This window comes from Tessaracoccus sp. OS52, assembly GCF_020687685.1.
In the GTDB taxonomy this organism is placed as follows: domain Bacteria; phylum Actinomycetota; class Actinomycetes; order Propionibacteriales; family Propionibacteriaceae; genus Arachnia.
This window is the reverse complement of record NZ_JAJEWM010000003.1, coordinates 227,054-284,724: the sequence shown is the minus strand read 5'-3', so window position 1 is coordinate 284,724 and position 57,671 is coordinate 227,054. Positions and strand designations below refer to the sequence as shown.

Annotated in this window: 44 protein-coding genes (2 of these 44 running past the window's edge); 22 read left to right on the top strand and 22 right to left on the bottom strand. The window is 68.0% G+C overall.

From position 1 onward, the window contains the following. Both LKO27_RS12400 and LKO27_RS12395 read right to left on the bottom strand, forming a co-directional pair. Positions 1 to 1,613, bottom strand: partial view of a sodium-translocating pyrophosphatase gene (locus LKO27_RS12400; RefSeq protein WP_227737822.1) — the 5' portion only. Its footprint begins 817 nt before the window's first position; only the first 1,613 of its 2,430 coding nucleotides appear in the window; its start codon is at positions 1,611 to 1,613; its stop codon lies beyond the left edge, outside the window. A 236-nt stretch (positions 1,614 to 1,849) separates the two neighbouring features. Continuing rightward, complete coding sequence (locus LKO27_RS12395) at positions 1,850 to 2,254, bottom strand: SRPBCC domain-containing protein (RefSeq protein ID WP_227737821.1); 405 nt, start codon at positions 2,252 to 2,254, stop codon at positions 1,850 to 1,852. Between the two features lie 123 nt (positions 2,255 to 2,377). Between LKO27_RS12395 and LKO27_RS12390 the strand changes: the two genes are divergently transcribed. Both LKO27_RS12390 and ppdK read left to right on the top strand, forming a co-directional pair. Then, complete coding sequence (locus LKO27_RS12390; RefSeq protein WP_227737820.1) at positions 2,378 to 3,256, top strand: pyruvate, water dikinase regulatory protein; 879 nt, start codon at positions 2,378 to 2,380, stop codon at positions 3,254 to 3,256. A 129-nt stretch (positions 3,257 to 3,385) separates the two neighbouring features. After that, positions 3,386 to 6,037, top strand: coding sequence for a pyruvate, phosphate dikinase (gene ppdK / locus LKO27_RS12385; protein ID WP_227737819.1), 2,652 nt, complete (start codon positions 3,386 to 3,388; stop codon positions 6,035 to 6,037). A gap of 97 nt (positions 6,038 to 6,134) precedes the next feature. Here ppdK and LKO27_RS12380 read toward each other — a convergent pair whose 3' ends face one another. Beyond that, on the bottom strand, positions 6,135 to 7,100 hold the full coding sequence (locus LKO27_RS12380) for an acetylxylan esterase (RefSeq protein ID WP_227737818.1): 966 nt from the start codon (positions 7,098 to 7,100) through the stop codon (positions 6,135 to 6,137). 48 nt (positions 7,101 to 7,148) lie between these two features. Further along, positions 7,149 to 8,714 carry an HNH endonuclease signature motif containing protein gene (locus LKO27_RS12375; RefSeq protein WP_227737817.1) on the bottom strand — a complete coding sequence of 522 codons (1,566 nt, stop codon included), beginning with the start codon at positions 8,712 to 8,714 and terminating at the stop codon, positions 7,149 to 7,151. Between the two features lie 134 nt (positions 8,715 to 8,848). Between LKO27_RS12375 and LKO27_RS12370 the strand changes: the two genes are divergently transcribed. Next, on the top strand, positions 8,849 to 9,511 hold the full coding sequence (locus tag LKO27_RS12370; protein WP_227737816.1) for a pentapeptide repeat-containing protein: 663 nt from the start codon (positions 8,849 to 8,851) through the stop codon (positions 9,509 to 9,511). Here the strand turns inward: LKO27_RS12370 and LKO27_RS12365 are convergent, their stop codons facing one another. Next, a complete protein-coding gene (locus LKO27_RS12365) occupies positions 9,512 to 10,444 on the bottom strand; it encodes a PfkB family carbohydrate kinase (protein ID WP_227737815.1) in 933 nt (310 codons plus the stop codon). 97 nt (positions 10,445 to 10,541) lie between these two features. Between LKO27_RS12365 and LKO27_RS12360 the strand changes: the two genes are divergently transcribed. Both LKO27_RS12360 and LKO27_RS12355 read left to right on the top strand, forming a co-directional pair. After that, positions 10,542 to 11,189, top strand: coding sequence for a hypothetical protein (locus LKO27_RS12360; protein WP_227737814.1), 648 nt, complete (start codon positions 10,542 to 10,544; stop codon positions 11,187 to 11,189). A gap of 323 nt (positions 11,190 to 11,512) precedes the next feature. After that, positions 11,513 to 12,082 carry a hypothetical protein gene (locus LKO27_RS12355; protein WP_227737813.1) on the top strand — a complete coding sequence of 190 codons (570 nt, stop codon included), beginning with the start codon at positions 11,513 to 11,515 and terminating at the stop codon, positions 12,080 to 12,082. Between the two features lie 75 nt (positions 12,083 to 12,157). Here the strand turns inward: LKO27_RS12355 and LKO27_RS12350 are convergent, their stop codons facing one another. The 8 genes from LKO27_RS12350 to LKO27_RS12315 all read right to left on the bottom strand — a co-directional run bounded on the left by LKO27_RS12350 (position 12,158) and on the right by LKO27_RS12315 (position 21,378). Beyond that, positions 12,158 to 13,570, bottom strand: a complete 1,413-nt coding sequence (locus LKO27_RS12350) for an MBL fold metallo-hydrolase RNA specificity domain-containing protein (protein WP_227737812.1) — start codon at positions 13,568 to 13,570, stop codon at positions 12,158 to 12,160. Between the two features lie 25 nt (positions 13,571 to 13,595). Next, on the bottom strand, positions 13,596 to 14,165 hold the full coding sequence (locus LKO27_RS12345) for a DinB family protein (RefSeq protein ID WP_227737811.1): 570 nt from the start codon (positions 14,163 to 14,165) through the stop codon (positions 13,596 to 13,598). Between the two features lie 65 nt (positions 14,166 to 14,230). After that, the gene (locus tag LKO27_RS12340) at positions 14,231 to 14,725 is read right to left on the bottom strand and encodes a DUF1772 domain-containing protein (RefSeq protein WP_227737810.1); all 495 of its coding nucleotides are present in this window, start codon (positions 14,723 to 14,725) and stop codon (positions 14,231 to 14,233) included. A 47-nt stretch (positions 14,726 to 14,772) separates the two neighbouring features. Then, positions 14,773 to 15,543 (bottom strand): peroxide stress protein YaaA, encoded by a 771-nt coding sequence (yaaA, locus tag LKO27_RS12335; protein ID WP_227737809.1) that lies wholly within the window; start codon positions 15,541 to 15,543, stop codon positions 14,773 to 14,775. A 127-nt stretch (positions 15,544 to 15,670) separates the two neighbouring features. Next, the gene (locus LKO27_RS12330; RefSeq protein ID WP_227737808.1) at positions 15,671 to 17,647 is read right to left on the bottom strand and encodes a hypothetical protein; all 1,977 of its coding nucleotides are present in this window, start codon (positions 17,645 to 17,647) and stop codon (positions 15,671 to 15,673) included. A gap of 417 nt (positions 17,648 to 18,064) precedes the next feature. Next, complete coding sequence (locus tag LKO27_RS12325) at positions 18,065 to 19,387, bottom strand: MFS transporter (RefSeq protein ID WP_227737807.1); 1,323 nt, start codon at positions 19,385 to 19,387, stop codon at positions 18,065 to 18,067. Positions 19,388 to 19,435: 48 nt separating this feature from the next. After that, on the bottom strand, positions 19,436 to 20,443 hold the full coding sequence (gene dmpG, locus LKO27_RS12320; protein ID WP_227737806.1) for a 4-hydroxy-2-oxovalerate aldolase: 1,008 nt from the start codon (positions 20,441 to 20,443) through the stop codon (positions 19,436 to 19,438). Between the two features lie 2 nt (positions 20,444 to 20,445). Continuing rightward, complete coding sequence (locus LKO27_RS12315; RefSeq protein WP_227737805.1) at positions 20,446 to 21,378, bottom strand: acetaldehyde dehydrogenase (acetylating); 933 nt, start codon at positions 21,376 to 21,378, stop codon at positions 20,446 to 20,448. A gap of 123 nt (positions 21,379 to 21,501) precedes the next feature. Here LKO27_RS12315 and LKO27_RS12310 point away from each other — a divergent pair, with 123 nt between their 5' ends. The 16 genes from LKO27_RS12310 to LKO27_RS12230 all read left to right on the top strand — a co-directional run bounded on the left by LKO27_RS12310 (position 21,502) and on the right by LKO27_RS12230 (position 42,023). Beyond that, positions 21,502 to 22,275 (top strand): IclR family transcriptional regulator, encoded by a 774-nt coding sequence (locus LKO27_RS12310; RefSeq protein WP_227737804.1) that lies wholly within the window; start codon positions 21,502 to 21,504, stop codon positions 22,273 to 22,275. Positions 22,276 to 22,300: 25 nt separating this feature from the next. Further along, the gene (locus tag LKO27_RS12305) at positions 22,301 to 23,188 is read left to right on the top strand and encodes a dihydrodipicolinate synthase family protein (RefSeq protein ID WP_227737803.1); all 888 of its coding nucleotides are present in this window, start codon (positions 22,301 to 22,303) and stop codon (positions 23,186 to 23,188) included. A gap of 1,105 nt (positions 23,189 to 24,293) precedes the next feature. Beyond that, positions 24,294 to 25,337, top strand: coding sequence for a phosphate ABC transporter permease subunit PstC (gene pstC, locus LKO27_RS12300; RefSeq protein WP_227737802.1), 1,044 nt, complete (start codon positions 24,294 to 24,296; stop codon positions 25,335 to 25,337). Further along, positions 25,330 to 26,595, top strand: coding sequence for a phosphate ABC transporter permease PstA (pstA, locus tag LKO27_RS12295; protein WP_227737801.1), 1,266 nt, complete (start codon positions 25,330 to 25,332; stop codon positions 26,593 to 26,595). The genes pstC and pstA overlap by 8 nt, the downstream gene beginning before the upstream one ends. Beyond that, a complete protein-coding gene (pstS, locus tag LKO27_RS12290) occupies positions 26,592 to 28,376 on the top strand; it encodes a phosphate ABC transporter substrate-binding protein PstS (protein WP_227737800.1) in 1,785 nt (594 codons plus the stop codon). Before pstA ends, pstS begins: the two co-directional genes overlap by 4 nt. Beyond that, entirely contained in the window at positions 28,363 to 31,122 is a 2,760-nt protein-coding gene (locus LKO27_RS12285; RefSeq protein WP_227737799.1) for a hypothetical protein, read from the top strand. The genes pstS and LKO27_RS12285 overlap by 14 nt, the downstream gene beginning before the upstream one ends. A 166-nt stretch (positions 31,123 to 31,288) precedes the next feature. Continuing rightward, a complete protein-coding gene (locus tag LKO27_RS12280; RefSeq protein ID WP_227737798.1) occupies positions 31,289 to 32,407 on the top strand; it encodes a hypothetical protein in 1,119 nt (372 codons plus the stop codon). Between the two features lie 25 nt (positions 32,408 to 32,432). Beyond that, entirely contained in the window at positions 32,433 to 34,136 is a 1,704-nt protein-coding gene (locus LKO27_RS12275) for an Ig-like domain-containing protein (protein WP_227737797.1), read from the top strand. A gap of 141 nt (positions 34,137 to 34,277) precedes the next feature. Beyond that, a complete protein-coding gene (locus tag LKO27_RS12270) occupies positions 34,278 to 35,417 on the top strand; it encodes a WxL protein peptidoglycan domain-containing protein (RefSeq protein WP_227737796.1) in 1,140 nt (379 codons plus the stop codon). Beyond that, complete coding sequence (locus LKO27_RS12265; protein WP_227737795.1) at positions 35,414 to 36,211, top strand: hypothetical protein; 798 nt, start codon at positions 35,414 to 35,416, stop codon at positions 36,209 to 36,211. The genes LKO27_RS12270 and LKO27_RS12265 overlap by 4 nt, the downstream gene beginning before the upstream one ends. Positions 36,212 to 36,357: 146 nt before the next feature. Further along, entirely contained in the window at positions 36,358 to 37,236 is an 879-nt protein-coding gene (locus tag LKO27_RS12260; protein WP_304650902.1) for a sortase, read from the top strand. Positions 37,237 to 37,261: 25 nt separating this feature from the next. Next, a complete protein-coding gene (pstB, locus tag LKO27_RS12255; protein ID WP_227737794.1) occupies positions 37,262 to 38,191 on the top strand; it encodes a phosphate ABC transporter ATP-binding protein PstB in 930 nt (309 codons plus the stop codon). A gap of 46 nt (positions 38,192 to 38,237) precedes the next feature. Beyond that, entirely contained in the window at positions 38,238 to 38,555 is a 318-nt protein-coding gene (locus tag LKO27_RS12250; protein WP_227737793.1) for a hypothetical protein, read from the top strand. Further along, on the top strand, positions 38,552 to 40,543 hold the full coding sequence (locus LKO27_RS15410) for a PASTA domain-containing protein (protein ID WP_304650901.1): 1,992 nt from the start codon (positions 38,552 to 38,554) through the stop codon (positions 40,541 to 40,543). Before LKO27_RS12250 ends, LKO27_RS15410 begins: the two co-directional genes overlap by 4 nt. Continuing rightward, on the top strand, positions 40,540 to 41,427 hold the full coding sequence (locus LKO27_RS12235; protein ID WP_227737792.1) for a lytic murein transglycosylase: 888 nt from the start codon (positions 40,540 to 40,542) through the stop codon (positions 41,425 to 41,427). Before LKO27_RS15410 ends, LKO27_RS12235 begins: the two co-directional genes overlap by 4 nt. Continuing rightward, on the top strand, positions 41,427 to 42,023 hold the full coding sequence (locus LKO27_RS12230) for a hypothetical protein (protein WP_227737791.1): 597 nt from the start codon (positions 41,427 to 41,429) through the stop codon (positions 42,021 to 42,023). Before LKO27_RS12235 ends, LKO27_RS12230 begins: the two co-directional genes overlap by 1 nt. Positions 42,024 to 42,167: 144 nt before the next feature. Here LKO27_RS12230 and LKO27_RS12225 read toward each other — a convergent pair whose 3' ends face one another. The 7 genes from LKO27_RS12225 to LKO27_RS12195 all read right to left on the bottom strand — a co-directional run bounded on the left by LKO27_RS12225 (position 42,168) and on the right by LKO27_RS12195 (position 54,231). Then, a complete protein-coding gene (locus LKO27_RS12225; protein WP_227737790.1) occupies positions 42,168 to 45,344 on the bottom strand; it encodes an FN3 associated domain-containing protein in 3,177 nt (1,058 codons plus the stop codon). A gap of 321 nt (positions 45,345 to 45,665) precedes the next feature. After that, a complete protein-coding gene (locus LKO27_RS12220) occupies positions 45,666 to 47,378 on the bottom strand; it encodes an FAD-binding oxidoreductase (protein ID WP_227737789.1) in 1,713 nt (570 codons plus the stop codon). After that, positions 47,375 to 48,202 carry a lysophospholipid acyltransferase family protein gene (locus LKO27_RS12215; RefSeq protein WP_227737788.1) on the bottom strand — a complete coding sequence of 276 codons (828 nt, stop codon included), beginning with the start codon at positions 48,200 to 48,202 and terminating at the stop codon, positions 47,375 to 47,377. Before LKO27_RS12215 ends, LKO27_RS12220 begins: the two co-directional genes overlap by 4 nt. A gap of 7 nt (positions 48,203 to 48,209) precedes the next feature. Next, positions 48,210 to 48,986, bottom strand: a complete 777-nt coding sequence (locus LKO27_RS12210) for an SDR family oxidoreductase (RefSeq protein WP_227737787.1) — start codon at positions 48,984 to 48,986, stop codon at positions 48,210 to 48,212. 458 nt (positions 48,987 to 49,444) lie between these two features. Next, complete coding sequence (locus LKO27_RS12205; protein WP_227737786.1) at positions 49,445 to 50,629, bottom strand: acetate kinase; 1,185 nt, start codon at positions 50,627 to 50,629, stop codon at positions 49,445 to 49,447. An 18-nt stretch (positions 50,630 to 50,647) separates the two neighbouring features. Further along, the gene (pta, locus tag LKO27_RS12200; RefSeq protein WP_227737785.1) at positions 50,648 to 52,714 is read right to left on the bottom strand and encodes a phosphate acetyltransferase; all 2,067 of its coding nucleotides are present in this window, start codon (positions 52,712 to 52,714) and stop codon (positions 50,648 to 50,650) included. A 107-nt stretch (positions 52,715 to 52,821) separates the two neighbouring features. Further along, the gene (locus tag LKO27_RS12195; RefSeq protein ID WP_227737784.1) at positions 52,822 to 54,231 is read right to left on the bottom strand and encodes a sodium:alanine symporter family protein; all 1,410 of its coding nucleotides are present in this window, start codon (positions 54,229 to 54,231) and stop codon (positions 52,822 to 52,824) included. Between the two features lie 132 nt (positions 54,232 to 54,363). Here LKO27_RS12195 and aspA point away from each other — a divergent pair, with 132 nt between their 5' ends. Further along, complete coding sequence (gene aspA, locus LKO27_RS12190) at positions 54,364 to 55,767, top strand: aspartate ammonia-lyase (protein WP_227737783.1); 1,404 nt, start codon at positions 54,364 to 54,366, stop codon at positions 55,765 to 55,767. 115 nt (positions 55,768 to 55,882) lie between these two features. Here the strand turns inward: aspA and LKO27_RS12185 are convergent, their stop codons facing one another. Continuing rightward, positions 55,883 to 57,334, bottom strand: coding sequence for a hypothetical protein (locus tag LKO27_RS12185; RefSeq protein ID WP_227737782.1), 1,452 nt, complete (start codon positions 57,332 to 57,334; stop codon positions 55,883 to 55,885). Between the two features lie 62 nt (positions 57,335 to 57,396). Beyond that, positions 57,397 to 57,671: the end of a deoxyribonuclease IV gene (locus LKO27_RS12180; RefSeq protein WP_370630022.1), read on the bottom strand. Its footprint extends 523 nt past the window's final position; the window shows 275 of its 798 coding nt (coding positions 524–798); its start codon lies beyond the right edge, outside the window — the gene reads right to left on this strand; it ends in the stop codon at positions 57,397 to 57,399.

Below are 57,671 nucleotides of genomic sequence, written 5' to 3'. Positions count from 1 at the left end.
AAGGTGTTGCCCGCGCCGTCGTTGGACTCCAGGAAGTACTTGGCCCGCTCGAAGTCGGGGCGGCGGCCGAACTCGGTCTCCAGTTCGTCGTCGACCCCGAGTTGCTCGATCGTCGAGAGTTCGAACACGGACTGGGCGTTGTCGGTGACCGGTCCGTAGGAGTCGACGGCGATCGTCACCGGTCCCATTCCCAGGAAACCGAACGCCACCAGCCCGAACGCGAAGACGGCCGGGGCAAGCATCAGGTCGCCGAGCCCCATCGTCGAGATCCAGTACCCGACCGCCATCAAACCGGTGATGGCGAGCCCGATCCAGTACGCGGAGAAGTTACCGGCCACCAGGCCGGAGAGGATGTTCAGCGAGGGGCCGCCCTTGTTGGAGGAGACCACCACCTCGCGGGTGTGCTTCGCGCTCGGCGAGGTGAAGACCTTCACCAGTTCGGGGATCAGGGCGCCGGCCAGGGTGCCGCAGGAGACGATCAGCGACAGCTTCCACCACAACCCGTTCTCGATGTTGCCCAGCAGCAGGGCCGAGGTGCCGAACGTCGTCAGGATGCAGATGACCGACGTGAGCCACACCAGCGACGTCAGCGGGGCCTCGAAGTCCATGTCGTCGGCGTCGCGGTAGCGGGCCAGCGTGACGGCCCGGTTGACGAAGTAGGAGATACCGGATGCGACCACCATCACGGCGCGCACCACGAACAGCCAGACCAGCAGCGTCACCTGGAACGTCGGGTCCGGGACGCCGAGCAGGATGAAGGTGATCAGCGCCACACCGGTGACGCCGTAGGTCTCGAAGCCGTCCGCAGAGGGTCCGACGGAGTCGCCGGCGTTGTCGCCCACGCAGTCGGCGATGACACCGGGGTTGCGGGCGTCGTCCTCCTTGATGCCGAAGACGATCTTCATCAGGTCCGCTCCGATGTCGGCGATCTTGGTGAAGATGCCACCGGCGATGCGCAGGGCAGCGGCTCCGAGGGACTCGCCGATGGCGAAGCCGATGAAGCAGGCGCCTGCGATCTCGCCCGGCAGGAAGACCAGGATGATCAGCATGATCGCCAGCTCGACGGAGATCAGCACCATTCCCACGCTCATGCCCGAGCGCATGGGGATGTCATGGAGCGGGTACGGCTTGCCACCCAGTGACGCGTGGGCGGTGCGGGAGTTCGCGAAGGTGTTGACGCGGATGCCGTACCAGGCGACGCCGTAGGAGCCGGCCATGCCGATGAGCGAGAAGCCGATGACGATCGCCGTTTTCCCGACGCCGAAGCCCACCAGCAGCAGGTAGTAGACGATGATGATCGTCGCGATGAACGCCCACAGGACCAGCAGGAACTTGCCCTGCTGGATCAGGTAGGTCTTGCACGTCCGGTAGATGAGCTCGGAGATGTCGCGCATGGCCTGGTGCACCGGCATCGCCTTCAGTTGGCGGTAGGTGACCAGACCGAAGGCCAGTCCCAGGGCGCAGACGATGAGCCCGAGCCCGAGCAACGTGTCGCCCGGCAGGCCCACGAACTCGACGGATCCGAGGTCGGGCAGCTGGAGGTTCGCCTCCCCGCCGATCTGGTGCTCGCCGTCTCCGGGGGTTTGGGGGGATGCGCAGGAAGAGAGCAGCAATCCTGCTCCGAGGGTCGCCGCCAGCCACCAGCGGCGCCATCGTCTCGTCCCGGCCTCGGATTGCGTTCCGCTGCTCCGCGGTACTACGCCCATTCAGACCACTCCTGACAAGGTGTAACGAGGGCTTCGTCGCCCATTGATTCCGGATGTTACGCCCCGTGCTTCCAAGCGGACCCGCGGGGTCTGGCAAAAGCATCGCGGCCCAGATGAGGATCATCCGGGCCGCCTGGCTGGTTCTAGGGTGTCGCGCTCGCGATGCGGTCGAGCGCCGCCTCCCAGCGCCTCGTCAGCTGCTCCTCGTCGACCTCTCTGGGCAGGTGCTCGTGGGAAAGGCTGACGGCAGTGCGGCCGTCGCCCTCCGGCTTGACCTGGACGTCGACCATCGTGGCCGCCGCGCCCTCACTGGCATGCCATGAGAAGCGGATCTGCTCCCGCGGGTGGAAGCTGCGCGTCACGCCATAGGTGCCGTCATTGGAGCGCCAGTCCTCTCCCTTGTTCCCGAACTCACCGCCCTCGCCCAGCAGTGCGCCCGCGCCGGCGGGCCCAATCAAGGTGTCCCAGACTGTGGGGAGCGGGTGATCCACCACACGGGTCACCTTCACACTCTTCGTATCGCTCGTCTCCTGGGCGACAGATTCCATGAAAACAGCCTCCTCGTCGAGTCGGGCGTCGCCCTCGGCGCCCTTTCGCCAAGCCTAGTCCCGTCCATGGGTCCAGGGGAGGTGCCCCCGGGATTCGACGCCGTCCACGGCTACATTTGGCCCATGTCAGCAGAGCCGCTGGAGATCCACATCGTCGCCGACTCCTCCGGTGAGTCCGCCGTGCGCATCGCGCGGGCCGCCGTCGCCCAGTTCCCGGGGCAGGAGGTCAAGCTCGTCCGGCACCGCAGGATGACCACCAGGGAGACGGTGCACGACGCGCTGGCGGGTCTCCGGGAGCGGCACGGCAAGCCCAGCGTCGTCCTGTTCACCCTCGTCGAGCAGGAACTCGTGGACCTGGTCGAACAGATCTGTGACGACCTCGGCGTCCCCCACGTCGACCTCATGACCAGCACGGTGCGCGCCATCGAGCAGGCCTCGGGGGCCGCCGCCGACGCCGTTGCCCGCCGCCCCGTCGGCGTGGAGGCCGATTACTTCACACGGATCGCGGCCATCGACTTCGCCGTCCGCAACGACGACGGGGCCGCGCCGGGGGCGCTTCGGCAGGCCGACATCGTGCTGGTGGGGGCGTCGCGCTCGGGCAAGACGCCGTTGTCGATGTACCTGGGCTACCTGGGCTTCAAGACGGCGAACGTCCCGCTCGTCCCCGGGATCGAACCGCCCCAGGAGTTGTTCAGCGTCGACAAGTGGCGCATCGTCGGCCTGACCATGGAGGCCACCCAACTGCAGAAGATCCGGGGTGAGCGCGTCCGCGGCATGGGCGGGTTCGGCACGCGTGACGGGTACGCCGACCTCGACCGGATCTACGAGGAGCTCTTCGAGATCCGGCAGGTCCAGCAGCGGCTGCGCTGTCCGATCGTCGACACCACCGGGGTCGCTCTCGAGGAGCTTGCCTCACGCATCCTGGACCTCGTTGAGAGCCGCGCCAAGCGCGTCGGCGCCTCACTGCGGCAGGTGCCGGGGGTGGTCCGGCCGGAGCGCTGAGGGGCGTTGCTTCGTCGGGTTGACGGATGTGCAACATTATTCGACCCCGCACCTTGATCGCCCCGCTGAGGTCCTAGGCTGGGCTGACAGGGGACGACGGCGTCCCGATATGTGGTCGAAGGAGATCAAATGGTTGAGAAGCGTTTCATCTATGACCTCTCCGAAGGCGATGCCACGATGCGCAACCTACTGGGTGGCAAGGGCGCAGGCGTCGCGGAGATGGCCCGGGTGGGCGTTCCGGTTCCGGACGCCTTCACCGTCACCACGCAGGCCTGCATCGAGGCGACCAAACGGGGTGGGGAGTGGCCCGAGGGTCTGAAGGAGGAGATCAACGAAGGTCTCGCCCGCCTCGAGGAGCGCACCGGGAAGAAGCTGGGCGGGACGACCAACCCGCTGCTGGTCTCGGTACGGTCGGGCGCGGTGGTGTCGATGCCCGGAATGATGGACACCATCCTCAACCTCGGTATCTCCGACGACTCCGTCGAGGCCGTCGCGCGGGAGTCCGGCAACGAGCGCTTCGCCTGGGACTGCTACCGGCGGTTCATCCAGATGTACGGCGAGGTCGTCGAGGACGTGCCGGGATACCTGTACGAGGACGCCCTCAGCGAACTGAAGAACGACCGCGGCGTGGAACAGGACACCGACCTGACCGCCGAGGACCTGAAGCAGCTCGTCGCCACGTTCAAGGAGATCTCCAGCGAGCACCTCGGCGGCGAATGGACCAACGACCCGCACGAGCAGTTGCACCGCGCCGTCGACGCCGTGTTCCGGTCCTGGCTGAACCCACGGGCAGAGGTCTACCGCCGGGCCAACAACATCTCCGCAGAACTTGGCACCGCCGTGAACGTCATGCAGATGGTCTTCGGCAACCGTGGCGATACCTCCGCCACCGGCGTGTGCTTCACCCGCAACCCCTCCACGGGCGAGAAGGCCCTCTACGGGGAGTTCCTGGTGAACGCGCAGGGCGAGGACGTCGTCGCCGGCATCCGCACCCCGCGCCCGCTCGGCGAGATGAAGGACGTCCTTCCCGAGGCCTACGACGAGCTGATCGCGACGATGGCCAAGATGGAGGCCCATTACAAGGACATGCAGGACATGGAGTTCACCGTCGAGAACGGCAAGCTCTTCCTGCTCCAGACGCGCAACGGCAAGCGGACCGCTGCGGCTGCGCTCAAGGTGGCCTCCGACCTGGTGGACGAGGGCGTGCTGACCGAGCACGAGGCCCTGGGCCGCATCGTGCCGGCCCAGCTGGACCAGCTGCTGCACCCGGCCATTGATCCGGCGCACGGGAAGTCGCCCATCGCCAAGGGCCTGCCCGCATCCCCGGGTGCGGCGGTCGGCGAGGTGGTCTTCGACGCCGACACCGCCGCCGAGCGGGGTGGGCGTGGCGAGCCCGTGGTGCTGGTGCGTTACGAGACCACGCCCGACGACATCCACGGCGTCATCGTCGCCCAGGGAATCCTGACCGCCCACGGCGGCATGACCTCCCACGCGGCCGTCGTCGCGCGCGGCATGGGCAAGCCCTGCGTCGCGGGGGCGGGCGGCATCAAGATCGACGTCAAGGGGCGCAAGCTCACCATCGGGGACGTCGTGCTGGGCGAGGGGGACACCATCACCCTCGACGGCTCCACGGGCGACGTCTACGGTGAGGCGCTCGACCTCATCCCGCCGCAGATCAACGAGGACTTCCAGCGCGTCGTGGCGTGGGCCGACGAGGTGCGCCGCCTGGGCGTGCGGGCCAACGCCGACAACTTCGAGGACGCGACGAAGGCGCGCGAGCTGGGCGCCGAGGGCATCGGCCTGTGCCGCACCGAGCACATGTTCATGGCCGCGGACAGGCTCCCGGCCGTGCGCCGCATGATCCTGTCCGAGACCAAGGAGCAGCGCGCCGAGGCGCTCGAGGAGATCCTGCCAATGCAGCAGTCGGACTTCGAGGGCGTCTTCACCGCCATGAAGGGCCTGCCGGTGACGGTGAGACTGCTCGACCCGCCGCTGCACGAGTTCCTGCCCAACCTCGTGGAGCAGTCCCTGCTCGTCCAGCGCCTCGAGAACGAGGGGGTTGAGGGTGCGGAGCTGGCCGAGGCCAGAGAGACCCTCGCCCAGGTCAAGCGCTTGCACGAGCAGAACCCGATGCTGGGCACCCGTGGCTGCCGGCTCGCGATGCTTTACCCGGAGATCCCGGAGATGCAGACCCGGGCGATCGTCCGGGCGGCGCTGGCTGTGCTGGACCGGGAGGGCGAGACGGTCAAGGTGGAGATCATGATTCCCCTGGTGGCGCTGACGCAGGAGTTGTCGGCCCAGCGGGCCATCGTCGAGAAGACGGTGGCCGACGAGCTGGCGACGGCGGGGCGGGAGTTGGAGTACACGATCGGCACGATGATCGAGCTGCCACGTGCGGCGCTGCTGGCGGACCAGATTGCCGAGTACGCCGACTTCTTCAGCTTCGGCACCAACGACCTCACCCAGACCACCATCGGCATCTCGCGCGACGACGCCGAGAACGGGTTCCTGACGAACTACATCATGGAGCACGTTCTGGAGCGCAACCCGTTCGAGACCATCGACGTCGACGGCGTCGGCCAGCTGGTGCGGATGGGCGTCGAGAAGGGGCGCAGCACGAAGCCGGGCCTGAAGACCGGTGTCTGCGGCGAACACGGCGGTGACCCGGATTCGGTGGAGTTCTTCAACTCCGTGGGCCTGGACTACGTGTCCTGCTCGCCGTTCCGGGTGCCGATCGCCCGGTTCGCCGCTGCAAAGGCGGTACTCAACCAGCAGAAGTGATCCCGATCCCGGCCGGGCGCTCCCGCCCGGCCGGGGCAGGTCAAAGCTGGCAGCGGCTCCGGCCTGGCAGGGCGCCTGCCGGAGCGTCGCCGCGGGGTCAGATCCGGGCGGCGAGCCAGCCGGTCTGCCGGAGCCACTGGTAGGCCTGACCACCCTCGTGCCCGTTGTAGGGGTAGACGGCGATCTCGCGGTCCTCGGCCGCCAAGTGGTTGTAGGCGGCGAACACGGTCGAGGGCAGGACGATCGGGTCCATCAGCGCCACCGAGAACAGGCTGGGGGAGAGGATGCGGCGTGCGAAGTTCACGCCATCGAAGTAGGACAGCGTGTTGAACACCGTGTCCTCCTGTCCGCGGTGGGCGGCCAGGTACTGGGTGATTTCTGTGAACGGAGCCTGCGGAGTGAGTTCGGTGGCCCGCCGGAATGCGCACAGGTACGGCACGTCGGGCATGACGCCCACGAGGCCCTCGACGAGCCCGCCGACAGCCAGCGAGATGCCCCCACCCTGGCTGGTTCCGGTGACCGCGATGCGGCTGGCATCGACGAACGGGAGTTCCTTCACGGCGTCGATGAGCCGGACGCCGTCGGTGTAGACGCGCCGGTAGAAGTAGGTGTCAGGATGTGAGATGCCCCGGGTCATGAAGCCGGCGACGGCGCTGCCGGAGCCGTGTGGGTCCGGGGTGTGGCCGCCGGTGCCCCAGCCGCTGCCCTGGCCGCGCGTGTCCATGAGGACGTGGACGTAACCGGCCGAAGCCCACTGGAGGCGCTCGCCGGGGATGCCGCGGCCACCGTTGTAGCCGATGTATTCGACGACCGCGGGCAGGGCGTCGGCGCTGCGCGGCCGGGTGACCCACGCGCGGATGGGCTCGCCGTTGTAGCCGGGGAAGGTCAGGTCCTCGACGATGAGCTGGGTGATGGGGGTGTCGGCCGGGGCGAGCTCGACGGCGCCCCCGGCAGCGCGCGACTCAGCCAGTGTGTTCTCCCAGAATGAATCGAAGTCTGCAGGCTCGTCGACGTCGGGGCGGAAGGCGCGGAGGGCGTCGAGTGAAATGTCAGTCAAAGGCATGACAGAACGATAGTGACAAGCACCGATCGGATGTTCATCGATGGACGCTCAACCGTCCGGTGTCCGGTGTGTCCCGTGGGTCGGTGGGTCTGTTGGGTCCGGTGGGTCAGGAGGGCCAAACGGGTGTGCTGGATCCGGCCGGGTCGGTGGGTCTGTTGGGTCCGGTGGGTCAGGAGGGCCAAACGGGTGTGCTGGATCCGGCCGGGTCGGTGGGGGCTTTGCGTCGGTTGGGTTTGTTGGGTCCGGTGGGTGGGTTTGTGGACCCCCGCGGCCGTGTTCCCGATACCTCTTCATCCGGTCCGGGGGCACGGCTCGTGGCTTGCCGGTACCGGGTTCGAACGTGACGCTCCACCGATCACCCCGCCCGAATCGATTCGGTTCGAGCAGCTTGTGGTGGTGCGGACACACGAGAACCAGGTTCTGCAGTGACGTAGGGCCGCCCGCCCACCAAGGGACCACGTGGTGGGCCTCGCAACCAGCGTCCGACCGCTGGCAGTTGGGGAAGATGCAGCCGCCGTCGCGCATGGAGAGGGCCCTGCGAATTTCGGGCGTCACCAGGCGACGCTCGGTGCCGACGTCGAGGATCTCGGAACCGCCGCCAAGGACCACCGGCATCAGTCCGGCGTCACACACTGCCCGTCGTAGTTCTCCAGCGCTCAGTGGGTTCCCGTTGGGGAGCAGCCCCGCTTCGAGCGCACCTTGACGCAGGTCCTTCTCCGCGATGGTGACCACCAGCCGGGGTCTGTCTCCCGCCGAGGCTGGGGCCCCGCGGTGGTCCTCCACCAGCCGGATCAGCCCGTCGGCCCTCCGCTGGTCCGGCGTGATCTCGGCCTCCGCCCGCCGCCGCTCGCGCTGAACGCGGACGTCTGCGCCGACAGACTTCAGTCCGTCCGCGTCGGCCCGAGCGGCCCGGCGGCCGGACTCGACATACCCCTCGACCATCCGGATGAGCGGCTGCGCCTCCAGTTCAGGCAGGGACCCGCGGAACCACACCGAGCCGTCGCCGTCGTCGCCCCAGTTGAAGGAGCGCTTCTGCACCGCCCGCTCGCGCCGGGCCTCGGCTGCGGAAACCGAGTCCTCTCGCGTCGGGACGACGTCGGGTGCGACTTCCGCCAGCACCGTCGGTCCCATCGCCTGCAGTCTGCGCGGGGATAGCCCTTCGGAGGCGTAACGGATGAACGCCTGCTGGGCGGCCCGGTCCTGCTCCTTGGTCAGGCCAGCGGGGAGACTCGCCATGCCGCGTCCGATGGCCGAGGCGTGCTTGCGGGACAACTCGCCGTCGAGGGCCTTGTCACGCACCACCTCGTTGGAGTTCACCCGGGCGGCGTCGAACAGTTCGGCCGCGGCGTCCCTGATGTCCAGCCCCTCGTCGACGGCCATGACCGACGCCAACGGCGTGCCGAGGACCGACTCCGTCGCCCGTCGTCCGGACACCTCCGCAGTGACCACCGAGGCCAGCGCATCGACCTTGTCCCGGGCGCGCCGCAGACGTTGCATCAGCGCGACCAGCTCCGTCTGGCTGAGTTCCTTGCGCTGGGCGTGGTCCACCACGGCGAGGACGGAATCCAGGAGATCCGCCACCTCCGCCGTCGTGTACCGCGCCGCCTTGTGCATGGAACCAACGCTATGTGGGACCACTGACAAAAGAATCGCTCAGGCGGACGAATAGGGGATGAAGGATGGAGTCGTTATGAAACCGTTGTAGTCCAGGCTGCCGGGTAGGAGAGGGCGCCCTCTACTGTGGAGGGATGCGAGGCTCGGACGGACCCAAACCCCCGCAATTGCGTGCCGTTGACTTCGGCACCCTCACCGAAGGACAAGCCAGATCCCTGGAGCCCAACGCCGACCTGTTCGCACACCGTTGGGCAGGTCTCCGCACGACCAAACTGGACTTGGGCAAGGGCAGCGTCGTCAACGGATGTGAGTTCGACGACGTCGTCGTGGACGAACTGACGCTGGCGTCGTCGCGGTTCGTGGACACCCGCTTCCACCTCCTGGCGGTGCCCGTGCTGAGGATGGCCCGGTCGGCGCTGCGGGACGTGGAGTTCGACGGCTGCAGGTTGGGCGCAGTCGAGGCCTTTGACCTCGACGCCAAGGCCGTCCACTTCAGGAACTGCCGCATCAGTTACCTGAACCTGCGCGGCTCCAAGCTCCTCGACGTCGCGTTCACCGACTGCATCGTCGACGAGCTCGACCTGCTGCAGGCTGACGCGAAGCGGATCGCCTTCGCGGGGAGCCGGGTCGGGTCGCTCGCGGTGCACAACTCGAAGGTCGCCGACTTCGACCTCAGGGGGGCCGAGCTATCGGCCGTCTCCGGCTGGGTGTCGCTGGCCGGGGCGACGCTCTCGGAGGACCAGCTGATGTTTCTCGCGCCGCAGATCGCCGCGGAGCTCGGCATCCGCGTGGGCTGATCAGACCACGCGGTCCAGGTTCTCGACGGCGCGGAGGCGCAGGGCCTCACCCGTCAATCCCGAGACGTGTGCTGCTGCGGCTGCGAGCCCGTGCCTGATGCAGTCCTCCTCGTCGCGGTCCTGCAGCAGGCCCCAGACGAGGCCCGCTACGAACGCATCACCGGCCATGACCGACTGGATTGGCGAATCGACCGGGCAGGACATCGTGGCGAGTTCGCCGTCGCGCAGCAACGCCACGCCGCGGGCCCCGAGGCTCACGAGCGGGATGCGAACTCCCGTGGCGGCGAGTTGTTCCAGCGCGAGCTTCACGCGCAGTTCGGCGGGTGCCTCCGCTATGCCCGGCAGCGCCGCGATCTCGTCGTCGTTGGGCTTGAAGGCCGTTAGCCCAGGGACCTTGAGCGCTTCGCGGAAGGCTGCTTTCTGGGCGTCGACGACCACCCGCGCGCCCGCCTCAAGGCACGACCGGGCGAGGTCAGCCCACGTGGAGTCCGGGAGCCCCGACGGCGTGGACCCGTTGAGCGTGACCACGTCGCCGGGCACGACATCGACGACGACCCGCTCGACCAGTGGCGCCACGGCATCCGGGCCCGTGAGGTCGAAACCAGCCGCGACGAAGTGGGCGGCGACCTGCTCACCCGTGCCGTCAACGAGCGTGAGATTGTGGCGCGTCCTGCCCGGCACGGAGACGAGGTCATGCGGCAGGCCTTCCGCGCTCAGCCGACCGGAGTAATGGTCCAGGTCCTCGGCCCCCACCAGCGCGTACGCCTTGGTGGGCAGCCCGAGCGCGACGGCGGTGCGCGCACAGCTGACGCCCTTGCCGGAGCACACCGACTGGTAGGCGTGCATGCGGCCGAGCCCACCCCAGTCGAAGCCCGTGACCGTGTAGTAGTCGTCGTAGCCGGTGTTCAGAGTGACGGTGCGCAGGATTCCCACGAGGATAGTTTTCCACAGCTCCCCGATTGGCCGCGTTGGTGGACCGGTCGGCTGGCAGGATCTGGTCGTCGGTTCGGACCAAGCCTCGGAGCAGCCCATGAAGTGCACGACGATCGCCGCCCTGATCCTGAGCCTCGGTGCTCTGACCGCCTGCACCGCTGAGGCTGACTCGGCACCCCCGCCGACACCCAGCGTCACCGGCCGGGGACCCGTGCCTGGTGATACGCCAGCACCAACGCGTGAAACCACACTCCCGCAGAGCCCAACCCCAAGTCCGAGCCCAGCCCCCAGCCCCAGCCCCAGCCCGAGCGAGACGCTCGACGCCGACCAGTTGGCGGCGCGCGAGGTGGTGAACGAGTACTTCCGGCTGCTGAATGAACTCCGCAAAGACCCGGAATTGCCGGTGCAGTTGCTCGCCAATATCACCGTCGGGCAAACGCAGGACCTAGATGTCCGAGCGATTGTGGACCTGCGTACGAAAGGCGCGATTCAAGAGGGGGACATCGTCTGGACCATTTTGGAGGTCACGAGGGCTTCAGATCGCGGTGAAGGGAGAGTCGTGGTCCTTCAGGCGTGCACTGACAACTCCGGCTCCGACGTGATCAATCAAGCCACACGAGAGTCAATCCTGCCCGCCGACCGGCCCAACTTCATACATTGGACCATCGATGCTGTCACTGAGAATGGCGTCTGGAAGGTCGGGGATCTCACGAACACGGAAGTCGAATCGTGTTCCGTGGGGTGAGCCGGATCGTTGTTCCCATAATCCTGGGGCTGTTTGTGGGGTCGGCCTCGGTATTCGCGGCAAGCGCAGAATCTCCCGTGTGTACGCGGCAGGGGCCGGACGGGATCTGCATTCTGTGGGCGAGTGAAGAGGGGTCAAACGAGTCCAGTCAACCAGCCGCAGGACGTGGCTCGCGCGTTTGTAGCAATCGTGGCGCAGGGGTTCCATGCCACCATGTCGAGTTCGGGTGGTGGTACGGAGGAAAGAATTGCTACGCCCGGCGGGCATTTGAGGTCCCTGAGTATGTTCTTGACCCGTTTGGGGGACGCAACAACGGCGTCATCATGGAGTGCACCTACCCGGGGCGCATGGCGCCGGACATCTGGTTCTGGGCTGCCTCAGCGGATCCGGAGGAGGCTCCGGACCCCGCCGTGCTAGCACGGACAGCGATTGAGACGATGAACCTCCGGGCGATCTCGATCGGGTCGTATCCGCACACCAATGAGCGGTCGGCGGAATCCATGGGCGTCGTCGGGTGGCATGTGTGGCTGTGGGTGTCCGGTGCGTCGGCGTCGACGTTCGGGCCGATCACGAAGTCGGCCTCAGCCGGTGGGTACACGGTCACCGCGACGGCGCAGGTGACGGAGGTGGTCTGGGACATGGGGAACGGGGACACCGTCTCCTGCGGCAAAGGCACCCAATACACCGGCATGGGAAAGCAGAACGTCCCCTCGCCCACCTGCGGCTACCTGTACGAGAAGGACGGGTACTACGAGATCTCGGCCACCAGCCACTGGGAGATCACCTGGTCCGGGATCGGGCAGACGGGCACCATCGAGATGGAGCTCACTTCCCTCTCGGAGCAGTTGTCGATCGCGGAGGTCCAGGTGGTCAACATCCCCATCGACGACTGAGCGCAGTCCCCGCGGAACCCGGCGCCCGACCCGAGCGCCCGACGAACCCGACGTCGAGCCTCGTCACGGACCAGGTCAGGCCTCGTCGTCGACCTCCACGGCGGCGATGGGTTCGCTGAGGAGCACCTTCTCGCCGTGACTCGCGACGACGGTGGGGATTCCGAGCTCGTCCTCGATCCGTTGCTCAAGCGCAGCCGCGGGCCCCGGCTCCCCGTGCACCAGGAACACCGTCTCGGGACGTGGGTTCAGCGATGCCACCCAAGCCACCAGTTCGGAGGCCCCTGCGTGGGCGGAGAACTCCCTGTCGTCGACGAGTTCAGCCTTCACCGGAACATGCCTGCCGTTGATCTTGAGGTGCCGTGCTCCTTCGATGAGCGCGCGGCCGCGCGTGCCCTCGCCCTGGTAGCCGGCAAGGATGACGCAGTTCTTCGGGTCGGGCAGGAGTTTCTGCAGCCAGCTCAGCACCCGACCACCCTCCAGCATGCCGGAGGACGAGATGATGATCCGGGAGCCACCGTCGTTCCGAGCCTCCCTGGACTGGCGGCTGGTCCGGATCTCCTCCAGCCGCTTGAGACCGACGAAGTCGTCGACGGTGAGCCCCTCGGCCAGTTCCTCGGGCATGTCCCTGTACACGTCCAGGGCGCGCATGCTCATTGGGCCGTCCACCAGAACCGGAACCTCCGGGATCCGGCCCTCGCGCTGTAGTTGGACAACCGCGTGCATCACGGCCTGCGTGCGGTCGATGGCGAAGGCCGGGATCACGACGGAACCGCCGCGCTCCACCGTCCGGGTTATGGCCTCGGCCATCGCCACATGCGCGACTGCTGGCTCCTCGTGTTCGCGATCTCCGTAGGTGGACTCGCACAGCACCCACTGCGCGCCCGGCGGGGTGTCGCGAGCCCTCATGAGAGGGTGCCTGTCGCGCCCCAGATCGCCGGAGAACAGCACGTCGACACCCCCCACTGTCAGGTTGACCGAGGCGGAGGCGAGGATGTGACCCGCCCTGGTCCAGCGCCCGACGACGCCGTGACCGAGGTCGACGTCGGTGTCGAACTCGACCGTGCGGAACATCTCTATCGTGCGCTCAGCGTCGGCCTTGGTGTAGAGCGGTTCGGGATCGGGATGCTTGGAGTAGCCGCCCTGGCGAGCGTTCTCGGTCTCCAGTTCCTGCAGGTGCGCGGAGTCCCGCAGCACGATCTCAGCAAGCCTCGCCGTGCCCTCCGTGCACCAGATGGGCCGGTCGAACCCCTGGTTCACCAATGCAGGCAGGTAGCTGGTGTGGTCGGCGTGGGCGTGCGTGACCACGATGAAGTCGACCGTGCTGGCGTCGACGGCGAACGGCTCCCGGTTCCGCAGCCGCAACTCCTTGCTGCCCTGATACATGCCGGCGTCGACGACGAGCCGTCGCTCCCCGAACTCGACGAGGTACTTGGATCCGGTCACGGTGCCCGAGGCCCCGAGGAACTGCAATGTCACTGGCGTGGTCATGCGACCACTCTGCCGCACCCCGGGCTCAGGCGTCGGCGCGTTGCCCGTAGAGGTCCCGCAACAGCGCGATCTCCGCGCCGTGGTGGATCAGTTCGCGGTGGATGTGCAGCACCAGCTCCGCCCTGGGTGAGCTCTCGAAGTCCTCCTCCAGCTCACCCACTGGCACTTCAAGGTCCTCGTCGGACCAGGACCGCACCCCCGCTACCCACTGGTCATGCAGGTCGTCGAGCCGGCGGAGCGCTTCGCTGGCCGTGCCGGGATAGTCATAGGTGAAGTAGTCGTGCGGCTGACCTCCGAAATGCCCGGCGATCCTGGCGCCCAGCACCCCGACGAGGATGTGGTTCAACCGCCAGGCAATTGTCGTAATGGGCGCCGGGCGTGGCTCGGGAAACGCGAAATCGATCACGAAATCGCCACTGCCCACCTGCACGTACCCCTCGTCCCGCCGCGCCGAGGAACTGCCCCGCCGGCGAACGTTCCAACCCGGGACGGGTTCCCAGAAGTACTCGTCGTCGGTGATGCCCTCCAGGCGGGCCCGCAACTGGTTGTCCCAGTGCCACTCCAGTTGTGTCAGTAGTTGGCCACCCCAGTCCATGGTCCCTCCCAGCTCGCACCGTCGCCATGCCAGCCTAGCCCCGCGGAGGGTGCGCCCGACTCCTCCTAGGCAGCGAACTGGTGCCCGGCGTCGAGCAGCGCGATGCCCAGCGCGACCAGCGCGCCCACCGCTGCCACGGTGCGGACGACGTTCCACCGGCGCCACCGGGACTCGAATCGTCGTCTCAAATCCCCGGCCTCCTGGAAGCCGGGCGCGGCCCTCTGCAGTTCCCGGTTCAGCGGCAGGTTGACCGCGACTGTGATTGCGGTAGCCGCGATGATCCCGACGAGGGCCGCAGCCAGCCAGAGCGCCGTGGCGCCGTCGCTCAGGTGGAGGATCAGGGCAACGGCCGTGAGCGCGGGGCTCCCGATGAACGCGAGTCCCATCCACGGGTTGGGGATTGCCCTGTCGACGGCCCCGAAAGCTGCCAGGTAGTCGCGGTCGTCCAGAGATCCCAGACCGGGCATGACTGAGTGCGCGAAGACGTGGAAGAGGCCGGCGTTCAGGCCGGTGGTCACTGTCGCGCCGATGAGGATGGCCGACTCCCAGAGGTAGGTCATGGCTCCAATACAACCGCAGACTGGGGTTGCGGCAGAACGAGCCGCCGTCAGCGGACGAAGACGGGCTGGTCCTTGGTTGAACGCTTCTCGTCGAGTTCATAGCCCTCGGCGGTGAACTCCAGCAGGCGCGACGCCGTCCGTGCACGTTCCTGCACGAGCCAGCGGGCCATCAACCCGCGGGCTCGCTTGGCGTAGAAGGAGACGACGCGAGGTGCGCCGTCGGGTCCGAAGTCCTCGAACCGAGGGCTGATGATCCTCACCCCGAGCCGCTCGGGCCGCACCACGCCGAAGTACTCATTCGAGGCCAGGTTCACCACGACGTCGGCGCCCGGGGAGCAGTCCAGGTCCCGCTTGAGTTGGTCGGTCACCTTGTCGCCCCACCACTCGTAGAGGTTGCGGCCACGCGACGTGCGCAACCTGGTGCCCATCTCCAAGCGGTGGGGCTGGATGAGGTCCAGTGGCCTCAGCACGCCGTACAGGCCGGACAGGATGCGGATGACCTTCTGCGCCTCCGTGAGGTCCCGGGCGTCGAACGTGGGCGCCGCGAGACCTTGGTAGACGTCGCCGTTGAAGGCCAGCGCAGCGGGCCGGGAGTTCCCTGGGGTGTGTTCGACGTCGAACCGCGCGTACCGCTCCGCGTTGAGCGTGGCCAGGTCCTCGGAGATGTCCATCAGTTTCGAGATCTCGTCCGGTGACTTCTCCCGCATCACGGAGATCAGCTTCTCCGACTCGTTCACCAGGCGCGGCTCCGAGTGCTTGCGGGTGGCGAGCTTGGTCTCGAAGTCCAGCGACTTGGCGGGCGAAAGGAGGATCAACATCCCCCGATGATACGGAAAGCCCGACGGGCCCGCGAGCTGGGACCGGCCCAACTGCGAGCCCGGGAAACCACCGATCGGCCGGACCCTCGGGGGCGGGTCCGGCCGATCAGTCGGGGGGCGAAGAGGACTAGCGCTGCAGGTCAGCCAGCAGGTCCTCGTAGTGGTAGCGGATCTCGGACTCGAGGTCCGTTCCGACGGCGGCCTTCCAGCCGACGACGGGGGAGGCCTCGATCTCGGCGAGCGAGACGGCCAGGTGGCCGACGCCGCCCTCGATGGTCACGAGGCGTGCGGGCACCAGGTGGTCGCCGACCTGGTAGAACTCCACCTCGCCGGTCACGGCGTCGGTGTAGCTGGCCTTGACCCGGTCGACGCGTGCGCCGTCGTCGTAGACGAAGAACCGGTCATTGCCCTTGAGGTTGACGAACTCGGAACCCTCATCGCTGCGGGGGCCGACGAACGGGTTGTCCTCACCGGCGATCGACGGGGCCCAGAAGTCGGCGACCTCGGAGCCGACGGTGTCGGCGATCCAGCCCTCGGGAGGCGTCTGGCCGCCCATGGTGAAGGAGTCGCGGATCTGCTCGCCGGTACCGTCGTCAGGCCACAGGCCGTAGAAGGTGTTGTCGGCGTAGTCGCGGTTGCTGATCTGCACCGAGGTCTCGTCGTTGGGGTTCAGGTAGAACGTGGCGGTGTCGGCCTCGTTGTAGATGGTGTTGTTCTTGTAGGTGTAGTTGTGACCGTCACGACCCCACCACTCGTCGCGGAGGTAGGTCTCCCACACCAGCTGCGGGTAGCCGCCCGTCTGGGCGCGGTCCGGGTTCACGTACTCGGGGTGGGTCTCGGGGTACTCGACCTCGGGGACCGGCTTCACCCAGAACGCGTTGTTGAAGAAGTTCACCTCCGTGTGCGAGAAGTTGACGTTGATGAGGCGGCCCTTGGCTGCGATGTCGATGTTCTGGTACACGTCGACGCCGGCGTCGGTCTTGCGGGTGCAGATGGTGATCAGGCCGTAGTTGTTGTCATGGGTGTAGTTGTAGCGCCACTGGGTCTCCGGCGAGTCGATGTCGGCGTCGAGCGCTGCGCCATCGGCGTGCCCGTGGCCGAGGTTGTGGTGCACCTCGTTCCACTCGATGACGGTGCCGTAGACCGAGGAGGTGAACACGGAGTTGCCCACCGGTACCCGGTCTGTCGTGTTGAAGACCTCGTTGTGGTGGAAGCGGCCGTAGTGCATCATCCGCATGATGACGGCGTTCTTGCCGGTGTCGGAGATCTCGTTGTAGCCGACGTCCACGTTCGTGAAGGAGGAGTCCGCCCAGCTGTATCCCTTGTAGACGGTGTCGGAGCCGGGAACGACCTTGGTCCCGTTGCGCAGGTCGCTCTCCAGCCACAGGCCCGTCTGGTCCACCTTGCGCACGACGTTGTCGGTGAGCGTGATGGAGTCGAATCGGGTTACCTTCGAGGGGTCGGGGGTCTTCTCCTTGAATCCGGTGCCGATGTAGAAGCCGATGCCGCCGGACTTCTTGCCGTCGTTGCCGTCGCCGGCGGTGTCCGTCAGGCCCTTGACGTCGTGGATGTAGACGTTGTCCACCACGTAGTTGGAGTACACGTCCTGGGTGGCCTGGTCGACGAGGACGAGCAGCCCGTTGCGCTGACCGCCGGTCTCGGCGTCGTTGGTGAGTTCCAGGTTGCGGACCTCGACGTACTCGGCGTTGTGCACGAGGACCGTGGCGTCGGTGATCCCGACGCCGTCCTGCACGGCGTCGAGGCGCGGCCGGGTGCCGTCGTCATAGGAGCCGACGACGATGGGTGCGCCGGGCTGGCCGGAGTCGTCGATGACGAGCCCCTCGGTGGTCCAGGTGTCGCCGGCCTGGAACAGGATCTGGTCACCGGGCTCGAAGTCGGTCGCGTTGACCTTCTCGACGGTGGCCCAGGCGCTGTCGGGGGACAGGCCGGAGTTCGAGTCGGAGCCGCCGTCGGCGTCGACGTAGAACGCCCTGGGCTCTGCGGCGTGGCTTGCCACAGGCAGTAGGGGGTAGAAGCCCGCGGCCAGCGTGGCCAGGGCCAGACCGGCGACGGGTAGGCGCCGGGTGCGTGTCTGACTAGACATGGATTCGGTCTGTCCTTCCTTCGGGTGGATCAGGCAGCTCTGCCGGACCGTCCGCGTCGGGGCCTCCCGGCCCGCCTCACGGATGCCGTCATTCTTGCTAGGGCCTACGGGCCACTCCAGCAGTTGCACTAAGTTGCCCTTGCGGCAATACCACCGAATGAGGGCCGTTTACAAGCGATTCCGTCTGCGATTGTTCGAGCCAGAGGGCGCCTGAGGTCGGTGGCGAGTCGCCCAACTAGGTGTGCATCGTGTGCTCCGCGACGGAGCAGCGAACGACCACCTAGCCTCGACGGGGCCGCGGCGGCCCCGCGCTCCGGAGCCCTTGACCGCGCCGCGGCAGCCCGCGAGGTCGGCCCGGAATGCGACGATCCCCGGCACCGCATGGGCGCGGGCCGGGGATCGTCGGGGTGTCGAAGGTCAGTCGTCGAGCGGCTGACCTGTGCGGTCCTTGGTGAAGGCCAGCGCGATCAGCGAGATGGTGCCGAAGGCGATGATGACGGCGCCGATCGGGAGGTAGCTGGAGTAGGTCGCCAGCAGGGCGGTGGCGATCAGGGGCAGCGGGCCACCGAACAGGGCAGCGCCCACCTGGTAGCCGAGGGAGACGCCCGTGTAGCGGACGGCAGGCGGGAAGCTCTCGGCGAAGTAGGAGCCCAGCGTCGCGCCGTAGAGCGACCAGATGCAGCTGAAGCCGATGATGATGGCCACCAGCGCGGTCCACCAAGAACCCTGCTCAAGAAGCCAGAAGTAGGGGATCACGTAGGCCATGGCCAGGACGGTGCCGATGCCGTAGACCTTCTTGCGGCCGATGCGGTCCGAGAGCGAACCAGCCAACAGCATCAGCGGGACGGCGATCAGGGCCGCGATCAGCACCGCGTTGAGGGCCTCGACCCGTTCGTACCCGAGCCCCAGCATGTGGGAGATCGTGTAGGTGGCGAACAGGAAGAACGTGCCGGTCTCGATGGCCTTGGCCCCGACGACGATGAACACCTCGCGGGAGTTCTTCTTGAAGATGGCGGCGATGGGCAGCTTCTCGGTCTTGCGCTCCGCGGTGACACGCTTGAACGACGGCGTCTCGCCGACGGCCTTGCGAATCCACAGGCCCAGGAGGACCAGGACGATGGAGATCAGGAACGGGATGCGCCAGCCGTAGGAGAGGAAGTCCTCCTCGGAGAAGATCGACAGGCTGCCGGTGACGGCCAGGTTGCCCAGCGCGAGGCCGATGAGGGCGCCGGTCTGGGGGATGGCCCCGTAGAAGCCGCGCTTCTTGCTGGGGGAGTACTCGACGGCCATCAGGAGGCCACCGCCCCATTCGCCGCCCAGGGCGAGGCCCTGGAGCAACCGCAGGAAGGTCAGGATGATGGGGGCCGCGACGCCGATCGTGGCGAAGGTCGGCACCAGGCCGATGCCCACCGTCGTGGCACCCATCAGGGTGAGGGTGACGACGAGGGTCTTCTTGCGCCCGATCCGGTCACCCATGTGGGAGAACAGGACGCCGCCGATGGGGCGGATCGCGAACGCCAGCGCGAAGGACGTGAGGGCCAGCAGCTGCTCGACGACCGGGTTGTCCGACGGGAAGAACAGCGGGCCGAACACGATGGCCGACATCGTCCCGTAGAGGAAGTAGTCATACCATTCGACGATGCCGCCGACGGCGCTGCCGGCCAGGGCGCGGTAACGCTCGGACTTCGGGATCAGCGCGGACTTGTCGACCGGTGGCTCAGCGACTTTGGTGGAGCTCATGGGCTTGCTTCTTTCTGGGGTTGGGTCAGTTTAGGCGAGTGGATCAGGTCAGCGACGAGCGAGATCCAGGGCGACGTCGACGATCAGGTCTTCCTGACCGCCGATCATCTTGCGGTTACCGAGTTCGGTGAGGATGTCGAAGGTGGGAACCCCGTAGCGCTGGGACGCACGTTCGGCGTGGAGGAGGAAGCTGGAGTAGACGTTCGCGTAGCCGAGGGCCAGCGTCTCGCGGTCCACCCGGACGGGACGGACCTGCAGCGGTCGGATGATGTCGTCGGCGGCGTCGAGCAGCTTGCGCAAGTCCGCGCCGTGCTCCCAGCCGAGGCGGTTGGCCACGGCGACGAACGCCTCGATCGGCGTGTTGCCGGCCCCGGCGCCCATGCCCGCGAGGCTGGCGTCGACGCGGTACGCGCCCTCCTCGACGGCGGCCACGGAGTTGGCGACGCTGAGGGACAGGTTCTCGTGGGCGTGCACGCCGATCTCGGTCTCGGGCTTGAGCGCGTCACGGACGGCGCGGATGCGTTCGGCGTAGTCGCGCGTGGTGAGTCCGCCCGAGGAGTCGGTGACGTAGACGCACTGGGCGCCGTAGCTCTCCATCAGCTTGGCCTGCTCGGCGAGCTTGGCGGGGGACGCGAGGGCGCTCATCATCAGGAAGCCAGTGGTGTTGAGCCCGATCTCCCGCGCCGTGGCGATGTGCTGGGCGGAGACGTCGGCCTCGGTGCAGTGGGTGGCGATGCGCACGTACGAGACGCCCGCCGCCGCCGCGTCCTTCAACTCACGGACGGTGCCGACGCCGGGAAGCAGCAGGGTGGCGATGGCCGCGTTCTTCGCGACGCTGACCGCGGCCTCGATGAGTTCGAGGTCGGAGTGCTTGGCGAAGCCGTAGGTGACGGTGGAGCCGCTGAGGCCGTCGCCGTGGGCCACCTCGATGCTGTCGACACCGGCGGCGTCGAGCGCGGAGACGACCTGCTTCACCTGCTCGACGGTGTACTGGTGCCCGACGGCGTGGCTGCCGTCACGCAGGGTGACGTCGGAAACGAAGATCTTCTTGGTCATTGTCAGACTCCAACTACTTGGTCGAGACGGTCGGCGACGACGGCTGCGGCCTGGGCCGCCGCGGAGGTCATGATGTCGAGGTTCCCCGCGAAGGCGGGCAGGTAGTCGGCGGCACCCTCGACTTCGAGGAACACCGACACCTTGAGGCCGGAGAAGTTGCCGACGACGGGTACGCGAACGTTCTCGACCTTGTCGAACTGCACCTCCTGCTTGAGGCGGTAGCCCGGCACGTACTTGGCGACGCCGGCGACCGTCTTCTCGATGGAGGCGACGATGGCGTCGCGGTCGGCCTCGTCGCACAGGGTGTAGACGGTGTCGCGCATGAGGGCCGGGGGCTCGGCGGGGTTGAGGATGATGAGGGCCTTGCCGTGGGTGGCGCCGCCGACGCTCTTGATGGCCTCCGCCGTGGTCTCGGTGAACTCGTCGATGTTGGCGCGGGTCCCGGGGCCGGCGGAGCGGCTGCTGATTGAGGCCACGATCTCGGCGTAGTGGACCTTGGTGATGGCGGAAACGGCGGCGACGATCGGGACGGTCGCCTGGCCGCCGCACGTCACCATGTTCAGGTTCGGGGCGTCGATGTGCTCCTCGAGGTTGACCACCGGCACGCAGTAGGGGCCGATCGCGGCGGGCGTGAGGTCGATGAGCCGGATGCCCGGCTTGGCGGCCGTCAGCTTCTCGGCGTTCACGTGGTGCGCCGAGGCCGAGGTGGCGTCGAACACGATCGCGAGGTCGTCGAACAGGGGGCTGTCGATGAGGCCGTCGACGCCGGTGTGGATGGCCTCCAGGCCGAGGGCGCGTGCCTTGGCGAGGCCGTCGGAGTTCGGGTCGATACCGACGAGTGCGACCAGCTTCACGTTTCCATCACGTCTGGTCAGCTTGTACATGAGGTCGGTGCCGATGTTCCCGGAACCGATGATCGCTGCGGTTTGCGCCATGTCTGGAGCACTCCTTCGTGTCTCTGATATCGGATCGCTGTCCGAAGTATTGGATTCATCTTGCAAGTTTCGGATTGTGATGTCAAGTGTTGGACAGGATTCAATTGGCGCTACCATCGCCGCATGGCCCGGATGACACCAGCGGTGGTGCGTACCCTCGACATCCTCGAACTCTTCGTGGATGGGCCGACGGCGTTGTCAATGGCCGAAGTGGTGCGCCGCACCGGCCTCCCGCGCTCGAGCGTGCACGAGTTGCTCACGACGTTGGTGAGCCGCGGCTACCTGCAGAAGAACGAGGACACCGGCCAGTTCACCCTCGGGGTGAAGCTGCTGCACCTGGGCAACGCCTACGCGGAGCGGTTCGACCTGCTCGGCGCGGCCAACGTCGCCGCCCGCGCGCTCTCGGAGGAACTGAAGGAGACCGCGAGCGTCGGCATCCGACGGGGTTCCTCGGTGTTCTACCTTGCCAAGATCGAGGCCCGCTCCCTGTTCCAGATCCCCTCCGGGATCGGCCAGAGCCTGCCCGCGTCCTGCACCGCCGTCGGCAAGGCGCTGCTCTCCGCGCTCTCCGACGCGGAACTCGCCGACCTGTACCCGGATCCGGAGAACCTTCCCGTGATGACCGGCAACAGCATCAGGACGCTGTCCGAACTCCTCTCTGACCTGGCCGCGACGCGCGAACGCGGCTACGCACTCGAGGTCGGGGAGTCCACGCCCGGCCTGCGCTGCGCGGCCGCCGTCGTGCGCGACGTCGAGGGTGACGTCGTCGCCGCCATCAGCACGTCCGTCCCCGACGTGCGCTGGACGGCCCGCTCGGAGCAGGAGTGGGCCCGACCCGTCCTCCACGCCGCCGCCAGCCTCTCGGGGCAACTCGGATACCTACCCGCAACCCAGTAACGACGCCAGACCGCAAGGAGACCCCATGGCTGCCAATGACGCCCAGCTCTACACCGCCTCGATCACACCGCTGCTCCCGTCCGGGGACCTCGACGTCGGCCTCGTTGACGAGTACCACCAGTGGCTCGAGGCCTCGGGGGTCGACGGCGTGTTCGCCATGGGCACCACCGGCGAGTTCGTGGCCCTCGACGACGACGAGCGCACGGCCGTGATCGCCAGCGCGGTGAAGGTCTTCGGTCCTGATCGCGTCATCGCGCACGTCGGCGCACCCAGCCTGCGCCAGGCGTCGAGGCTGACGGCCGCCGCCCGCGACGTCGGCGCCACGCGGTTCGCAGCCATGACCCCCTACTTCGAGGTGGCGCACCGGGCAGCCCTGGCCGACTACTACACCGATCTCGACAGCATCGGCAGGGGTCAGTTCTACGCCTACCACTTCCCGGCCAGGACGACGGTGCTGCTGTCGCCCGAGCAGTTGCGCGAGATCGTCACCCAGGCTGGGCTGGTGGGCATCAAGGTGAGCGGGATGCGAACGGAGGAGACGCTTGCCTACGTCGACCCGCTGGACGCGAGCTTCGAGGTCTTCACCGGCAACGACGTCACCTTCGCCGACTGCGTGCGCGGGGGTGCCGCTGGGGCGGTGAGTGGCATGTCGGCGGCCTTCCCGGCCGTCTTCGTCGGGCTCCGGGATGCGCTGCGTTCCGGCGACGAGGAGGCGATCACGCTCGCCCAGGCTCGGGTGGAGCGAGTGGTGACCGCCTGCGAGGGTGCGAACTTCGCCCTCGTCAAGAAGGCGCTGGACCTGCAGGGAATCCCCGCCGGACCCTGCCGGGTTGCCCTCGATGAGCCGAGCGCGGAGCAGGTCGCCGTCCTGCGCGAGACCCTGGACCGGCTGGAGATCGCCCCCGTCGGCTGAGCCCGGGCGGCCTTGTGCCGCGTCCCGGTTGGTGTGCGACCACTGTCGAGCGTCGCCCTTGGCCAGCGTCGTCGCGCGTGTCGCCACCACCACCGGTCCTCCGTGCAAGCTGACAAGCGTCCTGGTTCACCAGCGTTGTTGCGCTCGTCGGACACCACCACCGGTCCTCCACTCGGAAGAACCTGAACAAGCGTCCCGGTTCACCAGCGTTGTTGCGCGGCACCAGCCTTGTATGGCTGGTGCCGAGCGATAGCGCTGGTCAACGCGCGGGAGCGCTGGTGAACGCGTGGGAGCGCTGGTCAATGCGCGCCCCGGCGGGAGTCGGCGTTGCTGCGCTGCCGCACGCATCCACAAGCGTCGGTATCGATGCGCTGGCGACGGGTGCGGTTGCGCCGTCGGACGGCCCCAGGGTTCCCGGTTCACCAGCGTTGTTGCGCGACACCAGCCTTGTATGGCTGGTGCCGAGCGACAGCGCTGGTCAACGCGCGGAAGCGCTGGTGAACGCGCGGAAGTGCTGGTCAATGCGCGCCCAGCCGAGTCGCCGTCGCTGCGCTGGCGCACGAATCCACCGCCGTCGGTGTCGCTGCGCTGGCGTCGGATGCGGTTGCGCCGTCGGAGGCGCCCCGGGGTTCCCGGTTCACCAGCGTTGTTGCGCGGCACCAGCCGTATTGGGCTGGTGCCGAGCGATAGCGCTGGTCAACGCGCGGAAGCGCTGGTCAACGCCCGGAAGCGCTGGTGAACGCGCGGGAGTGCTGGGCAACGTCGAGTGATGGGAACTAGCGGGACCGTTCATCGCTCTTCTCCCATCCGGGGCTGATGAACCCAGTCACCCACCGAGCCAAAGTCAACGGGTTTCCGACGCCCACGCCCCAGGTGGGGAAGCCGACGCAAGGACTCCCACCGCGTCGCAATCCCCTGTTGAAACGATGTCGTTCACCTCCCGTTATCCCAACGGGATCGACTGTTTTCCATCTCCCAGATTGTTCATTGCCGGTTGGCTGTCCGTTCACTTTCCCGCTTGCTGTGTTGCGACGGAGCGGCCTAGCTTGTGCTCGTCGGCCGGATCTCAGGGTTCTTGGCCATTGGAATTTCGGGGGTGTTTCCGATGATCGGTGTGGTTGAAGCTGCGCCCGTCGCGGAGTCGCTGACCTCCCCCAACACTCCGACGAGCCCACCCGACTCCCCGCGCAAGCTGGTCACGAAGCAGTCACCCAGCGACGCGATCTTCCGCAGGACGGCCTTCTCCGCCGGCGCCATCACGGTGGCCATCATGATCGCCGTCGGGCTGTTCCTCTCGCTGCGGGCCTCCGACGCGCTCGCGGCCGCGGGTCCCTCGTTCCTGACAGAGCAGGCCTGGTCCCCGGAGACGGGGGAGTTCGGCGTCGCGGCCATCCTCTTCGGCACCGTCACGATCGCGCTGATCGCCCTGTGCGTCAGCGTCCCCCTCTCGCTCGGCACCGCCCTGCTGCTGTCTGAAGTGGTGACGGAGAAGGTTCGCTCGTTCCTGATCTCACTGGTGGACTTGATGGCCGCAGTCCCGAGCATCATCTTCGGGTTGTGGGGTGTGTACTTCCTGCAGAGCGAGATCATCCCGGTGTCGGAGTGGATTTCCACGTTCTTTGGGTGGATCCCCGTGTTCGCCGTGACCGACGGCGACGGCGTCGCGTTCACCGATGCGAGCGCGTTCACGTCGTCGGCGTTCCTGGCGGGCATCGTCGTCGGGCTCATGGTGGTCCCGACGCAGACGGCGATCATGCGGGAAGGCTTCTCGCGCGCGCCCATCGGTGAGCGCGAGGGTGCCTACGCGCTGGGCTCCACCCGCTGGGGAATGATCCAGGCCGTGGTCCTGCCCTTCGGCAAGGGGGGCGTCATCGGCGGGGTCATGCTTGGCCTGGGCCGTGCGCTCGGCGAGACGATCGCCGTCTACATGATCATCAGCCCGATCTTCACCATCAACTGGCAGGTCCTCAAGACCGGCACGAACTCGGTGTCGGCCCTTATCGCCCTCCGTTACGGCGAGGCGAGCGAGTTCGGTCTGTCCGCACTCATGGCGGCCGGGCTCGTGCTCTTCCTGCTGACTCTGGTCATCAACTTCACTGCCTCGTCCATCGTCGCCCGCTCCCGATCGGGGGCCGAGAGCGATGACTGACCTGATCACCGCACCGCGGACCGGCGACGAGCGGCGCACCTTCCTGCCGCGCCACGCCGACGATCTGCCCGAAGGTCCCCGACGCGAGGTCCGCGGCGCCACCTTCCGTCAGCGCTACGACCTGATCGGGGCGGGCGTCGCGGCGGCGGCGCTCGCGGCTCTGCTCTTCGGCTGGTTCGCTCCGCTGTCGGGTCCCATCGGGTGGGTCGTCGTGGCGTTCGGCTGCTTCCTGGCCCTCTACGTGCTGCTCGTCTCCAGGGACAACGGGGCCATGGATGTGCGGGACCGCCTGGCGACGGTGCTGTTCGGCAGCGCGGGAGTCGTCGTCTTCAGCGCCCTGTTGTTCATCGTCGTCTACACCCTGGTGCGCGGGGTCGAGGCCCTGCAGCACGGCAACTTCTTCACCCAGACCATGCAGTTCGCAGGCCCCCTCGACCCGCTCACCGCCGGCGGCGTCATGCACGCCATCGTCGGCACACTCATCCAGATCAGCATCGCGCTGGCCATCACCATCCCCCTTGGCGTGGGCACGGCGGTCTACCTCAACGAAGTGGGTGGGCGGTTCGCGAGGCTGGTGCGCACCATCTCCGACGCGATGACGGCGCTGCCCTCCATCGTCGCCGGCCTGTTCGTCTACGCCGCCATCATCCAGGGCGTCACCCACGAGCGGTCGGGCTTCGCGGCCGCCGTCGCGATCACCGTGATGATGCTGCCGGTGGTGATCCGGTCGGCCGACGTCGTGCTGCGCCTGGTGCCGCAGAACCTGCGGGAGGCCTCCTACGCCCTGGGCTCGTCGCGGTGGAACACCGTCCGGCACGTGGTGCTGCCGACGGCGAAGTCGGGCCTGGTGACGTCGGTGATCCTCGGCACTGCCCGCGGTATCGGCGAGACCAGCCCGGTTCTGCTCACCTCGGGCGTCACCGCCGCCCTCAACGTCAACCCGTTCAGCGGGCCGATGATCTCCCTGCCGCTGCAGGTGTTCGACTTCGTACGCTCCCCGGAGCCGACGATGATCGCCCGCGGTTTCGGAGCTGCGGCCGTGCTGATGGTCCTGGTGCTGGTGCTGTTCATAGTTGCCCGCACTCTGGGTGGCCGCGGACCTGGCGAACTCACGCCTCGCCAGCAGCGGGCCGTGCGGGCCGCGTCCAAGCGGGATGTCCTGCGGTTCAGCACGCGAGCGGGTCTCGAGTCGTCTGTCGAAGTGACGATCAACGAAGCCAGCACCACTCCCGATCCCGATGTCAAGGAGACCCCATGAAGCGCCGACTCCTGGTCATGGTCCTCGCCGTGCTGCTGGTCGTCACCCTGCCCGGAGCCGTCCGCCTGTCCGGCGCCGAGAGCTTCTATCCCATCACCGGCACCGGCTCCACGTGGTCCCAGAACGCGCTCGACCAGTGGCGCTCCAACGTGGCTCGGAACTACTCCATGACGGTCAACTACTCGGGCGTCGGCTCCACCTCCGGCCGCCGGGACTTCATTGACGGGACTGTGGACTTCGCCATCTCCGAGATCCCGTTCCAGGCGGCGCCGGAGGACGGTTCCGCGCCCGAGAAACCGACCGTCGGCTTCGCCTACATGCCGATCGTGGCCGGCGGCACGAGCTTCATGTACAACCTGAAGATCAACGGCAAGCGGGTCACGAACCTTCGACTGTCCGGGGAGACGATCACCAAGATCTTCACCGGCGCCATCAGCAAGTGGAACGACCCGGCCATCGTCGCCGACAACCCCGGACTGGTCATGCCGGACCGCGCGGTTACGCCCGTGATCCGCTCCGACGGATCCGGCACGAGCGCCCAGTTCACGCTCTGGATGTCGCAGCAGTACCCCAACCTGTGGACCCGCGGCATGACGTCGCAGTACCCCATGTTCGGCAACGCGAAGGCCCAGAAGGGCTCCGACGGCGTCTCGGGTTACGTGGCGCAGAACTACGGCGAGGGCGCCATCACCTACGTGGAGTACTCCTACGCGAAGAAGGCGGGGTTCCCCGTCGCGAAGGTGTTGAACAAGGCCGGCTACTACGTGGAACCGACGGCGTACTCCGTGGCCGTGGCGCTGACGAAGGCCGGCATCAACTCCGACCTCACGCAGAACCTCAGCGGGGTCTACAATGACAAGGACCCCCGCACCTACCCGCTGTCGAGCTACTCCTACGCGATCGTCCCCACCGAGATCCAGGCCGGGCGGGACATCTTCGACGAGAACAAGGGCAAGACGCTGGGCGCGTTCCTGCGGTATGTGCTCTGCGACGGGCAGCAGCAGGCCGACACCCTCGGCTACTCGCCGCTGCCGATGAACCTGGTCATGGCGGGCTCTGACCAGATCAAGCGCATCCCCGGGGCAGGCAGCGCCGGCATCGACTTCAACAAGTGCGGCAATCCCACCTTCAAGCCGGGCGACTCGCCGGCAAAGAACCAGCTCGCCGCCGTCGCGCCTCAGCCCCAGGCGTGCGACAAGCAGGGGCCGACACAGTGCACCACGGGCACCGCCGGCGCCCCCGCCGAGACGCCAGTGAAGCCGGGTGCGCAGACCCCGGGGACTACCAACCCGGGCACGAACGCCCCGGGTACGAACCAACCCGGGACCAACACCCCGGGTACGAACCAACCCGGGACCAACACCCCGGGTACGAACAACCCGGGTGCGAACAACCCCGGCGGCGGCCCGGCCGACCCGAACAACCCAGCCGACCCGAACAACCCAGCCGACCCGAACAACCCAGCTGGTGCGGTCAACCCCGACCCGGACCAGCCGGGCGTCCCGGCGGACCCGGGCGTTGATCCCGCGGAACAGGTGCCCGTCTACGACGAGGAGGGCAACGTCATCGTCGGCGCAGACCCGGGCGTCAGTGACGGCTCTTCCGGCTCGGGCAACGGCCTCGGTCGGGCGGCGGCGAGCCCCTTCACCCTGCCTGAGCAGGGGATGGGCACCCAGCAGTGGCTGATGGTGGTGGCCGCCGCGCTGCTCGTCGGTGCCGTCGTGGTCCCGCCCCTCGCCAGTCAGCTTCTAAGGACCGGTGGTGGCAATGGCGATGCGTGAGCAGACCTTTCGCGGGGAGACCTCCCAAAAACATCGTCTCGGGCTGGCGCTCGCCCTGCTGGTGATGGCGACCGCGCTGGTGCCCGCCGCCACCGTCGGCACCGCGTCGGCTGACGAGCAGATGACGGACTCTGCCGTCACCATCAAGTCCCGCGACTACGCACTCAACCCCGACGGTGCCCCCTTCCCCGACCTTGAGGTGACGGTCTCCCAGACGAAGGATCTCCTCGCCCAGGGCATCAAGATCACCTACAAGGGCGGCACGCTCTCGGCTCCTCCTCAGGGCTCGGTGGGCGGTGAGAACTTCCTGCAGATCGCGCAGTGCTGGGGCGAGGACCCGGACAACCCCGGCCACCCTGACCGTCGCACGTGTCAGTACGGGGGCACCAACATGTACGGCGCCAGACGGGACGGCTTCCGCGAGGCCGATTCGGTCGCTCCCCAGGACGAATTCTTCTCAGCCGCGGGGCAGTGGGCCAGCTGGAGCGCCACGCCCTTCGTCGCCTGGAACGCGGAGCAGATCGTCGACGAGAAGAAGGCGCCGGCCGACAAGGTGCTGACCAACGTCACCCTGGACGACAAGGGTCAGGTCGTCCTGAAGCCCGAGAAGGAGTGGGCAAACCTCACTACCAACCGCTATTTCAGCGCCGCCACCACCAACGAGATCAGCTGGGCGCCGTTCGGACCCGACGGGACCGGCGCCATCCCGTTCGAACTCCAGACCGCCATGCAGTCCCCGGGGCTCGGGTGCGGCAACCCGGTCTCCTCGAACGGAGGTGCGGTCAGCGGAAGCTCGTGTTGGCTTGTGATCATCCCGCGCGGCGTGGCCGACAACGGAGCGGTGAACATCGGTGCCCAGACGTCAGGCCTGTGGTGGGACGCTTGGGAGCACCATCTGGCCATCAAGCTCGACTTCAAACCCCTCGGTTCGCGTTGCGAACTGGGCGCGGCCGAACGTCAGCTCGCGGGAAGTGAGCTCGCTGCCGCGGCGATCGCGTCCTGGCAGCCGGTGGTGTGCCAAGGTGAGGGTGGCTCGCCGTTCACGCTGGCTCAGGTTCCGGAGTCCGACGCCGTCCTGAATGCGGCTGGCACCACGCCGAGCGCTCTGGCGTTTGCGTCGCGCCCTCTGGACATCGAGAACCTCGGTTGGGAACGCGATCCGTTGGCCTACGCGCCGGTCGCGCTGGGCGGAGTCTCGGTGTCCTATGTGGTCGACGCTGCGCCGCACCCGGCCGAGGCCCCGGAAGAGTACAGGATCCGTCGAGGACTGCCGCTCCCCCAGATGAAGCTCACCCCGAGACTCCTGGCGAAGTTGCTGACGGCCTCCTATCGCAACGCGATCCCGACGCGGACCGAAGCAGAACACCTCGGGGAGAATCCGCTGACGATCGTTTGGGACCCGGATTTCCGGGAGATCAACGACGAGGAATGGACCTTCCAGACAATCATCGACATGTCGGTGGCCGACGCCCTGATGCCGCTTGGGCGCTCCGACCTCGCCGTCCAGGTGTGGGAGTACATCCTCGCCGATCCAGAGGCGAAGGCTTGGCTCGACGGTGAACCGGACCCATGGGGCATGACGGTCAACCCTTGGTACTCGACGAACCCGGACGTGAACCCGACGGGTGTCCCGCTGGAGTTGCCAACCGACTCGTTCCCCAAGGCGGACCCGATCGAGCGGCCAGACAACACGGTTGATGAACCGGTCAACGGCACTGGTGCAGTGAATCTGGTGACGTGGCGACCGTATACCGCCAGCTTCGCGGAGGGGGCCTACAAGGTGCTTCGCGGCGACGGCATGATGCTCGGTGACTGGGACCGGCTTGCGCGCCCCCCGAAGTTCCACAAGTCGCAGAGGCAGATGCCTGGCAACCAGCACATCATCGCGCTCAGTTCCACTCCGTCGGCCCAGCAGTACCAGACGTCGACGGCCCTGCTGCGCAACTCGGCCGGCGAGTTCGTAGCTCCCACGGCAACGACGTTGGCGGCGGCCGCGGCAGCCATGGAGCCTGACGCCGACCAGAAGCAGGTGGTGCGGTTCAATCCCGCGTCCAGCGATGCGAAGAACGCGAAGGACGCCTATCCCTTGACGGTACCGGTGTACGCGGCCCTCAATCCCAATCAGACCGACGACGCCATGCGCGCTTCCTACGCCGATCTGATCGAGTACGGGGTCACCAAGGGCCAGACGCCGGGCACGGACGATGGCCAGCTGCCGCCTGGGTATGCACCCATCCCCGAGGCCTGGCGGACGCAGGCGCTGGCGGCCGCCGAGGCGATCCGTGCCGGTGGCTGGCCGGAGCCGGTACCGTCCCCGAGCCCTTCGCCCAGCGCCATCGCTGTGGACCCGAGCCCAGTTCCGAGTTCGGAGCCCAGCCCGAGCAGCAGCTCCAGCCCCAGCCCGCTCCCGAGTTCCAGCCCGAGCGCCGCACCCAGCCAGTCCGCCGTCCAGCACAGGACGCAACCACCTTCGAACCCGCCAGTGGGCAACCAGCCCGCGGCGCAGCAGCCGGTGGTGCCATCGGTTGCCGCGCAACCTCAGCCGCCCGCCCAGCCGGCGGTTCCCCAACCACCGGCTTCGGATCCGGTGGCCGACGGCGAACCTGCGGGTGCGCTGGCGGGTGCCGCCACTCCGGATGATCCAGGTGTCGGGCCATTGAGCGTCGTCGTGCCTGCCACCGGTCTGGTGGGAGTGGCTGCGGCCCTGGGCATCCCCGCGATCTCGCGCTTCCGGCGGCTGCCGTGAAAGCGCCGGGTCCATACACAGACTTCGGCCGGGGCGGGAACCCCGGCCGAAAGGGGTCACCCACGTGGGTGACCAACGGGTCAGCGGCGTTGGAAGCGCCGTCGACTCAGCTGGGTGCAGCAGAAGCGGCACCCGGTCCTTCTTCATCGAGTGAAAGGACTCATTGATGAAGTTTAGCAAGGTCTCCAAGATTGTCGCCCTCGGGGCGGCAGCTGGCCTCGCCCTCGGTTCCGTCGTCGCCCCTCAGGCCTCGGCCGAGCCGGTCTCCAACAGCTTCGCGGTTGTTGGTTCCGACACCCTCCAGGACGTCATGAACGCCCTGGCAAACGGAACCAGCATCTCCGGTGGCACTGTTCGCTCGACTGCCGGCGACCAGAACATTGGTTCGTTCGACGCCACTGGCAGCACCTGGATCCAGACCAAGACCAACGGTCCGCGCTTCGGCCGGCCCAACGGCTCGGGTGACGGCGTCAAGGCGCTCAGCCGCTCCATCGACGGCGCGCCCTACACCTCCGGTACGCCGGGCAGCCCTGCCAGCGTCGTAATCACCGGCCAGGTCGACATCGCCCGCTCGTCCTCCGGGCCCGGCTCAAGCGCCAACCCCACCGGCCCGCTGCTGTACATCCCGTTCGGCCGTGACGCCCTCACCTACGCGCACTCCGGTGGCGCCAACGCCGCGTTCGAGAACATCGATCAGGCCACACTCAAGGGCCTGTTCGACTGCACCATCACCACCGTTGGCGGCACCACCGTCACGCCGGTGATCCCGCAGTCCGGCTCGGGCACCCGCTCCGACTGGCTGTCCAAGCTCGGCCTCACTGAGGCCACGCTGGGTGCGTGCGTCAAGGTGGGCCAGGAGCACGACACCAACTCGCTTTCTGACGGCTCGGCCTTCCCGGCCAACGCCGTGACCCCGATGTCGGCTGCCCAGTGGGTTGCCCAGAACACCGGTGCAGGCATCGACCGCCGCGGTGCGGGAGTTGTCGTCGGCTCGCCCGTCGCCGGCACCCCGGCCGTCACCGGCACCGGCACCGCCATGGTTCCGAACGCTGCGTTCTACTCCAACACCACGTGGGGCCGCGACACCTACATCGTCGTCGAGAACGCCCGCGTGACCGCCGGTGACCCCAAGTACGACGCAAGCCTCGCCAACCTCGTTAGCAACGCGGGTCAGAAGCTCGGTAACACTCAGAGCACCGTGCCTGTCCAGGCGGGTTCGGTGAAGAAGAAGTTCGGCTTCCTCGCACCCTCCACCACCACCCCCCAGCGCTCAAACCTGCGCTGACCAAAGTCACCTGAAAAGGAATGAAATGAACTTCAACATTAAGCGCGCCGCAGTCGTCGGCGCCGTCTCCCTGGCCCTCGTGGCCGCGAACGCGGTCTCCGCGCATGCCGCTGAAGGCGACCCGATCAACCCGCAGCCCGCAGGTTCGGTCGCAGAGGGCTCGAAGGGCGGCTTCTTCCTGTACGACGCCGAGTTCCTGCCCGTCCCCAATGACTCCTCAAGGGTCTTCACCCGCAGCGAGGATGTGTACGCCGCGGCTAGCCCGACCGACTACCTGGCGGAAATCAACGCGCCAAACCAAGACGGCGTTCGCCCGGTCACGGGGACCGAGTCGTTCACCGGCGTCTACCGCTTCCTCGCGGAGAAGACCGCTGCTGACGTCGTGGGTGGCACAAACACGTGGAACGCGTTCGCAGTCGACTCGGCGGCTGGCCCCAACGGCGGCACGCTGATGCCCTACATGGTTTTGGACAGCATCAACGGCGGCCCTGGTGGCATTGCCGACGACATTGCCGCTGGCGGTACGTACTGGTACGGCGTCGCCTACACCATCAACAACGGTGTGACGGTCGTCGGAGCTACGTACCGTGAGATCACCATCCAGGCTGGCACCGGAAACTACACCGTCGCTCCGATGGTCCTCGAAGGCCCCGCGGCCATCGCCACCACCACCACGCTCACCTCGTCGGCCACCTCGGCCTTCACCGGTGACACCGTCGACCTGACCGCCACCGTCGCAGCCGCGGACTCCACCGCTGTTGCCGGCAACGTCACGTTCTACAACGGTGAGGCGTCGATCGGCACGCAGGCCGTCGCCGCTGGCTCCGCGACCATCACCACCTCCGCGCTGACCGAGGGCACGCACAACTTCCGCGCCGTCTTCACCCCCAGCGACGCTGCCTACAACGGCTCCGAGGGCACCTTCACGGTGACCGTCTCCTCCGCCGCGGCTCCGGCCGCTGCTCTGGACGCCACCAACTCCAACGGCGTGACCGGCTCGGCTGACGCCAAGACCAACACGGTCACCCTCAACACCACCACCACCGAGTCCTCGGTGAACGTGTGGGCCCACAACGGTACCGAGTACGTCTCCCTCGGCGAGCACGCCGTTACCGGTGGCGTCGTCACCGCTTCCTACCAGGGCCTCGGCCTGGAGGGCGACATCAACTTCGTCCTCGCCAACAAGGCTGGCGACGTCCTCGGCTGGGCCACGATCAACGTCCCGGCCGGCCAGTCCGCGTCCGCCGACCTGATCGCCAACGTCCAGGGCAACGGCGACTTCATCCTCGTCGACCGCACCAAGAAGGCCAACGAGCTGACCCTCGGTCAGCTCGTCAATGGCAAGTCGCAGTCCACCGGCACGCTCGGTGAGGTCGAGGTCATCGACCAGCGCTACCTCACCCTCGAGGGCTGGACCCTGACCACCAACGTCAACGAGTTCGTGCACAGCAACGGCACCGACACGATCCCCGCTTCGGCCCTCGGCCTCAAGCAGACCCTCGTGTCCCAGGCTCCCGCCGCTGTCGACGCACCGAACTGGGCTGCTGCCACGTTCGGTGCCGAGCAGACCGCCGGTGGCGCCGTCTACGCCTCGACCTTCGCCGAGGCTGCTGCTGGAACCTACTCCGAGTCGACCGTCATGGACGCCGACCTGACCTTCGTCGCGCCGGAAGGTGCAAAGAAGGGCAAGTACGGCTCCACGCTGACCCTCACCCTCGTCTCCAAGTGAGCAAAGGCCAGGTCCCCACCCTGAGGGTGGGGACCTGGTCCCCGAACCATGTTGAACCCTCGCAGCACCCGGGTGTCGGGGCCTTCGGGCCCCGGCACTCCACTGCTGTCCAAACCCAGGCGACAACCCGAAGGCACCACCATGAACGCTGTCCCGCCCCGCCTCCCCAGAGTTCTCCTCGCGCTCGTGTTCGCCGCCCTCGTGCTGCTGGCACCGCAGGCGGTCCACGCCGACGACACCGATCAACGCGACGACGCCACCTCCGGCATGGCGATCAACCCCGTGGAACCGGACGGAACCATCACCGAGCGCACCCGCCACAGCTACCAGGTTGAACCGGGCCAGACTGTCAAGGACCAGGTGCGCGTCGCCAACGCGGGCAACACCCCACTCAAGATCACGCTCTTCGCCACCGACGCCTACAACGACGAGGTCGGCAACTTCGCGCTCCTCAACACCGACGAGACGCCCGAGCAGGCCGGGGCCTGGGTCAGCTTCGGCGGCAAACCGCGGGTCGAGCTCGAACTGGCTCCCCAGGAAGCCACCGTCGTGCCCTTCACGGTCACCGTGCCCGCCAACGCCACTCCGGGCGACCATCCCGCCGGAATCGTGGCGTCGTCGTTCCGCGCTGGTGAGATCAGCCGCGAGAACCGGATCGCCAACCGCATGTACGTGCGCGTCGCCGGCGAACTCGTCGCAAACATGACCATCAGCAGCTTCTCGGCGTCACACTCCGGGGACCTCAACCCACTGGACGGCGACGTCACCGCGAAGGCGACCGTGACCAACAACGGCAACATCGCCCTCTCGGGTCGAATCACCCTGTCTGGCACCACCTGGTTCGGCGTCCCCGTCGGCCAGGAGACGTTCGCGACGCTCGACGAGGTGCTGCCCGGCAACACGCGCACCCTGGAGTTCGAGCTGGCCGATGTGCCGTCGGTGGGCTTCGCCAACGTCAAGTGGCTCCTCCAGACCCAGACCGACGGCGACGCCATGGTCCCGCCCGCTCTCCCGGTGGTGGAACGCGACGCCTTCGTGCTGGCACTGCCCTGGGTCGCGGTGGTTCCGCTCCTGCTGGTGGTTGGGGGCGTGCTGATCTGGCGCTGGCGCCGTCGGCTGGACGCCCGGCGCGCCGCCGAGTGGATCGCGCACACCGAGGCCGAGGCCAAGCGCAAGATCGAGGAGGCCGTCGCCGCGGCGTCGGGTACCTCCAACGAACCCGCCCGGACCCCGTCCGCATCAGAACCCGAACTCGTCGAGAGCGGAGAAGTCCGCTCATGACTCCAGGTATCCGGTGCCGCTGGCGCGTTGCGCTGGCAGCCCTGGCGATCGTCGCGGTCCAGTTCTCCGTGCTAGGGGCCCCCGGGCCCCTCGCCCAAGCCGAGGATCCTGTCGACGGAAACGGCGATCCCGGAGACGGTACCCGCATCTCCGTGGTCGTCGTCGAGTCCAGCCCCAAGGCGTCATCGACGACGTCGGCCCCGCCGTTCGGGAACCCGAAACCATCCAATGGTGGGCGGCCATCCAAGGAACCGAAGCCGCCGAAGTCTCCCAAGGCTACGGACTCGGCCACCCCGCTGCCCGAGGACTCGACGCCGACGGACGAGATCTCCATCGGTGGCCTGCTCTACGTGAGCGGCCTCTCCGGCGAAACCCGTCTCGCACTCGACCCCCTCGCCAACTCCCACACCGTGCGGTTCTCGGTGCGAAACGCCTCGCGGGCCACCGTCGACGCCCGGGCCACGTTCCACCTGATCAACGTGCTGGGGCAGCAGATCGGCCCCGGCATGGGGGTCGACGTCGAGGACCTCAAGCCGGATGAGGTGCGTGTGGTGGCGGCTTCCATGGGTGGGCTCGGGCAGTGGACTTTGGTCCGTGCCGTCGCGACGTTCGTCCCGCCCGAGAAGATCGGTGACACTGAGCTGGCGCCACTGGAACGCGACCAGTGGGTGTTCTTCCCACCCTGGTACCTGCTCGGCGGTGGAGCGCTGGTCGGCGCCGCCATCTGGTTCGCTCCGACGCTCACCCGCCGGCTCCGTGCGGGTGCCCTGGGCGCCGTCGGGAGTCCGGCGTGACGACGATGGTGAGGCCCGGGACGCACCCGAAGCGCGGACAGGTGAGCCCCGCGTCGCCGGGACAGCCTCCGTCGCGCGGGGCCCGTACGCTGCCGAAGCCGCCGCGGGGGACGGCCCCGCCGCGCGTGCCCCGTCCTCCCAGGCGGATGCCGCCGCCGCCCCGGCCGAAGGTCCCGCTCGGTCCCCGCGAGTTGCTGATCCGCGGCTGGCTGGTCATGGTCGTCGTGGTCCTGCTCGGTTTCCTCACGAACCTGATGCTGCTCAGCCACCTGCAGCACGTCGTCGCCCAACACCAGCTGCGCGCGACGTTCGCCGAACAGCTCGCGGCCGGCACCGCACCGGTCAGCGAGGGGACCTTCGAGGACGTCCTCCTCCGCGACGGCGAGCCCGTGGCGCGGCTCGAGATCCCAGCCATCGGACTCGACCAGATCGTCGTCGAGGGAACCACCTCCGGCGTGCTCACCGACGGGCCCGGCCACCGCCGCGACACGAGCCTCCCCGGCCAGGCTGGCGTGAGCGTCCTGATGGGACGCGGCTCGGCCTACGGGGCTCCGTTCTCACGAATTCCGGAGCTGGCGCCCGGCGAGGAGATCAAGGTGGTGACGGGGCAGGGCGAGCACACCTACGAGGTGATCGGAGTCCGCTACGCCGGCGACCTCGCCCCGCCACCGGTCAAGGCCGGGCAGTCGCGCCTCATCCTCGTGACCACGCGCGGCATGCCGTACATGCCCTCCGGCCTCGCCAGGGTGGACGCCCAACTGGTCAGCGACGTGCAGGCTCCGGGTCTGCGCGACACCACCTTCCGCAGCCTCCAGCCCGAGCACAAGGAGCTGGCCGGCGACGCCCGCACCGTCTGGGCGCTGGTGTTCGCGCTGCAGCTGCTCGTCGCGGCGGAGATCGCGGCTGTGCTCTGCTACCGGCGCGTCGGCTTCGCCAAGGCGTGGGTGGTGTTCATGCCCGTCCTGGTGCTGACGGGCCTGCTCGTGGGCGACCAGATCACCCTGCTGATGCCCAACCTGCTGTGAACAGACGATGACCAAGGAGCATGAGATGAGCACGACACAGGACGCCACGATGGTGCTGCCGGTCGCGGCGGGCACGCCGGGGCCGGAGTACGTCGCACCGACGCGGGTCGAACAGGAAGCCGCGGTCGCCCCGCAATCGTCCCCACCCGCAGCTCCGGCACGGGCGGCTGACGGCAGATCTCTCTCGACGCTGGAGGCCCGCAGCATCTCCGCGTGGTTCGGCCAGCACAAGGTGCTGGAGAAGGTCTCGCTGACGATGCCCGCAGGTCAGGTGACCGCGCTGATCGGGCCGTCGGGGTGCGGAAAGTCGACGTTCCTGCGAATCCTCAACCGGATGCACGAGCTGGTGCCGTCGGCTTCGCTGGCGGGGGAGGTGATGCTGGACGGCGACGACATCTACGACCGCCGCAAGAAGCTGCAGGACGCCCGCAAGGACATCGGCATGGTCTTCCAGAAGCCCAACCCGTTCCCTGCGATGAGCATCTACGACAACGTCATCGCGGGCCTCAAGCTCACCGGCATCAAGGCAGACCGGGACCGCAAGGACGAGCTCGTCGAACGCTCGCTGACGTCGGCGGGTCTCTGGAAGGAGGTCAAGGACCGGCTCCGGGCACCCGGTGGTGGTCTCTCGGGTGGTCAGCAGCAGCGCCTGTGCATCGCCCGTTCCCTGGCGGTCAAGCCCAAGGTCCTGCTCATGGACGAACCGTGCTCGGCACTCGACCCCACGTCCACCCGAGTCATCGAGGAGACGATGGCCGAGCTCCAGAAGGAGGTCACCATCGTCATCGTCACCCACAACATGCAGCAGGCCCACCGGGTCTCGCAGCAGTGCGCCTTCTTCCTGGCCTCCCAGGGGACTCCGGGAGCTATCGTCGAGCACGGGGACACCGAGGCGATGTTCAGCGACCCGCAGGACCAGCGGACCAACGACTACGTCAACGGTCGATTCGGATGATGCTGGTTCACCCCGTCTCCGTTGATCGAGTGGGAGTCCGCGAGGTGTGGACCCGCATCGGTGGTCTCGACACGCCGACTCGTTCCTCGTCGGCTACTCGACCAGCGGGAGTCGTCGGTGGTCTCGACACGCCGACTCGTTCCTCGTCGGCTACTCGACCAGCGGGAGTCGTCGGTGGTCTCGACACGCCGACTCGTTCCTCGTCGGCTACTCGACCAGCGGGGATCGTCGGTGGTCTCGACACGCCGACTCGTTCCTCGTCGGCTACTCGACCAGCGGGGGTCTTCGGTGGTCTCGACACGCCGACTCGTTCCTCGTCGGTTACTCGACCAGCGGGACTGGCGAGGAGGCCCTCCTGAGATGACCGAGATGGAGGGTGGTGTGGTGCTCGACGGGCGCTACCGGCTGCGCGCACTGCTCGGCACCGGCAGCACCGGCTCGGTTTTCGCCGCCACCGACGAGCACGGCTCGGCCGACGTCGCGGTGAAGCTGCTTCACCCCCACCTCTGTCGGGACGAGCGGAAACGGCGGGCCTTCCTCCGCGAACAGCGCCACCTGATGGGCCTGGAGCATCCGAACATCATCGCCGTGCACGGCGCGGGAATCCACGACGCGGCCGGGGTGCCGACGCCGTGGATCGCTTTCGAGCTGCTCGCCGGCCCCAACCTCCAGGAGTGGGTTGCCGAGCACCGGCCCACGGCGGCCGACGCCGTCGCGATCACCCTCGGGGTACTTGCCGGGCTCGGTGAGGCCCACCGGGCAGGGCTGGTCCACCGTGACCTGGGTCCCTCCAACATCGTCATCCAAGATCGGCAGGGGGAGGCGGGCCCGGTTGGTTCGCGGCAGGTGCGGATCGTCGACTTCGGTCTGGCTGCGCTCGACGGCGAGGCCGCCGTCGGTGAGGACGTCCTGCTCTCCGGAGACCGGCCGTTGGTCCCTTCGGCGGAGAAGGGCGCGCACGTCGTCGGCAATCCGTCGTTCATGTCTCCGGAGCAGGCTCGCGGACTGCCCGTGACCGCAGCAAGCGACCTCTATCAGGTCGGGGCGCTGCTCCACTTCCTGCTGACTGGCCAGGCCCCGTTCCCCCGGGACACCGTCGGGCAGACGCTTCAGGCGCACGTGGACGCTCCGCCGCCAGTGCCGTCGGCGCTCCGCCCGGAGCAGCGGGCGTTCGACCGGATCGTCACCCGGGCGATGGCGAAGGACCCCACCGACCGCTACCCCGACGCCGCTGCCTTCGCCGGGGCCTTGGCGACGGTGGCGGCCCCGGTCTCCCGCGGCACCGCCGCCACCCTGGTGCTCCCCGCCGTCGGGTCAACCCGCGTCCTTCCGCTCGGAACTGCCCCTGCGCCTCAGGCCGACGCCGACCTCCCCGTCGTCCCCGCACCCGTTCCCCACTGGGCCGGTGCGGCGCTAGCCACCGCGCTCGTCCCTCAGACGCAGCGGCCAGCCGAACTCGCCGCCAACGTCGGCGTTGGTGCCCCGGCCGCGTCCGCGGCACCGGAGCGGGCGTCGTCGTCGAACCGCCCCGCGTACCTGGAGCCGGTTGCGGCCGCCCCGACGCAGGCTCGCGCCCCGCGGTCCTCGGGGGGCGCGCTGGCGGCGGTGATGCTGGTTCTGGTCGTCGCGATGGCGGTTGGCCTGGGATTCCTGGGACAGCGGCCGACCCCTGTCCCGGCGGCGGAACCGTCGGTGGCTGCCTCCGGCGTCCCCACTGCGAGCCCGGTCGCGATGCCCACCGGATCGTCTGGAGCGGCGTCGGCCACTCCCACGAGCGCGCCGACGACCACGGCCCCGAGCACCCCGCCCAGTCCGGAATCGACCCCATCAACCGCCCTTCCGAGCGTCACCACCGTGGAGAGCAGCGAACCGGCTGGGGACCCGGTGGTGGTGCCCGTCCTCTACGGCACCATCTCCGACGCCGCCGACGTACTCGAGGACGCCGGCCTGCGGGTGGGTGAGGTGGTCCGGACCGACTCGCCCGAGGAGGCAGACCGGGTCCTGTCCCAGTACCCGCGCGCGGGGCAGGTGGTGCAGCCCGGCAGCCCGGTTGATCTGACCATCGCGTCAGGAAGCAATGCCGTCCCGGAGGTCTCGGGCATGACCGTGGCGCACGCCTCGGCATACCTGCAGTCCTCCGGGTTCACCGTCGCCACCGAACCTGCCGGGGCCGACTCGCGTGCGGTCGTGGCGTCCGTGGTCCCTGCCCCGGGGACTGTCCTGCGCGTGGGAACGACGGTGACCCTGGTCGCCGCCACGCCGTCGAGTTCCCCGACGGCCCAGGAGTCCAGCCCGCAACCCGCCGACCCCGTCTCCTCCCCTTCCGCCACCCAGACAGTGGAACCGGCATGAGTGAACTGCAGCCCCAGCCCATCAACACGTCCCCTGCGCTGGGTGATCCCTGGCTGGTTGACCCGCCGCGGCGCGACTGGGTGGGCCGTCTGCTCGCATGCGTGAGCGGTGGCCTGATCGGCGTCGTGGCCATCGGATCCATCGGCATGGCACAGCTCCAGGGGGCCTCGCCGGTACTTCCGGATCCCGGCCAGCAACTCGCGCCGCCCGATCCCGTGGCGCCGCAGGTGCCGCGTCCGCTCCCGACGGCGCCGCTCCCCGAGCCCGCTGTCGTGCCGACGCCGTCGCTGCCCGCAGAGCCCGCGCCGGGCGTCGGGAGCTCGGGTGCGGACCCGGAGTGGGTCGCGCGCGTGGCGGCGCGCACGGGCATCCCACCGCGGGCGCTGTCGGCCTACGCGGCGGCCGACCTCATCGTCGACGCCGAGCAGCCGGCCTGCGGCCTGGGCTGGACGACGCTGGCGGGGATCGGTTGGGTGGAGTCGGCGCATGGCAGCCACGCGGGTTCGGTCCTGGGCTCCGACGGCTACCCGCGACCCCAGATCCGTGGGGTGGCGCTCGATGGGGATGGGGTCGCGGCCATCCCGGACACCGAAGGCGGCGTCTGGGACGGTGATGCCGTGTGGGACCGCGCGGTCGGGCCGATGCAGTTCATCCCTTCCACGTGGCAGCGCTGGGGCGCCGACGGCAACGGTGATGGCTGGGCCGATCCCAACCAGATCGACGACGCCGCGCTCGCGGCCGCGCGCTACCTGTGCGCGTCCGGGCCGATGACCACAACCTCGGGCTGGCGCAGAGCGGTGTTCAGCTACAACAATTTGAGCAGTTACGTGGACAACGTGGCGTTGGTCGCGGGCAGCTACGCGTCGAGAACAGGGGGCACGTGATGGAGGTCCAGCGACGACGGCCGAGCGTGCGCCGACCGGCAAGCACCGCCAAGGCCTTGCCGTCCTCCGTCGAGTTGTTCGACGCTTCCATGGACCTGGTCCGCTACGAGGGCCGCGCCATGATCTGCCGCGCCATCTCCGCGATGGCCCCCGTGGCGGAGGATCCGGCGGTCGAGCACTGGCGGGCCCAAGCCACCACCGATGCGCGCACCTGGCTGGACCTGCCGGGATCGCGCCCCGTGGAGGACGACGACGCGGCCAAGGTCGCGGGCGGGCACTCTTGGACGGTGGTGGCGCGCAACCAGTTGCCGCTGGCCATCCGCTCCCGCGCCTTCCCCTCCGCAGCCCTCGCCCAGCGGGACCTCCGTCAGGTTCTGTCCCGCTTCGCCGAGATCAGGATCGAGCCGGTCCATGACCCGGTGACGCGCCTGCAGGCCGTGTGGTTGATGCTCGACGAGCGCGTGGTGATGGTCAGCGGCAGGACGTGGCGCCGGCCGGACGCGTCGCTGGAGAACCCGCTGCGTCGGCTCCTCGGGCAGGCCACGGCCCGGCCACGGCTCACTCGCACGGCGCCTCCCGACCAGCTGGTCGAGTAGGAACTCAGCGCGCCCGTAACCGAGCGGTCGAGGGGGCAGCGAGACAAGAGTGGAGACATGGTGAGACCCCTGGCCTGAGTCGCATGGACTCGGGCCAGGGGTCTCGACCGTAGGCGTCCGTCGTCGACTTCGCGACGCGATCGGTTACTTGAACCGCACCATGCTGTTGAACGTGAACCGGGTGGTCGGTCGGTACTGCCCCTCGACCACGTCGATCACGCGTGCCTCGGTGTAGCTGCGGCAGCCATTGCGGCCCGTGCGCTCGGTGTCGCACTCGGTGCGCCAGCGGCGTCCATCTGCCGCAGTCCACTCACCGGTGTTGCCCAGCGGGTTACCGGCCCAGTTCGCCCTGGGGGAGGCGACGTAGGTCAGGTTGTTGAACACCCACCCGTTGTTCTGGACATAGCTGTCCCCAGCAGGGATGACGGTGGTGCCCCAGATGTAGGTCCAACAACGAACCGTGACCGAGTACGGCTCGCAGGACGTCATCCACTGCCTGCCGTTCACCCGGTGGAAGCCCGGCGTCTGGTAGAGGTCGCCGGCAGGAAGTGCGGATGGCTGTGCCGTCACGGTCACCGTCGGCATGGGTGAGGGGGCAGCGCTCACGGTCACCGTCGGTGCCGGTGAGGGTGCGGCGGTGACCGTCACCGTGGGCGCGGGTGACGGTCGGTTGTCGCGGACCACGATCTCACGTTCCAGTGACCCGACGTTCCCGGCACCGTCCCTCGACTCGTAGCGCAACGTGTAGGTGCCGACCTGGTCGAAGGTGACCTTGTTGTCCAGCACGAAGTTGGCCTGTCCGGCGGGGTCCACCAGCGTGCTGGTCACGAACGTTGCACCAGATTCGTCGCTGCCCGCACCAGTCGGCAGGTTCCACTCCTCGCCCAGGTCCACCCGGGGCGGGAGGTAGTCGGTCAGGGTGATGGTGGGCGCCTCGGTGTCGACCTGATCAACCGGGTGCAGCCCGAATGGTTGCGTCATCGTCTGACCGCCTGGGCCGAACATGCGCGCGCGGATGTACTTGGCCGCTCCAGGGGCCGTGTTGACATCGACCGAGGTTCCAGTGGCGACGACGCTGCCTTCGGCACTGACCCACTCGATGGTGTCGGCCCCGTCGACGGTGAGCTTGATGACACCCTGGCTCACGTCGATGTCGGAGATGGAGGGTGCCGGCACGCCCGGGTCACCCTTTGCGTCGTCGGCGCCCTTGGTCACGCGGTAGCTGGAGAAGTACGAGCGGCCCAGGGCCAGGGCGTCGCGCGCCGACAGCTCGTCGCGCTGGGGCGCCAGGAGCGTCGTCCATCCGGTTCCGGTGACCGAGAGCGACAACGAGTGTGAATCGTCCGAAGCGGTGCCCCAGATCGGCTGGTGCGGCATGGTCTCGGTCAGGAGCGTGTCCCAGAGGTCCTCGCTGTGGTTGCGGGTATATTGCCCGGCGTTGAGGACTTCGAGACCCACCAACTGGGGGTACTTGTCGAACAGCGGCAGGTCGAAGGCGGGGTCCGCAGTGGAACCCCCGCTCCGGCTCGGGTGGGCCAGGTAGAGGAAGCCGCCCTGGGCGCCGACATTGGCGTAGTTCGCCTCGAAGCCGACGCTCACGTCCGGCCCCATGCCGGCGGAGTCGCGGTACGTGCTGAAGTAACTCAGCGTGTGGCTGTTCTTGCTCATTTCGTTGCCCGGGATGGCGATCAGCTGGCTGTCGCCCGCGTCGACGGCGTCCCACGGGTAGGCCACGTTGTCGTGGTCGGTGATCGCGACGGCGTCGTAGCCGAGGCCCTCGTAGACGGCCAACTTCTCGGCGACGGTCCCTGCCACGCCGTCGCTCCACTCGCCGAGGGGTGCGTTGGTGCGCTCGGTGTGCGTGTGTGGGGCGGTGGTCAGCTGGTGGACGGTCTCCCAGTCGATGCTCGAGTACGGGTTGGCGATGACGAAGGCAGCGTTGGCGGGCTGCACGGCGACCACGAACTCGCTCGTCGCGCTCTGCGCCCCGCTGGTGACAGTCACCGAGATGGTGTGCTCACCCGCAGCCAGGGGCCGAGTTGCCACCACCTCGGCGCCGTCGAGGCGGAAGAGGTCGCTGGGGGCCAACTCGTAGGCGTAGTCGACGGAGTCGCCGCCGGCCGCGCGGAGCGTGCCCACGACGGCTCCGTCCTGGACGGAGGTCTTCCCCTCGACGAGGAAGGAAGCGAGATCCAGTGCGAAGCCGGAGATGGGGGCCTCGCCAATGGTCAGGGACACAGAGGGGGTCACGGCGTCCGGGTTCGATACCTCGCCCGCCACTTGGAGTTCCCCGGTGACGAGGGTGGTACCGGTGTTGCCTGCCTCGATCCCGCTGAGGTCCCACACCACCTGGAAGTACTTGGTGCGCCCGTCGGCGAGTGTCGTGCCGAGGACCGTGGGCAGGCCGAGTGCGAGGGGTTCGATCGCGGTCCCGACGGGGCGGGTGATCGGGTCAAGAGTCTGGACGGAGGCGACGGTGCCCGGCACGGCGTCGCCGTCGGTTGCGTACTCGAAGCTCGACAGCGAGTCACGGTGACCGTCCTTGACCTGCGTGGCGAGCACCGTCTGGCCTGGGGCGACAGCGAAGGGCTCCGTGTAGGTGGCGGCGGTGGGGGAGTCGAGTGGGTCGGTGCCGTCGGTGGTGTAGCGGAGGGTGGCTCCGACGGCGCCGCCGGCAGGATTTCCGGTGACGGCCAGAGACACGAGCTGGCCGTTGACAAAGTCCGCGGGGGCAGGCGTGGCTGCCACCGACGTCGCGGAGAAATCGTAGAGGATTGCGCCGCCACCGTCGCGGCCCGTGAGCACGGTGCCATCGCGCAGGACGTAGATGCCGCGGTAGGCGGAGTAGCCCGTTCCGGTGGCGGTGAGGTTGGTGCCCTCCAGCAGGATCGGGGTGGTGGTGATGTTGCTGTAGACCGCGCGGCCGTTGACCGTAGTGACGTTCGCATCGGTGGCGACGAGGCTGGAGCCCGCTCCGTTGAGGTTGATGCTGTAGACGCTGGTGGACGTGGCGGCGCTGGTGACCGTTGCGCCGTCGAGTACGACGTGCGAGGACTCGGCGTAGACAGGGTGACCGGTCGCGGTCTCCGGCTGGCTGACCGTGATGTTCTCGGTGAGTGTCAGGGTGGCGCCGTTTGTGACGCGTAGTTGGTGCTGGTCCAATGCGATCGTCACCGGGCTGTCCGCCCTCAGCACCGCGTTGCCTCGAACGTTGATGTGCCCCGTGGCCGTGATGTCTCCGCTCACGTCCACCACTACTGGCTCACCAGCTGGGTCCGTCGCAGCGCCGAGTTCGGCCACCAGATCGGCATAGGTCGTCACTGCCGCTCGTGCGGGGACGGACCAAATCGGCGTCAACAAAGCCGCGATCACTAGACAGTAGAAGACAGTTCTGAACTTGGACACGGGTGTCAACCTCCAACCAGCCGCGGCCCGGATGACGGCGGCTTGGTCGTCACGCTAGGTGTTGCGGGTTAATGGTCGAGGATCTATCGATGACCGATTGATGTCCTGGAGGTGAACGGGTTCACGGCACTGGTTCATCACGACGCTCTCCCAAGCGTGGCGCATGAGGGTCTGACTGCCGACCCGCATGTACCACGCTTCACCGGCCCAGACGCGGCGGCTGCGGCTCTTCTGGGCTCAGCCCTGGTGTTCGGCCGAGTTCGACGTGATCCCGGGCGCGCCGTCGTGGATGATCTTGCCGGGGTTCAGGTTGTTGCCGGGATCCACTCCCTCGAACAGCTTGCGCTGGATGTAGACGCCGGCGGGCGAGATGTCCTGCTCCAGCCAGGGGCTGTGCTCCTCGCCGACGCCGTGGTGGTGCGAAACGGTGCCGTGGTGGTCGACGAAGGCCTGCTGGATTGCGCGCTTGACCGCGTCGTAGGTGATCAGGGCGTCGTCGGTGTCGTCGGCGATGGCGAAGGTGAAGTACTGGCAGGCTCCGGAGTGGTAGGAGTGGCTCAGGTGGGAGAACACCACTCCGCGCTTCCCGCGCTCGTCGAGGGCGGCCTGCACGTCGGCTAGCACCTTGGTGTGGAGGCTCTCGGCGTAGGCCCACGGCGTCGTCGTCTCGGAGACGTCGGCGACCATGCCGTGGTCCAGCAGGAAGTCACGGATGTAGGGGGTGTCGTACTTCTTCTGGTCGTACAGCGTGCCGGGTCCCTTGCCGACGCCCATGCCGTTGTTGGCCTTGACGATCTTGTTGACCAGGCCCTTCTCGTAGCGGACGTGGTTGGCGCTGCCCTCGAAGCCGATGAACGACATGCAGATGTTGTCCAGGTCCCAGCCCTTGGCCTCCATCACCTTGGAGATGCCCTTGCTCACGAGCTTGCTGACGCGCCCGGACGCCTTGCCGTTGGCCATGATGTACTGCGTCTCGAGCCGGTCGGAGACGCGCGCCATCATCACCGCGGCGTCGGACTCGACGATCTGCTGGCAGGCGCGCAGGCCGTCGGCGTAGGTGGCGAAGAAGTACGCCTGCAGTTCACGGACCTCGGGAATCCGGTGGACGTGAACCCAGGCCTCGGTGATGATCCCGAGCCGGCCTTCGGAGCCCAGAACCATTTCGCGCACGCTGGGACCCGACGACGTCGACGGCAGCGGCCGCAGCTCAAGGATCTGGCCGGGCATCACCATCCGCAGGCCGCGCACGATGTCGGCGATGTCGCCGTACTTGTCAGACTGCATGCCGGAGCTGCGCGTGGCGATCCAGCCGCCCAGCGTCGACCACACGAACGAGTCCGGGTGGTGGCCCATCGTCCATCCCTGGGACTTGAGCTGGTCCTCCATGTGCGGGCCGAACACGCCGGCCTGGATGCGCGCGAGTCCGGACTCGGCGTCGATCTCCAGCACCTTGTTCAACCGGCCCATGTTCACCGAGACCACCTGGCGGGTCTCGCCCCGCTCTGCCTCGAGGGCGGCGACGATGTTGGAGCCGCCACCGAACGGGATGATCACGGCGTCGGCGAGGATGGCGGCGTCGACGATGCCGGCCACCTCGTCCTCGGTGCCGGGGTAGAGCACGACGTCGGGCACGCGGCCGAGCTCGCCACGGCGGACCCGGACCAGGTCACGCACGCCCTTGCCGAAGGCGTGCACGACGCGGGTCTCGTCGTCGGACTGGACGTACTTGGCGCCGATGATGGCCTCGAACTCGGCGCGGAGCTCGTCGGTGAGCTGCGAGGCCGGCACGTCGAGGCTGTCGAACGACGGCGCCGGCTTGGCCGGGGCGGTGACGTCGACGCCGACGAGCCGCTTCACGAAGGGCGCGAACTTGGGCTTGTCGTGGTGCTGGTAGGCCTTGCCTTCCTCGCCCCAGCCCCACCACTTCTGCTGCTTGACGCCCTCGATCATCGATCCTCCTCGTCGGTCCGCTGCCCGGCGTCAGTTGCCGGAGCGGAAATCTCTGACTTCGCCGCCTTCTCAAGGGCGGCAGTGTGAGCGTACTCGGCCAGCGTCTTCGCACCGTAGGCGCGGGCCGTGGTGTCGTGCAGTTCCAGGATCCTGCGACGCATCCGCTCACTGAACTCGTGGGCGATCTCGCCCTGCTGCGGCCGCATGGGACGCCCGATGACGACGTGCACCTCGGGCCGGCCACGCGGCAGGTGCTTCTGCTGCGACGGCCACGCCGCGTACGCGCCGACCAGAGCTATCGGGACGGCCGGGACCCCGCGCGAGATGCACAGGGCCGCCACGCCCGGCTTGAACGGGCCCATCGCGCCGTCGCGGCTGCGGGTGCCCTCCGGGAAGATCAGCAGCGGTATCCCGTCGGACAACAGCGCCGACGACAGTCCGCGCACGTTGCGGTCCTTGCGGCCCTTCTTGTCCTCGTCGCCGCGTTCCCGTCCGCGGTCCACTGGGAAGCCGTTGAAGAACAGCGACATCGGGCCCGACTTCCACCACTTGTCGTAGAAGAAGTCCGCGGCGGCGCCGGCCGCGAGGTACTTCGAGAACCGCCCTGGGAGGGAACCGTAGATGAGGGGAGTGTCCAGGTGGGAGGAGTGGTTCGCCACCACGACGAAGGGGGCCTCCAGTCCGTCAAGGTTGGAGGCGCCGTGGACGTGCACCCTCAGCGTGCGCCAGACGTAGGGGCGAAGCAGCAGCATCTGGGCCGCCTGCCGCGTCGTCGCGTTGAGGCGGGACGTGTAGCGTCCGCGCGAATCGTCCTTCCTGGCCACGTTCAGCTCAGCGCTTCTTCCGGCTGCTGGTGAGCTTCGCCGAGAACCATCGGGTCAGGGCGCGGGGGCCGTGGTCTCCGACGAACATGGCCAGCTTCCACTTCCACGTGGGGATGGACTCGATCCGGCCCTTCTCGGCATCGTCCAGGCACTCGCGGACCAGGACGTCGGCGTCGATCCACACGATGTTGGGCAGGTTGTTGGCCTTGAGTCCGGCGCGCTCGTGGAACTCGGTTCGCACCCAGCCGGGAAGCAGCCCGGTCACCGTCACGCCGGTGTCCTTGAGCTCCAGCGCGAGCGCCGTGGAGTAGGTGCGGGCCCAGGACTTGATGGCGGAGTAGTTGCCGGAGAAGATGGCCGCCGACGTCGAGGCGACGTTGATGATCCGGCCGCGGCCGCGCTGCTTCATGGCCCGGCCGGCGGCTCCGCCGAGGATCAGGACCGCCAGGCACATGACGTCGAGCGCGCGGATGTGGGTCTCGATCTCCGAGGCATCCAGCAGCGAGGAGTGGAGCCCGAAGCCGGCGTTGTTGACCAGCAGGTCGACGGGGCGATCCTGGTCCTCGAGTCGTGCCGCCACGCGGTCGACGTCGGCGCGAACCGAAAGGTCGGCCGTGAGCACTTCCACCTCGACGCCGTGGGCGCGGCGAAGCTCGCCCGCCACCGACTCGAGCCGGGCGGTGTCGCGGGCGACGATCACCAGGTCCTGGCCCCGGCTCGCCAACTCACGGCCAAACGCGTTCCCGATGCCCGCCGTCGCGCCTGTGATCAGTGCCGTTGCCATGACGCCTACCGTATCCCTTCCGCGAGGCACGCAGAAAGCGACCACGAGGCCGTGGAACACGGTTCGTCGTAGTCCAACAGGGCGTGGCGGCGGGGTTTGTGCGAAGACGACAATTCGGATCGCTGATTGGTCTTGAGTGTGTGGGTTCGCGGGGGTGGGGGTCTCGACACGCCGGGCTTCGCCGCGGCTACTCGACCAACGGGGTGGGGTCGCGCCGCTACTCGACCAGCGGGGTGGGGGGTCTCGACACGCCGGGCTTCGCCGCGGCTACTCGACCATCGGGGTGGGGTCGCGCGGCTACTCGACCAGCGGGGTGGGGGGTCTCGACACGCCGGGCTTCGCCGCGGCTACTCGACCAGCGGATGCCCGTTGATCGAGTAGCGCCGCGAGCGGAGCGAGCCGGCCGCGTGTCGAGATCAGCCGGCCGCGTGTCGAGATCGGCCGGCCACGCGTCGAGATCAGCCGGCGATTACCGCCAGGGTCTCCTCCGCCATTGCCTTCTCCTCGTTGGTGGGCACCACCAGGATACGGGCCCTGGAACCGGGCTTCGAGATCTCACGCGCCTGCTTCGAGCGGACCTGGTTGGCATCGTCGTCGAGCAGGAAGCCCAGCGACTCCAGCCGCTTGATCACGCGTTCCCGCACGGGGGCGGAGTTCTCGCCGACGCCGGCGGTGAACGCCAGGACGTCGACGCCGCCCAGCACGGCCGTGTAGGCGCCGATGTAGCTGATCAGCCGGTGCACGTAGACGTCGAGCGCGAGTTCGGCCTGCTTGTCACCGCCCTCAATGGCAGCCACGACGTCGCGCATGTCGGTGAACCCGCACAGTCCACCCATGCCGGACTCCTTGTTCAGCAGGGTGTCCACCTCGTCGAGGGTCATGCCCTGACTGGCGAGGAACTTGTGCAGGCCGGGGTCCACGTCGCCGGAGCGGGTGCCCATGACCAGCCCCTGCAGCGGCGTGAGCCCCATGGACGTGTCGACCGCGACCCCGCCGTCGACGGCCGACATCGATGCGCCGTTGCCGAGGTGGGCGACGATGATCTTCAGCTCCTCGATGGGGCGGCCGACGAACTCCGCCGCCTTCTTCGAGACGTAGCTGTGGCTGGTGCCGTGGAACCCGAACTTGCGGATCCCGAACTTTTTCGTGACTTCGGCGTTGATGGCGTAGGTGTAGGCCTCGGGAGGCAGCGTGGAGAAGAACGCGGTGTCGAAGATGGCGACGTGGGGCACGTCGGGCAGGATCTTCATCGCGGCCTCGATGCCCGCAACCGACGGCGGGTTGTGCAGCGGCGCGAGGTCGAAGAGTTCGCGCAGCTTGTCGATGACCGCCTGGTCGATCCGCACCGACTCCTGGAAGGTGGCCCCGCCGTGCACCGTGCGGTGGCCGACGGCGATGACGTCGTCCAGCGCCGGTCCGTGCTGGTGGAACTGCTCGACGACGGCCGCGACAGCCTCGGTGTGGTCGGCGAAGTCCTGGTCCACGTGGAACTCGGAACCGTCGACCTCATGGTCCAGGGTGGACCTGCCCTGCCCGATCCGCTGCACCAGCCCGACTGCGAGGGGCTGCTCCACCTCCGGGTCAAGCAGCTGGTACTTGATGGATGACGAGCCGCAGTTCAGGAGCAGGATTGGTTGGGGCACGAGGCTTCTCTTTCTGGTTCAGTTCGGGTTCTTCTGGGCCTGGATGGCCGTGATCGTGATGGTGGAGACGATGTCGTCCACGAGCGCCCCGCGGGAGAGGTCGTTGACCGGCCTGTTCAGCCCCTGCAGCACCGGGCCGATGGCGACGGCGCCGGAGGTGCGCTGGACCGCCTTGTAGGTGTTGTTGCCGGTGTTCAGGTCCGGGAAGATGAAGACCGTCGCCTTGCCGGCCACCTCGGAGTCGGGCATCTTCTTGGCCGCGACGGTGGCGTCGACGGCGGCGTCGAACTGGATGGGGCCCTCGACCTTGAGGTGCGGGGCACGTTCCCGGACGAGCAAGGTGGCCTCACGGACCTTGTCGACGTCGGCGCCGGAGCCCGAGTCGCCCGTGGAGTAGCTGAGCATCGCGATCCGCGGCTCGACGTCGAAGGCCTCGGCCGTCTCCGCGGAGCTGATGGCGATGTCGGCGAGCTGTTCGGCCGTCGGGTCTGGGTTGACGGCGCAGTCGGCGTAGACGACGACACGGTTGCTCATCGCCATCAGGAACGAGCCGCTCACGACGCTGACGCCGGGCTTGGTCTTCACGAACTCCAGCGACGGGCGGATGGTGTTGGCGGTGGTGTTGATGGCGCCGGAGACCATGCCGTCGGCCATGCCCTCGTGGACCATCATGGTGCCGAAGTAGGACGGGTCTGTCATCTTCTGCCGGGCCTGCTCGATGGTGACGCCCTTGTGGGCCCGCAGTTCGGCGTACTTGGCGGCGAAGCGGTCCAGCAGGTCTCCCTCGCCGATCTGGACCACGGTGGCGCCGTTCAGGTTCAGCCCCAGCTCGGAGGCGCGACGGCTGATCTTGGCCTGGTCGCCCAGCAGGATCAGGTCGGCGACGCCGCGGTGCAGGACGACGGCGGCCGCCTGCAGGATGCGGTCGTCGGAGGCTTCGGGGAGCACGATCCGCATGCGGTCCTGGCGAGCGAGCTGCATCAGCTGGTGCTCGAACATGGTGGGCGTGCGGATCTCGGAGCGCGGCAGCTCGATGGCCGCCAGGAGCGCCTCGCCGTCGACGTACTTGGAGAACATGGTGCGCGCGACGTCGATCTTGCGGCGCGAGCCGGTGGAGATGCCCACCACTTCACGCAGCGCGGCGGCGGTCTCGAAGGTGTCGGTGTCCACCTTTGCGATGGTCAGGTCCACCTTGGCGGCGCGCAGGAGCGTCACGATGGAGTCCGGGATCTCGAACCCGCCGGTCAGGATGATGGCCGAAAGCGGCCCGAACGCCGAGCTCTCATGCGCCCAGAGCAGTCCGGGCAGCAGGTCCAGCCGGTCCGCGGGGACGACGACGGTGGCCTCGGGCTGCAGCCGCGGCAGCAGGTTCGGCAGCGTCATGCCGGCGATGATGGTGTGCAGCGACTCGCGGTCCAGGAAGTCGGGGTTGCCCAACCAAACCTCGGCGCCGATCTGTTCCAGCTGCATCCGCACCGACGGCGCCGCCAGCACGGGCTCCCAGGGCAGCACCGAGACCGACACGTCACGCAGGGACTTCAGCGACGCGGCGATGGCGTCCACGTCGTCGTGGTTGGCGCGGGTTGCGACGATTCCGATGACCGTGTTGTGCCGGGCCTCGTAGGCCTCGATGGCGTCCTCGGCCATGCGGCGCACCTGGTCCACGGTCCGCTTCGCGGCACGCACCACGAACAGGACGGGGGAGTTGAGGTTGGCGGCGATGAGGGCGTTGGTGTCCAGTTCGGTGCCGCCGGCGATGTAGTCGTAGTCCGAGCCGAGGACGACGATGGCGTCGCAGCGCTGTCCCAGGGCCGAGTACTTGGCGACGATGGTGTCCATGGCTGCTGCCGGATCATCGGCGTAGTCGTCGTAGGTGACGCCGACGGCCTCCGTGAAGGACTTGTTCTTGATGGCCTTCTGCGACAGCAGGGCCTCCGTGATGGTGTCCGACTCAAGCGAGTGCACCAGCGGACGGAACACGCCCACGGTCTTCACCTGGCGCGCGAACAACTCGATCACGCCCAGTGCGATCGCGCTCTTGCTGACCTGCTTCTCTGCCGAGGCAACGTACACGCTCTTAGTCACGCGACCACCCTACCGCCAGCGGAACTATGGCAAGGGGCTGGTCCCGGTTCCTCGCTTCACTGTTGCCCCGAGCTCTTCCGTTGCCCTTTCCTTGTCGAAGGCGTCGCTCAGGTGTTGCTCTCCTGGTGGGCCCCGTGGAGGGTGGAGTAGGTGGGCTCGTCCTCGAGTGTGGGATCCGCGCGCAGGTAGGCCCTCGTCTCGCGGGCGATGAGGCCGGAGCAGATGATGAGCCCGATCAGGTTGGGGATGGCCATCAGTCCGTTAGCGATGTCGGAGAACGTCCACACCGTCGTGAGTTCCGTCGTCGCACCGAAGAAGATCACCACGCTGAAGATCACCCGGTAGGGCATCACGCCCTTGATTCCGATGAGGCGCTCGACGTTGCGTTCCCCGTAGTAGGCCCAACCCAGCACTGTGGAGTAGGCGAAAAAGATCAGTGCGATCGCGACGATGGCGCCACCCCAACTTCCGGGCAGGCCGGTGCTGAACCCCTCCGACGTCAGTGCGGCACCGGTGCCCCCGCCCTGCCAGACGCCGGTTGTGAGGATCACCAGGCCAGTGATCGAGACCACGATGATGGTGTCGATGAAGGTCTGGGTCATCGAGACCAGCCCCTGCCGCACCGGGTGCTTGGTCTTGGCGGCCGCTGCCACGATGGCTGCCGACCCCATTCCGGACTCGTTGCTGAAGATCCCGCGCGCGATCCCGAACTGGATGGCCTGGGCGAGGGCGGCGCCGGCGAAGCCGCCGACGGCGGCGGTGCCGGTGAACGCGTCGGTGAACACCAGCGCGAAGGCGGGCGCGATGCCCTCCCAGTTGATGCCCAGCACCACCAGTCCCGCGACGACGTAGAACACGATCATCAGCGGCACCATGCCTGAGGTGACCCGGCTGATGGACTTGATGCCGCCCAGCAGCACCAGCCCCGTCACGAGCGCGAGCACGAGGCCGACGATGGCGGGGTTGACGCCGAAGGTGGTTTCCATGGCGTGGGCCACGGAGTTCGACTGCGTCATGTTGCCGATGCCGAACGAGGCCACCACGGCCGCGACCGCGAAGAACAGCGACAGGAACAGGCCGAAGCGGTTCGGGATGGCCTTCATGAGGTAGTACTGCGGGCCGCCGGAGATCTCGCCTCTCGCGTCGGTGGTGCGGAAGCGCACCCCCATGAACGCCTCCGAGTACTTGGCCGCCATGCCGAAGATGGCCGAGACCCACATCCAGAACAGCGCTCCGGGGCCGCCGAGGTGGATAGCCGTTGCGACCCCCGCGATGTTGCCGACGCCGACGGTCGCGGCCAGCGCGGTGGCGAGGGCCTGGTAGTGGGAGACGTCGCCCTTCTCGCCCGAGCCGTCGCTCCGCCGGATGAAGGCGAGTCTCAGTGCCGGGCCCAGCTTGAGGAACTGGAGCCCGCCAAGCCTGATGGTCAGCCAGATGCCGGTGCCAAGCAACAGCGGGATGAGGACGAAGGGTCCCCAGATGATGCCACTGATGGTGTCGAGGATCTGGTCCAGCATCACGCCTCCTGGTTGTGCTTCAACGGGCAACGCCCCATGAAACCACTCACACCGGCCGGCTCGCCGCCCACTTGGCGAGTGTCGGCAACATGTTCCTGCGGCGCCCACGGCACACGGCCTAGTGTTTGCCGCATGCCGAGGACGAGAACCGAGCGCGACCTGCTGGGGACCCGCGAGGTGCCCGCCGACGTCTACTGGGGAGTTCACACCCTGAGGGCCGTCGAGAACTTCCCCATCAGTGGCAGGACCATCAGCGACATCCCGCAGTTGGTGCGCTCGATGGTGCAGGTGAAGAAGGCCGCCATGCTGGCGAACCTCGAGTTGGGAGTCCTGTCTCCTGAGGTCGGCGTGGCCATCGGCTGGGCGTGCGACCAGGTGCTGGATGCCGGACGGTGCCTGGACCAGTTCCCCGTGGACGTGTTCCAGGGTGGTGCCGGCACGTCGCTGAACATGAACACCAACGAGGTGCTCGCCAACCTGGCGCTGGAGTACCTGGGGCACGGGAAGGGGACCTACGACGTCGTCAACCCCAACGACGACGTCAACCGCAGCCAGTCCACCAACGACGCCTATCCCACGGGCTTGCGGTTGGCGATCGACGAGCTGCTGGGGGAACTGGTGGGTGAGGTCTACGACCTCCACAAAACTTTCCTGGCCAAGGGCGAGGAGTTCGCCGACGTCGTGAAGATGGGACGCACCCAGCTGCAGGACGCAGTTCCGATGACGCTGGGAAACGAGTTCGTCGCGTTCGGAGTGACGCTCGGTGAGGAACTGCGGCACCTGGAGACCGCGCGCGAGCTGATGCTGGAGGTCAACCTGGGGGCGACGGCGATCGGCACGGGCGTGAACGCCCCCGAGGGGTACGCGGCACTCGCCGTCGAGAAGCTCAGCGCGGTGACCGGCCGGCCCTGCGTCCTGGCCCACAACCTGATCGAGGCCACCAGCGACGCGGGCGCCTACGTGATGGCCCACGCGGCTCTCAAGCGACTCGCGGTGAAGCTGTCCAAGACGTGCAACGACCTGCGGCTGCTGTCATCGGGACCCCGGGCGGGACTGCACGAGATCAACCTGCCGCAACGCCAGGCGGGCTCCTCGATCATGCCCGCCAAGGTGAACCCGGTCATCCCCGAGGTGGTCAACCAGGTCTGCTTCAAGGTGATCGGCAACGACGTCTGCGTCGGGCTGGGCGCCGAGGCGGGGCAGTTGCAGCTGAACGTGATGGAGCCCGTGATCGCGGAGGCGCTGATCGAGTCGCTGAACCTGCTGCGCAACGCCATCCACACGCTGCGCATCCACTGCGTCGAGGGCATCACCGCCAACCCCGAGGTCTGCTTGTCCTACGTCACCAACTCGATCGGGCTGGTGACCTACCTCAACGACTACATCGGTCACGAGGCCGGCGACGAGGTGGGACGCGAGGCCCACGCCACCGGTCGAAGCGTCAGGGAGATCGTGCTGGAGCGCGGACTCATGGACCCAGAACTGCTGGAGCGGGTGCTCTCCATTGAGAACCTGGTCCGCGGCCACCGTCGCTGACCGACAGCGAGACGCGGGGCGCGGCTCCGCGCTCGGTGCACGGGCTATCGACGCCGGTGGGGTTCCGTTGTGGGATTACCCACGACGAAACCCCACTCAGCGTCCAGTCAGGAAATCAGCTGAACTTGACGATGTTGTTCATGACCCACTTGTTCTCGACGGTGTAGGAGTAGCCGCCGTTGGGGTTGGGGTTGGCGGTGGCGACCTTTACGTAGGCGTAGCTGCGGCAGCCGTTTCGGCCTGAGGTCGGTTTGTCGCATTCGGTGCGCCAGTGTCGGCCGTCGGATGCGGTCCAGGTGCCGGTGTTGCCGAGGGGGTTGCTGTTCCACAGGTTGCGGGGGCTGGGGTTGTAGGTGAGGTTGTTGAAGGTCCAGTCGGTGACGCGGGAGTAGGCGCCGTTGGCGTAGTGGACGGTGGTGGCGATGATCTCGGTGCGGCAGCGGGTGGTCTGGGAGTAGGGCTCGCAGGTCGTGCGCCATTGACGGTGGTTGAAGTCGTGGTAGCCGGGGGCGGTGTAGATGCTGGTGGCGGTGCTGGGTGTGGCGATGTAGCCGCGCTCGCTGCCGTCGTCGAGCAGTGCGGTCCCGACGATCTGGCCGGAGGCGTTGATGTCGCTGACCGAGGTGAGGGTGTAGCCCACCCGCTGGGCCGCCAGGCTGTTGAGGTCATGGACCTGACCGTTGAGCCAGATGACGGCCCGGGACGCGTCGCCAACCGTAGTGCTCGACGTGCCGGCGACGACGGAGGCGTCGTTGATCGCCGTGGCGCACGCGTCGGGGAAGCCGGGCAGTGCCGGCAAACGCGTGGCGATTCCGGCGGGGGAGAAGCTGAAGGCGGCCTGCGTGGTCCCAACCCTGCCGCATCCCGTGGCCGCACCGGAGTTGTTGACGGCCGGGACGGTGGCGGGGGAAGTCCAGCCGGGGGTCTGCAGCAACCGCGGAGTCCCGCCGGCCCAGACCACGGGGCGCACGGTCGCTGCGCTGCCGACCGTTCCTGACACGCGACTTCCGTCGTCGGAAACGCCCTCCGCCCAGGCGTTCCGCGTGCCCGCAGGTGGCGGGAGCTCAACCCGGTCGGTGGGGCTGGTGGCGACGTACGCCTGACCCTCAAGTCCCTGCACGTTCAGTGCAGCCACCCCGTTCCCGGAGATTCTCCCGACGGTGCTGTGGGAGTCGTCGTGCTGGATCTCCGTGGCGGTGCCGCCCGCGTACCAATAGGTGCGCGGGGAGGCCGCCACCCACCTGCCGACGATTGTCCCGCCGGCGGAGATGTCGTTGGCCCAGGCGCTGGGGAACTCCTTGGCGATGGCTGTCCCTTCACCGCTCCGGGACTTCCACAGTGTGGACTGGCCACCGCCGTCTATCGACAGACCGTCGAGCTCTGAGCTGCCGACGACGTCACCGTTGCCGTTGAGGCCGCGGGCATACGAATGCACGTTCCCCGCCGTCGGCTGGAGCAGCATGACTGCGTACGACGGGGGCGTGGCTGCGTGGGCGGGCTGAGCGGAAACCAGGCTGGCACCAAGGACGAGAGCGCCTGCCGCGCCGATGGAGAGAAGTCGCTTCACGGTGGAACTCCTGGGTTCGGGGTGGGCCTACATACGAAGCGTATGGCGCCGCCCGTCCACTATCAGGGGGTTGCGAGCGACTCCTTCAACCAGCCGATCTCCGCCGTGTGCTCGCCGGCGTCGCCGGGGGTCTCGAGGATCACGTTCGCGTTCGCCTCGCGCACCACGTGGAGGATCAGGTCCGGGTCGATGCGGCCGTGGCCGAGGTTGGTGTGGCGGTCTGCGCCCGAGCCCGCCTCGTCGCGGGAATCGTTGCAGTGGACGAGGTCGATGCGGCCCGTGACGCTGCGGATGTCGTCGACGACCGTCTCCAGGTCCAGTCCTGCGGCGTGGGCGT

What these genes read in the sequence shown, in the direction of transcription:
- LKO27_RS12395 (WP_227737821.1), bottom strand. Translation starts at nt 2,254, where the DNA reads ATGGAATCTGTCGCCCAGGAGACGAGCGATACGAAGAGTGTGAAGGTG.
- LKO27_RS12390 (WP_227737820.1), top strand. Translation starts at nt 2,378, where the DNA reads ATGTCAGCAGAGCCGCTGGAGATCCACATCGTCGCCGACTCCTCCGGT.
- ppdK (WP_227737819.1), top strand. Translation starts at nt 3,386, where the DNA reads ATGGTTGAGAAGCGTTTCATCTATGACCTCTCCGAAGGCGATGCCACG.
- LKO27_RS12380 (WP_227737818.1), bottom strand. Translation starts at nt 7,100, where the DNA reads ATGCCTTTGACTGACATTTCACTCGACGCCCTCCGCGCCTTCCGCCCC.
- LKO27_RS12375 (WP_227737817.1), bottom strand. Translation starts at nt 8,714, where the DNA reads ATGCACAAGGCGGCGCGGTACACGACGGCGGAGGTGGCGGATCTCCTG.
- LKO27_RS12370 (WP_227737816.1), top strand. Translation starts at nt 8,849, where the DNA reads ATGCGAGGCTCGGACGGACCCAAACCCCCGCAATTGCGTGCCGTTGAC.
- LKO27_RS12360 (WP_227737814.1), top strand. Translation starts at nt 10,542, where the DNA reads ATGAAGTGCACGACGATCGCCGCCCTGATCCTGAGCCTCGGTGCTCTG.
- LKO27_RS12355 (WP_227737813.1), top strand. Translation starts at nt 11,513, where the DNA reads ATGGAGTGCACCTACCCGGGGCGCATGGCGCCGGACATCTGGTTCTGG.
- LKO27_RS12350 (WP_227737812.1), bottom strand. Translation starts at nt 13,570, where the DNA reads ATGACCACGCCAGTGACATTGCAGTTCCTCGGGGCCTCGGGCACCGTG.
- LKO27_RS12345 (WP_227737811.1), bottom strand. Translation starts at nt 14,165, where the DNA reads ATGGACTGGGGTGGCCAACTACTGACACAACTGGAGTGGCACTGGGAC.
- LKO27_RS12340 (WP_227737810.1), bottom strand. Translation starts at nt 14,725, where the DNA reads ATGACCTACCTCTGGGAGTCGGCCATCCTCATCGGCGCGACAGTGACC.
- yaaA (WP_227737809.1), bottom strand. Translation starts at nt 15,543, where the DNA reads ATGTTGATCCTCCTTTCGCCCGCCAAGTCGCTGGACTTCGAGACCAAG.
- LKO27_RS12330 (WP_227737808.1), bottom strand. Translation starts at nt 17,647, where the DNA reads ATGTCTAGTCAGACACGCACCCGGCGCCTACCCGTCGCCGGTCTGGCC.
- LKO27_RS12325 (WP_227737807.1), bottom strand. Translation starts at nt 19,387, where the DNA reads ATGAGCTCCACCAAAGTCGCTGAGCCACCGGTCGACAAGTCCGCGCTG.
- dmpG (WP_227737806.1), bottom strand. Translation starts at nt 20,443, where the DNA reads ATGACCAAGAAGATCTTCGTTTCCGACGTCACCCTGCGTGACGGCAGC.
- LKO27_RS12315 (WP_227737805.1), bottom strand. Translation starts at nt 21,378, where the DNA reads ATGGCGCAAACCGCAGCGATCATCGGTTCCGGGAACATCGGCACCGAC.
- LKO27_RS12310 (WP_227737804.1), top strand. Translation starts at nt 21,502, where the DNA reads ATGGCCCGGATGACACCAGCGGTGGTGCGTACCCTCGACATCCTCGAA.
- LKO27_RS12305 (WP_227737803.1), top strand. Translation starts at nt 22,301, where the DNA reads ATGGCTGCCAATGACGCCCAGCTCTACACCGCCTCGATCACACCGCTG.
- pstC (WP_227737802.1), top strand. Translation starts at nt 24,294, where the DNA reads ATGATCGGTGTGGTTGAAGCTGCGCCCGTCGCGGAGTCGCTGACCTCC.
- pstA (WP_227737801.1), top strand. Translation starts at nt 25,330, where the DNA reads ATGACTGACCTGATCACCGCACCGCGGACCGGCGACGAGCGGCGCACC.
- pstS (WP_227737800.1), top strand. Translation starts at nt 26,592, where the DNA reads ATGAAGCGCCGACTCCTGGTCATGGTCCTCGCCGTGCTGCTGGTCGTC.
- LKO27_RS12285 (WP_227737799.1), top strand. Translation starts at nt 28,363, where the DNA reads ATGGCGATGCGTGAGCAGACCTTTCGCGGGGAGACCTCCCAAAAACAT.
- LKO27_RS12280 (WP_227737798.1), top strand. Translation starts at nt 31,289, where the DNA reads ATGAAGTTTAGCAAGGTCTCCAAGATTGTCGCCCTCGGGGCGGCAGCT.
- LKO27_RS12275 (WP_227737797.1), top strand. Translation starts at nt 32,433, where the DNA reads ATGAACTTCAACATTAAGCGCGCCGCAGTCGTCGGCGCCGTCTCCCTG.
- LKO27_RS12270 (WP_227737796.1), top strand. Translation starts at nt 34,278, where the DNA reads ATGAACGCTGTCCCGCCCCGCCTCCCCAGAGTTCTCCTCGCGCTCGTG.
- LKO27_RS12265 (WP_227737795.1), top strand. Translation starts at nt 35,414, where the DNA reads ATGACTCCAGGTATCCGGTGCCGCTGGCGCGTTGCGCTGGCAGCCCTG.
- LKO27_RS12260 (WP_304650902.1), top strand. Translation starts at nt 36,358, where the DNA reads ATGCCGCCGCCGCCCCGGCCGAAGGTCCCGCTCGGTCCCCGCGAGTTG.
- pstB (WP_227737794.1), top strand. Translation starts at nt 37,262, where the DNA reads ATGAGCACGACACAGGACGCCACGATGGTGCTGCCGGTCGCGGCGGGC.
- LKO27_RS15410 (WP_304650901.1), top strand. Translation starts at nt 38,552, where the DNA reads ATGACCGAGATGGAGGGTGGTGTGGTGCTCGACGGGCGCTACCGGCTG.
- LKO27_RS12235 (WP_227737792.1), top strand. Translation starts at nt 40,540, where the DNA reads ATGAGTGAACTGCAGCCCCAGCCCATCAACACGTCCCCTGCGCTGGGT.
- LKO27_RS12230 (WP_227737791.1), top strand. Translation starts at nt 41,427, where the DNA reads ATGGAGGTCCAGCGACGACGGCCGAGCGTGCGCCGACCGGCAAGCACC.
- LKO27_RS12220 (WP_227737789.1), bottom strand. Translation starts at nt 47,378, where the DNA reads ATGATCGAGGGCGTCAAGCAGCAGAAGTGGTGGGGCTGGGGCGAGGAA.
- LKO27_RS12210 (WP_227737787.1), bottom strand. Translation starts at nt 48,986, where the DNA reads ATGGCAACGGCACTGATCACAGGCGCGACGGCGGGCATCGGGAACGCG.
- LKO27_RS12195 (WP_227737784.1), bottom strand. Translation starts at nt 54,231, where the DNA reads ATGCTGGACCAGATCCTCGACACCATCAGTGGCATCATCTGGGGACCC.
- aspA (WP_227737783.1), top strand. Translation starts at nt 54,364, where the DNA reads ATGCCGAGGACGAGAACCGAGCGCGACCTGCTGGGGACCCGCGAGGTG.